This window comes from Opitutaceae bacterium, assembly GCA_041395105.1.
Classification (GTDB): Bacteria; Verrucomicrobiota; Verrucomicrobiia; order Opitutales; family Opitutaceae; genus B12-G4.
This window is the reverse complement of record JAWLBB010000006.1, coordinates 173,015-221,293: the sequence shown is the minus strand read 5'-3', so window position 1 is coordinate 221,293 and position 48,279 is coordinate 173,015. Positions and strand designations below refer to the sequence as shown.

Genomic DNA, 48,279 nt, shown 5'->3' with positions numbered 1-48,279 from the left:
GCCATGATGAGACGGTACTTCTCAGCCGTCCAGAACGGTCTCGCACGCTGAGCCCTCAGCGGACGTCCGGATCCTCTTCATGGAACTCCGCATCGAGGTCTTCAAGTTTCAGCAGCATGAAGGCGCGCGCGTCCTGAATGGCCTGATTGTAGACTTGCGGGCCGAGCTTCCTGACAAAGAAAGTCAGCAATTGCTCCGCCCGGAATCCGCTCAGATCCTCGTCGAACTCGTCCCGGTAAAAGGCCACCAACTGGCTCAGGAGCACATCCTTCCGTTCATCGCTCAGCTTGATCCGCATCGGGTCGGCCTGTCTCATCGCCAGAGAATCAGAGCTGATAGATTTCGCCGAACTTCGAGGTCAGGTAGCGAACGAACGGACCGACATCGATCGGACCTCCGACCAGTCGCTGCATGGTTTCCGTCGGGGTGAATTTCCGCCCGTGGCGGTGGAGGTTCTCGCGCAACCACTCCCGCAGGGGTGCGAACTCCCCGGCGGCGAGCTGTGCATGGATATCCGGCATCGACTCGGTGATCTTCTCCCAAATCTGGGAACTGATGATGCTGCCGAGCGCATAGGTCGGAAAATAGCCGAACAAACCAGCCGACCAGTGCACGTCCTGAAGCACGCCGCGAGCATCGTCGGGGACGTCGATACCGAACAGGGACTTGAACCGTTCCCGCCAGACCTCGGCCACGTCCTTCAACGCGATCTTCCCGGCAATGATCTCCCTCTCCATGCCGAAGCGGAGGATGATATGCAGGGCGTAGGTGGCCTCGTCCGCCTCCACCCGGATAAAGGACGCACTGACCCGATTGATGGCCCGATAGAAGGTCTCCATTTCCACCCTGCCCAAGGCGTCCGGCCAGACGGCCTGCAGCTTCGGATAGGCAAACGACCAGAACGGACGGCTGCGGCCGACCAGGTTCTCCCAGAGCCGGCTTTGTGATTCGTGCAGGCCGAGGGAAGTACCGCGGCAGAGCGGCGAACGCTCCAACTCGCGGGCAACCTGATGCTCGTAGAGTCCGTGACCAAACTCATGCATGGTGGCAAAGAGACTCGGACAGAGATAATCCTCGTAAAAGCGGGTGGTGAGGCGGATATCGTCCGGACCTCCGTTGCTGGCGAAGGGGTGCACGGTCGGGTCAAGCCGCCAGGCCTCCCGATTCGCCCCCAGCATCTCAATCAGGCTCCAGGAGAACGCCTTCTGCTTCTCGATCGGGAAATGCCCCCGGAGGACATCGTCGCTGACCTGATCCTCTTTTTCCCGAATTGCGGCGATCAGCGGAACGAGGTCCTTCTTCAGGTTGTTGAAGACCGCCTCGACCTCCGCCCCCTTCATCCCCGGCTCAAAGTCGTCCAGGAGCACATCGTAGGGGTCCTCGCCCTCCTTGATCAGGCAATCGATGTAGCGCCGCTTCAGTCCGATCATCCGCTCGAGATGTGGGAGGAAGAGGCTGAAATCCGACTCCTTGCGGGCCTGGGTCCATCCTTCCTGTGCGATGGCGGCACTGCGCGCCATTTCCGCCTCCAGTTCGACCGGAACCTTGATCGCTTTTTCATGGTCGCGCCGGACGTAGCGGATGAGGCTCGCATCATCCGAATCGTAGGGCAGTTCGGTTTCGAGAGGCGCCACCGCCTCGAGAAGCCTGCCGGTCTCCGGATCCACGAACCGCTCGAAGGCGATCTTCGAGAGCGTCGCCAACTGCTCGGACCGTCCGACGGCCCCCCTCGGCGCCATCATCGTCCGCTGGTCCCACCCGAGGACACCCGACACCTTGTTGAGATCGCTGATCTCGGCCAGCCGCGCTTTGAGCTTTGTCAATGCTTCCATCATCTTGTTGATTGGGGAGATTCCCTGCCGAAGAAGCGGAACGCAATCCGGCGGCACTGCCAAGCTCGAACGCATTGGAGAGGCTGGCGCTTGATGGTCCTCCTCACCTCGCCCATTTTCGAATCGACTCCCTCCCCCGATGCAATCGGCCTCTCCAGGATTTCTTCTGGGCGTAAGCTCGATCGATGTGACTCCACCGATTGGTTCTCATCTGGCCGGTTATGCCGCACGGCTGGAACGATCCACCGGCGTCTACCATCCGCTCTCATGCACGGTGACAGCGATCACGGATCAACGCTGCGCCACCACCTTGATCCTTGTTTCGATCGAATGGCTTGGGTTCTATGACCGCACCGAACGGGTCCGCCGCCTGATCTGCGAGGCCACCGGCGTTCCGACCGGAAACATCCTGCTGTGCGGCACCCACACCCACTGCGGCCCCCCGATGCGCAAAGGGACCGACGAATTCAGGCACGGCGGCGTGGACGATCCGTTTCTTGAGCGGACGTTCGCCCGGATCGCGGATGCGGCCAGGGACGCTGTCGCATCCCCGATTCCCGTTCGCCTGCGATCCACGACGGGATGGTGCGGATTGGCTCATTCGCGGCGACGACCCGACGGCAAAGGCGGCGTTACCTGGCAACCCACCCTCGACGCCCCCCATGATCATTCCGTACCGATTCTCCTGTTCGAGGATGAATCGGGTCAACTCCGTCACCTGCTCTTCGGCTACGCCTGCCACCCCACCGCGGGGGGACCCATCCTGAAAATCGGCGGGGATTATGCAGGTTTCGCCTTGGAAGAGGTCCAGAGATCGCTGGGCTGCACCGCTTCATTCCTTCTGGGCTGCGCCGGTGATCAGAAGCCCTTCCTGCCCGATACGGACATGGCGGGCTTCCCTCCGTATCCGATCGAGGCGATCGCAGCCATGGGACGACGGCTGGCCGCCTCGGTGGACAACGCGGTCCGGCACCATCCGGGGATTCCCGTCGATGGCCCGCTGCAGATCCGCAGCGGACGACTGGAGCTGGTCAACGAGGTGCAGCCGCGCGACGTCTATGAGGCCGCCTACCGATCAACTGAAGAGCACCTGCGCCGCTGGGGGGACCACCACCTGGCCATTCTCGACGCCGGCCGGTCTCCCGACACCGGCCTGGAATTCGAGATCCAGACGGTCCTCTTCGGCGCGGACCTCGCCCTCGTCGCCCTGTCGGGTGAAATGAGCGCCGAATACGGTCTCGAGCTCAACCGGCGTTTCGGAGCACGTTTCGGCCGGGTCTGGCCGGTCGGTTACGCCAATGCCATGGTGGGGTATGTGCCGTCCGCCCGACAGTATTCGGAATGTGGATACGAAGTCATCGACAACATGCAGTACCTGCTGCGACCCGCCCCCCTCGCCCGCGACTCCGAGGGCAGGATTGTCGAGGCCATCGACAAGCTGCTCCGCTGAACCCCATCCGGTTGTAACAGACGGATGGGGCGTCCTGCGCGACGGGCCCTATTTGAGCAGGTAGACCTCGATGATGATCTCTCCGGTGGTTCCGTCGGAACCGGTCGCCTGCGCGGTATAGGTACCGGGGGCGGCCTCGATCAGCACGACGCTGTCCAGACTGCCGGACTCAAGGGCAAAGGCCCCGGTCCGGGCTGCCGCCTCGGCAAAATCGGCCGCCCGATAAGCCGGATAGAGCGCATCAACGGTGAACGGAACGTTCCAATCGTCGTTGCGCGCCACCATCCGGCCGTCTCCGGTGAATACCCGCAGGACCGGGTCGGCGAGGGCTCCCTTGACACCGAAGGCGGTCATCCCCGGACCGACGGCCCGGATGAGGAGATGAGCCGGTTCGTCACCGGCCACGTTGAAACCGCCCGTCGCGACACCCGAACCGGACGCGACCGGTCCCCGCGAGGAAACATTGACCAGTCGCGAGCTCGTCAATCCGGATTCAAGCTCGAGGTCGTAGATCTCGGCCAGGACGACGCCCGGAAGGCCGTTCGAGTCGGAGACCCGGACCGTATAGGAGCCGGCAGGCAGGTCGACCCGAAGAGCCGCATCGGCGTTTTCCGGCAGAAGGTCAAAGGCGCCCACGGTCACCCCGGCAGCCGCGATTGCCGGATTCCCGCTCCAGCCGTCGTTCACGGCCACCGGGCTGCCCCGTTGATCGAGAACTTCAACGCGAGGCGATGGGAGAGGATCGCCGATGCCGAAGCCGGCAAGTCCCGGACCAACCGCGCGGATCAGGACGGGTTTCGATGATGGCCCATCGATTGAGAATCCGGTGATGAAGGAACGGGCAGGCTGGAGGCGCACCCGGGTTGAGAGGTTGGTGAACGTGACATGCGACGATGAATCCGGAGCGATCTGGGTCCAGTCAAAGGTCGCGCCGGCACCGATCGAGCCGTTGCCGCCTGCGTCCGCACCACCACTTGTGTCCGATCCCGGAGATGAACCACCCGTCCCTTCTGAGCCGTCAGAGCCGCCCGACTGGTCGGCGGCATCCGAGGTGTCCGGGGACTGGCCCAGGTCGACCGGACCCGACGGGGTATTTCCATAGAACTGGGCAACCGAGCGGACAGTTCCACTCGAGCTGCCTCCGTTGGTCGGTACAATTCCCTCCGCCCGGATGAAATAGCCGGCAGCGGCTGGAAGGGCCTCCGTCAGATTGACCGTCCAGGTCTTCTGCCCGGAGATCCGGGTGCCGAACCCAACGGAAACCCATTCGTTTCCATCAGTGGACGTGGCAAAGAAAGCCCCGGTGATTTCGGGAACGGCACCGTCGCGGGTCCAGCTGATCGAGGTGCGACTGCCATCAACCGCAAGCTTGTCGCTCAGGGACGAAGTGGCGCCAAGCCGGGCGGTAAGGAACCGGGCCTGACCCCCGACCAGGGTGAAACCACCGCCGAGGAAGGGACGCCCGTTGCTGAGCAGGACGACCGAACGGACTGCGCTGTCGGTATCGGCACGAAACGCCGCATCAAGCAGACCGGCGGCCGTCAGCCGGGCCAAGCCGGCCCGCGAGCCGCCGCCGATTGAAGTAAAGGCCCCTCCGATCAACATTGATCCGTCCGGCTGCAGGGCGATCGAATGAACCGGGCCATTCGGAGCCGGGTTGAAAGAGGCATCGACGGTACCGTCCGAGAGAACCCGGGCCAGGTAGGGTCGCGCGATCCCTCCGATCTGAGTGAAGGAACCGGCGACGATGATTCCACCACCGGACTGGACGGCGAGGGCCGTCACCGTCTCATTGGCATCGACCTGGAATCCCGTATCCAGAGTCCCGGCAGGATTGAGTCGAGCGAGTCGAACCCTCGCACTTCCTCCGATCGAGGTGAAGGCGCCACCCACCACGATTTGCCGTCTGCCTGAAGCGCAGCGGCCGAAACGGTGCCATTCGCGCCCGGATTGAAACCGGATTCGAGCGCACCGTCGGGATCGAATCGGGCGATCCGGTTGCGCGTCTGTCCGGCGATCGAGGTGAATTCGCCGATCACGACCGTCCTGCCGTCGGGCTGCAGGATGAAGCCATCGACGGGTCGGTCGGGATTGGGGCTGAACAGGGTGTCCGGGGTGCCATCCGAATTGACCCGGGCCAGATTGCTGACCGCCACTCCATTTACCGCGCTGAAGGCTCCTCCAAGGAGGATCCCCGCTCCCTGCTGCAGGGTGGAGAAGAGTCCGCCGATCGCTATGGTTCCATCCTGACGCACCTTGATCGTGCTCACGTTTGAGTCCGCATTGGGATTGAAGGCACTGTCCGGGGTCCCGTCCGGATTCAGTCGGGCGATCCGATTCCGCCGGATGGAGAAGTCCGACTGATTGGGCCGGAACGAAGTGAAGACTCCGCCAACAAGGATCTTCCCGTCGGACTGGAGACGGACAACACTGACCGAGGCGTTGGGATTGGGGTCGTATTCTGTGTCGAGCGTTCCATCCGAGTTGAACCGGGCCAAGGCGTTCCGGGTGACCGCCTCTGTCGCGCCGGCTGGAAGGATCCCGACGAAACTGCCGCCGATCACGAATTTCCCGTCACCCTGAACGGCAATCGAAAAGACCGGTCCTCCGACCTGTGGATTGAGAGTCGCATCGACCTCGCCGGCCGCCGTCACCCGGGCGAGCCGCAATCGGGCGACAGCGGTTCCCCCGTTCGGGGCCAGGGAGGAGAAATCGCCCCCCATGAGGATCTGTCCGTCCGACTGCACGGCGAGGGCGACAACCCGGTCGTTGGGGGCCGGATTGAACACGGCATCGACCGTTCCGTCGGTGTTCAGCCGGGCCAGGCGGCTCCGGGTCGTCGAAGTGGCCGCACCATTGGGCTGCAGGGTGGTGAACGTGCCGCCGATGAGGATCTTGCCGTCGGGCTGCAGGGCGATGGCATAGACGACGTTGCCGGCATTCGGATCAAATGTCGCGTCGAGTTCGCCGTTGGTGTCGATGCGGGCGATCCGGTTGCGCGCGGAACCGTTGATCAGACTGAAGGAACCACCCACAAGCAGCTTCCCGTCGGACTGAAGGGCCAGCGCCAGGACCGGCCCGTTGAGGATCGGCTTGAAGCTCGAGTCAACCGATCCATCCAGATTGAACCTCACCAGATAGGGCCCGATCTGGCCGTTTCCGTCGGTGAAGCTACCTCCGGCGATCAGCTTGCCATCGGCCTGCTCCACCAGCGCGAGCACCTGGCCGGAGAGTTCACCTCCATCGGCTGGATTGTCCTGATCCGCCACGGTGCCGTTGGCTTTGAGCAGGGCGAAGAGACGTCGGTTGACAATATCGGATTCCCGATTCGGGCGCGACAGCAGGGCGCGGACGGGGCCGTTGACCTGGGAAGCGAAGGAACGATCGATGCTGCCATCGGAAAAGAGCCGTGCCGCATTGAGATTCGAGCCGCCGCCCAGATTGGCGAAGGTGCCGCCCACCAGCAGGGTGCCATCGTTCTGCGGAGCAATGGCCACCACTTCGCTGCCGGCGGCGTTGTCCGCCCGTATCGAGAATGTGAAGTCGAGATTTCCGTCGGACTTGAGTCGTCCGAGGCGTCCGGTCGTTGTCCCGGCCTGACCGGTGAAGGCGACCAATCCACTGAAAGTACCGCCGATGAGGACATCTCCATTGCTCTCCTGGAGAAAACTCCGGACCACATCGTCCGCGGCGACACTCAGGCTCGCGTCAACCGTGCCGTCTGCATTGAGCCGGACAAAACGATCGCGATAGACCGGTGTCTCCGCGCCATTGGGATTGAGCCAGGTGAAGCGACCGCCAAGAAGAACCCGCTCCCCGCCGGTTTCCGCGATGGCCTCGACAGATCCATTCGGACGGGGATCAAAGCCTTCATCGAGCGTTCCGTCTGCCATGACCCGGGCGACGTAGGCACGGGGGATGAGTACCTCGCTCCCGGCGGGAAGCAGCCCGGTGAATTGTCCGCCAATGAGAATCCGCCCATCGGCCTGGACCGTGATGATGGATACCGTGCTGTTCGGCCCCGGACGAAAAGTGTCATCGAAGGCCCCGTCAGACTTGAACCGGACCAGATTGACTCCGGGAAGACTGCCTTCTTGGCCCTGTGGGAGAATGAAGGTGAAGGAACCACCGACCAGCAATGCTCCGTCGGACTGAAGGGCCAGACTTTCGACGTCGCCACCCAACCCCGGAGAGAAATCCGGATCGACGGTCCCGTCGGCATTGAGCCGCGCGAGGTAGGCTCGGGGAACCGCGGTCTCGCTGAGATTCGGGTTCAGGCTGGTGAAGGCACCGCCGATGTAAATCTTTCCGTCTGAAGCGAGCGCGACGGCATGGACCGGAGCGTTGGCGCTTGGTTGAAAGGCGGTGTCCAGAGAGCCATCGGCATTGAGCCGCGCCGCACCCTGACGGCCGACATCGTTGACCTGGTTGAACTCGCCCACGATGACGATCTTGCCGTCATTCTGGACGACGGCACCCCGAACCACGCCGTTCGTAGACGCCGTGAAGGTATTGCTGACCAGACCATTCGCGCCGAGCTTGACCATGTTCAGGCGGTTCAGGCCGCCGGCGCTTGAGAAATCGCCCGCGGCAAGAATACTGTTGTCGGGCAATCTGGCCAGGACCGAGTAGGATCCTCCCCCGTCAAGGGTGGAGGCGGCATCCAGTGATCCGTCCGGGTAGATGCGGGCGGCCCGGTTCCGGTTGATCGCGCTCGTCGAAGAGGCCGGACGGAATCGGGTGAACGCACCGCCGACCACGATGGAACCATCCGGACCCACGGCGACGGCACTGATCCGGAAATTCGGCCCGGCATTGAAGGTGGAATCCAGTGATCCGCCCGGATTGATCCGGGCGAGGTAGCGCTGCGAAATGGGATTGGACGCGCCGGGCGGCAGAAAGCCCGTGAATCCGCCGGCAAGGAGGATCCGGCCATCGGCCTGGATGGCGATGCCGTTGACGCTCGCGTTGGCGTTCGGGCGGAAGTCTCCATCAATCGAACCGTCTTTCATGATCCGGGCCACAAAGAGCCGGTCAATCGCCGTCTGGGAACCACCCTGAAGCAGCGAATGGAATTCACCGCCGATCAGGAGGGAACCGTCCGCCTCAAAGGTCAGGGCGAGCACCCGATTGTCGGCCTTGATGGTGAACGAGCTGTCGATTGCCCCTGAAGCATCAAGTCGCGCTATTCGGCTGACCCCGGTTGCCGCCGAGGCCCCGGGTTGCATCTGGGTGAACCCTCCACCCACGATCAATCGTCCGGCGGAATCCGCCGCAAGGGAATAGACGATATTGTTCGGATTCGGATCGAACCCGGTGTCCAGGCTGCCGTTGGCATTGACCCGGGCGAGGTAATTGCGGGTGACCGTCTCTCCCGCCCCGCCCGGCTGAATCTGGTTGAAACGTCCTCCGAAGGCGACCTTGCCGTCGGCCTGGACAGCGAGGGCCATGACTTCGGGGTTGCGATCACCGACCAGATTGGGATTAAAGCCCGAATCGAGCGTGCCATTGGCATTGAGGCGGAGGAGCCCGTTGCGCACAACCGGCGATCCGGTTCGGTTCGGATCCGCCGTGGTGAAACGACCACCAACGAGGATACGTCCATCGGGCTGAAGAGCCAGGACGTTGACCGCCCCGTTCAGATTGGGATCAAAACTCTCATCCAGAGAGCCGTCCGGACGATACCGGACCAGATTGTGACGTCCGACCGCGGATGCGCCCCCCGGCCGCACTGACGTGAATGCACCACCCAGAATGATACCGCCGTCGGACTGAATGAGGACGGCCTGGACGGTGCCGTCGAGATTGGGGTTGAATCCATCGCTGTTGACCTGGGCCTGGACCTGAATGGATCCGAAGACTCCCGCCAGGATCAGGCAGAGGCCCCATCGATTGAAGTGACCCCGAGCGGAATGTGAAATTGAAGCGAGCATGATGCGTGTCAGAGAAAGAAAGTGAAAGGAATGGGAGGCCGTCCGGAATCAGAAGTGCGACGAGATGCCGAGGCGGAAGCCGACGTTGGTGTCAAAACGAACATCCGCGGTACGTCCACCCGCGGACAACTGGAGTTCGGTCGACGAATTCTCATAGGTCACTCCAACAAAGAACGAGGTGACGTCGGTGATCCAGAATTCCGCGTCGAGATAACCGTAATAGCCGATCCCGGTGTAGGTCTCGCGATCTCCGTCCACTTTGGCGGTTACGGTCCGGGAATCCGAGATCGTTCCCTGTTCCTCGTAACTGAGAGTCGCGCCCAGAACCGTGCCGGATACGCCGGCACTGGCGCGGAATGACAGCCGGTCAAAGGGCCGCCAGCGAATCCAGGGCCCGAGCCGGAGGGTGAAGTAGGTGCCGTCGACTTCCCAGTATCCATCGATGTTCGCACCCTCCGGAATGCTGGAAGTCGACCGGCTCAACGGCCGATTTTCCAGCAGGACCGTGCCGTCGACCTGGACAACCGAGACCGAGCCATCTGCATTGGTGATCGTGATGGTCTGGGATGAGGGTGATTGAAAAGGCGCCTCTGGCAGGGTGGCTCCGAGAAGGGAATAGACATCCGAAGTCGCATTGAGAGTCGCCGTGATGCTTTCACTCAGGCGGATATTCACGTCATTGAGCCCGAGGCCGAAACTGATGCCCCAATTGACAGGTCCGGCCTTTCCGAATCCTCCGACCCCGTAATCGCCCAGGCGAAGGGCGAACTCCATATCCATGCCGACGGAACCTTCGGAAGGACCTTCAGCCGTCTGTCCTTCTCCGTAGGTCGAGTAATCGTTGAAGATGACGGCCGAACCGCCGTCCACCGATTGTTCGGCCGTCCGGTAGCCCCAGCGATTTGTCCGGCCATCATCGGGAATCTTGTCCCCATCGTCGGTAAGCCGTTGATCCGTCAGGACATAACCGTCTGAATAATAACGGTCCATGACCGTTGTGGTCTCCCCCAGATCATTTCCGGAGGGAATCGTCCCGACATTATTGATCGTTGCCGTCGCCTGTCCGGCAAACCGGGCGCTGAGAAAGATCTGAAGATTGCTGCGGTCGGTCTGAGCGACCAACAGGGAAGGCACGCTGACCAGGATGAGCAGCGCTGAGGAGAGGAGCTTGGATCGCATCAAGTGTGTCGGTTAACGGAAAAGAGATCGGGGTTCTAGCCAGCGGCCGGAGAAAGTCTAACCGTTTCTTGAGCTGCCCCGAGGGCTCGGAGTTGAAAGGCCCGCCCCGGACTGGTCAACCCGCAAGGCAAAGTCCTCGGCAATACGAGATTGTCAGTCATGGGTTATCCAGCATCGTAATCACTTCGTTTCGGCGGGGTGGTTTCACCGCGGGCCCGCCATCTGAGACGATCCACGACCTGATATGTTCCACAACACGCGTTTCTTCAGTATCCTCCTTGTGCCGGCTTTCCTGACGGGTTGTTCGATCAACCGGATTGCGGTCAACTCGATCGGCAGCAGCCTCGCCAACAGCAGCGGGAGTGTCTTTGCCAGCGACAATGACCCACAACTCATCCGCGACGCCCTCCCCTTCAGCCTGAAGCTGATGGAAACGCTGCTGGCGGAAAGTCCCGAAAACAGCGATCTGCTCCTCGCCACCTGCAGCGGATTCACTCAGTACGCCTACGCCTTTGTCGAGCAGGAAGCCCGGGAACTCGAGGACGATGACTATCGGGCTTCGGAAGAAGGCATGCAGCGGGCAAGAAAACTTTACATCCGCGCCCGAGACTACGGCCTGAGGGGGCTCGATGTCACCAATCCGGGCTTCCAGGAAGCACTACGGGCCGATCCCGCCGCCGCGGTCGCCACCACCACCAAGGCCGATGTTCCGCTCCTCTACTGGACCGCTTCGGCCTGGGGTGCCCTCATCAGTCTCTCGATCGACGAGCCCGCAACCATTGCCGAAATCGGATTGATGGAGTCACTGATCTACCGCGCCTACGCCCTGGAGCCCGATTACGATTACGGGGCCATTCACGGGTTCCTCATCACCTACGAGATGTCGAAGAGCGGGGGTGACCCTCCGCCGGAGAAACTGGCGCGGGAACACTTCAACCGGGCCGTCGCCCTGACCCGTGGGCAGAGCGCCAGTCCCTACCTCTCCCTGGCCGAGGCCGTCTCAGTGCCAAACCAGGACCGCGCCGAGTTTGAAGACCTTCTCCGTCAGGCTCTGGCCATCGATCCGGACATCCGGATGGAGTGGCGCCTCATCAATACGATCATGCAGGAGCGCGCCCGCTGGCTGCTCGCACGCATCGATCGGATCTTCCTCGACTGACGACAGCCCGGCCTCAATCCCCGCGTCGTCCGGGGTTGGGCACACTACCGGCAGCAAGCGCAACAGATGGAATACGAAAATATCAAGCCCGCCCGGGTATCCTCCTGGGGTCGCGACCTCTTTCTCCTCCTCGCCGGCCTCGGGGTTCTCTTCGGGTTTCGCCTCGGGAGCTACCCTTTGGCCAACCCGGACGAGGGCCGTTATGCCGAGGTCCCGAGGGAGATGATCGCCAATCACGATTTCACCATTCCGCGCCTGAACGGGGTCATCTACTTCGAGAAGCCGCCCCTGCTCTACTGGCTCAACGCCGTTTCCCTGCGTTACCTCGGATCCAGCGAATGGTTTCTCCGGATGTGGCCCGCCCTCTTCGCCCTCGGCGGCTGCCTGATGACCTACGTCGCCGGACGACGGCTCTTCGGCCGGTCGGCCGGACTGGCGGGTTCCATCGTCCTGGCCACCTCGCTTCTCTATTACGGATTGAGTCGTATCCTTATTTTGGATATGGCGGTCAGCTCGCTCATGACCGTTACCCTGCTGGCCTTCATTGTCGGCGTGCATGAGCCGCCCGGCCGGACCCGGCGGAGCTGGTTCCTTCTGCTCTACGCCGCGGCCGCCCTGGCCACCCTGACCAAGGGACTGATCGGTTTTGTCCTTCCCGGTGCGGTCATCTTTCTCTGGCTGCTGCTCGCCCATCAGTGGCACCGCCTCCGCCCCTTCCACCTTCTCCCGGGGACCCTGCTGTTTCTGGCCATCGCCCTGCCTTGGCACGTCCTCGCCGAACGCGCCAACGAGGATTTCTTCCAGTTCTATATCATCCGCTCGCATTTCCAGCGTTTCACATCGGAGGTCCATGGTCACCAACAGCCCTTCTGGTTCTTCATTCCGATTGCCCTCGCCGGACTCTTTCCCTGGGTCTGTTTCCTCTGGCCGGCCCTGAAGAGGAAGCTCGTCGATCCCGGCAGCCGGGTCCTGACCCGCCCCGCCTATGTCTTCATGCTGGTCTGGGCCGGATTCGTGCTCTTTTTCTTTTCGATTTCGGGATCCAAGCTGCCGACCTACATCCTTCCGATCTTCCCCCCCCTTGCGCTCCTGATCGGAGTCTTTCTCTCAGGCGCCTGGGAGCAGCGCTCGTTTTCAGCCGTCCGGATCGGCCTCGGGGTCTATCTCGCCGTGAGCGTCCTCGTCCTGGTCGGCGCCGTCGTCGCTCTTCTTCACCGACCCGAGGATGTCCAGCAGGCGGCCCGGGGGCCGGCGATCGCAGCCGGGGCCGTCACGGTCGCCGCCAGCCTCGGCGTCCTCGTCTGCCTCTGGCGGGAGCAGGTCCGAATGGCCCTGCGCATCATCCTGTCTGGCGCAGTCGGCTTTTACTTCAGCCTGACCTACATCATTCCCGAAGTGCAGCGGCCATCGACGAAACCATTGGCCGAGATCTTCGCCCGGGACTATCCCGAGGGAACGCAGGTCTTCACCTACGGAGATTCCTTCTACGATTTCAACTTCTACGGGCGCACGCTTACCGGCGTGGTGGACTCCCTGGGCGAGCTCAAATTCGGGACCGAAGCGGAGGATCACAGCGATCGCTTTGTCGACGATGCCACTTTTCGCCGGATCTGGTCGGGACCGGACCTCGTGGTCTGCCTCGCACGGAACCGGTCCTATGACCGGCTGTTCGGGGAAGAATCATTTCGTTATCATGTCGTCGCCGAATCGGGCGAATACATCCTCATCGACAACCGTCCTTTCTCGGACCCTTCCTGATGGCGCAGGCCGGTCTGCTCTGGCGCGGCCACTCCATCACGTTCATTCATGAAACCACTCTTTGACTGGCTCAAGACCCGCTCAACCGGCGTCCTCCTTCACCCCACCGCCTTTCCCGGTGACCACGGAATCGGCACAATGGGCCGGGAAGCCCGCGTTTTTCTCGACTTCCTCGAAGAAGCCAGGATCCGCTACTGGCAGATCTGCCCCCTTGGCCCCACGGGCTACGGCGATTCGCCCTATCAGTCATTTTCCGCCTTTGCCGGAAATCCCTATCTGATTGATCTGCCGGAATTGATCGAAGCCGGCCTTCTCTCCGACGATGAACTCGGGCCCCTCAGGACCCTTCCCGCCGGCTCGGTCGATTACGGCGGCATCTATCAGATCAAGCGCCCCATCCTGCGCCAGGCCTTCGAAGCGTGGCGGCGGGGACGGGTCTCCACGCTTCCCTACGGCAGCTTTGAGCAGTTCAAGATCGAACACGAGGAGTGGCTGGAACCCTTTGCCTTCTTCCAGGCCCTCAAAGACCATTTTCAGGGGCAATCCTTCCTGCAATGGCCGAAGTCCTGTGCCACCTTCAAGAGCGCACTGAAGTCGCGATTGCGCAAGGACCGGGAGGTGGAGATCGAATCCCACCGGTTCTATCAGTACCTCTTCTTTGGACAGTGGAAAGCCCTGCGCGCCCATGCCAATCGCCGGGGCGTGGAAATCATCGGGGACATGCCGATCTTCGTGGCGCCGGACTCCGCCGATCTCTGGGCCCACCCCGATCTCTTCCGACTCGATCCCAGGCGCCGGGTCCTGACTTCCCTGGCCGGATGCCCGCCGGATTACTTCGCCGCCGAAGGCCAACTCTGGGGAAATCCTCTCTATGACTGGGAAGCGATGAAGGCTGATGACTATGCGTGGTGGCGGTCCCGCCTGGCCTCGAACTTCGCCCTGTTCGACGTGATCCGACTCGATCATTTCCGCGGTTTTGACACCTATTGGTCGATACCTGAAGGCGCCACCAATGCCATCAAAGGCGAATGGCTGGAGGGGCCGGGCATCGGTTTCTTTGAATCCATCCACCGGCACTTTCCCCATTCCCGGATCATTGCCGAGGACCTCGGCGAACTGGCCCCGACCGTCATCGAGTTGCGGGAAAAGACCGGTCTTCCGGGCATGGCCATTCTCCAGTTCGCCTTCGGAGGCGAGGCCGACAATTTCTACCTCCCGCACAATCTGAAGTCCAACATGGTCCTCTATCCCGGCACCCATGACAATGATACCACGCACGGGTGGTACAATCACGCGTCGGACAAAGCCCGCGACCACGTCCGCCGTTACCTCCGCATCGACGGGAGCCAGGTGGCCTGGGATTTCATCCGGACGGCCTATCAGTCCGTCTGCAACCTCGCCGTCCTGCCCCTTCAGGATCTGTTGAGCCTGGGGTCCGATGCCCGCTTCAATACCCCGGGCCAGCCCGCCGGAAACTGGGCGTGGCGTTATCACGCGGATCAACTGCGCCAATTGCAGGCTGAAAGCGCCGTCTATCTGCAGGAATTGGGCGAACTCTACGGCCGGAAGACCAAGCCGCCGAAACGGAACGGGATGCCCGTGTCCGAGGGCTTCTGAAAAGCGCACCCTCTGTCACGGCCCCCCCGGAGGTCTCGAAAGTCGGGCCCCGGCCGCTTCGGCCGCGGCAGGGCCCATCCCCTCTCAACCGGCCGTCAGGAAGTTGCGGATGGCCGGAATGACCTCCTCCCCGGCGTCCTCCAGCAGATAGTGCCCGGCATCCGCGACCAGCCGCGTCCTCACGCCCGGCAGACGGATCTGCCATTCCTCGAGGAAATCCCGGTTGAAACAGAAGTCGGCTCCACCCCAGGCGAGGAGGACCCGGTCGGGATCAAGATGGATCAGGCTTTTCTCAATCCGGACCAGGGCCGGGTGACTCGGATGGCCTTCCCGGTCGGGGATGTCGGCGACAAACGCGCTCACCGCCACTCTGTCGTGCCAGTTCTGATACGGGAAGAGGAAGCCGGCCCGAACGTCCGGCGGAAGGCGCCGCCGCCTGACCGCCATGAAGGCGGCCGGACCGGCAAATCCGTTGCAGGACCGGACGAGGAATCCGCCGAAGAGGGGCGCGCGGCAGAGACGGATCCGCAGGGGAACCCGCCGACTCCGGAAGGCCGCCGTATTCATGATTACACTACGTTCGGGAACGATGCCCATCGCGGCACAGGCCCCGAGCCCGATCGGCCCTCCCCAGTCGTGAACCACCAGGCTGAACCGGGTGATCCCGAGGTGTCCGAGCAGTCCGGCCAGGTTGTCCAGGTGCGCCTCCAACCGGTAGGTTCCGGTGGCGGGCTTGTCGGAGAGACCGCAGCCCAGGTGGTCGATGGCAATGCAGCGGTGGTCGGTCCGCAGCTCGCGGATCAGGTCCCGGTAGAGGAAGGACCAGGTGGGATTGCCATGGACCATGACGACGACCGGTCCCGTCCCTTCGTCCAGGTAGTGGATCCGGCCTTCTCGCACCTCGTGGAAGTTCGATGCGAACGGATAGAGGGCGCGGACGGCGGGAGGAAGTGTCGTATCCATCCGTCCTACCACCTGATGGCGAGCATCAGGCAATTGATTCCGCTGCCGATCCCGAGAAGCGCCACCCGGTCGCCGGGTTTGATCGCCCCGGCCTCGACCGCCCTGTTCAGGGTGACCGGAAGCGCCGCCGATCCGGTATTGCCGAGGACCTCGAAGGTTGAAAAATCGCGATCCGGATCCAGAGCGAGCGTCTCGTAGAGGCGGCGGCGGTGCACGCTGCCGACCTGGTGGCAGATGATCCGGTCGGGGGTCGATTCGGTCCATCCCGTCTCGGCCTTGAATGCTTCCCAGGTCTGCCTGGCCGCAGTCACGCCCGCTTCGAGCAGAGCTTCCGATTCGGTCTGCATGGCCAGCCCATGACCGGCCGCATCGCCGAGGCAGAGGCCGCTGTGCTCGGAGGCCGCCCGGCAGATCCCGCCTTCAACCTGCGGAGCGTCCGGCGCCAGGTCCCGGTGGCAGAGAATGGCGGCGCAGCCGGCGGATCCGATGGTCAGATTGGCGAAATAGGGCTTGATTCCGTTGCGGGTGAGCGGCTTGGCGAGCAATTCGCCCAGCGTCTGCTCGATCAGGGGCCTTCCGTTCTCCCCCACCACGATCATTCCGCAGCGGATCTGGCCGCTCTCAATCATCGATCCGAGCAGGACAATGGCGTTGAGAAATCCGAGGCAGGCATTGGACAGGTCGAAAACCTGGCATTCCGGCGATAGCCCCAGGGCTCGATGAACAAAAGCGGCTGTGGCTGGTTCGAGCATGTCCCGGCAGACCGCGGCATGAACCAGCACCTCGATCTTCTCCCTCGGGATCCGGGAACGGGCCAGCGCTTTTTCGGCGGCTTCGGCACTGGCGGCCGATGGGCGGTGATCCGCCGGCCAGAATCGGCGTTCCCGGATTCCGGTCATCAGTTCAAGCCTCCCGAAGGGCAGCTTCAATCGTTCATAGAGGGGTCGAAGCCTCTCCTCGATCTGATCCGAAGTCAGCACTTCCGGCGGCTCGGCCGCCGCGATCGATTCAATGACCAGATTGGAGAATCTCATGACTCCGGCGGTCGATTGCCTGCCACCCGGGCCGCGTCGACCTCCGGTCGCATGGCCAGCTGCACGATCTCGCGATCAAACGGATTCAGACCCATCCCGGCATCGACGACAATTCCCGTGCCATTGAGCCCGCTTGACCGTTCGCTCAGAAGAAAGGCAACCACGTTGGCCACCTCCTGTGTCTCAAGGGAACGTTTCCGCAGCGTCATTTTCTCGGCAAACAGATAACTCTCCAGGTAGCCGGGAATGCCCGCTGAGGCGCTCGTCTTGAGCAGGGAGGGATTGACCGTGTTGAAACGGACCTCGCTGTCCGCGCTGAACGACTTCGCCAGATAACGGACGACTCCTTCCAGCGATGCCTTGATCGGCGACATGTATCCATAATTCTCCGCCGTCACGGAAAGCGAGGAGATGCCGATCGCCACAACCGAGGCCTTCCGGGACAGAAGGGGTTTGAAGGCCCGGGCGACTTCGACCAGGGAGAAAGAGGAGATGCCGGTGGCCTGCAGATAGTCCTCGCGCCTGGTCTCGTGAAACGGCTTGAAGCCCTCGGCGTAATTCGCGAAAGCGATCGAATGAACGATGCCGTCGATCTTTTCATGGTCACGGGACACTTCCCGGGCCAAGGCTTCAATCTGGTCGGGAAACTCGACGTCGCAGACGTAAACCGATCGGCCGTCGAGCAGTTTCGCGGTCGATTCGCGCCGCGCCTGCGAGCGGACGCTGTGGATGACCCGTGCGCCCGCCTCCTCCAGGGTGGCCGCGATCCGCCAGGCCACGCTCTTGCGGTTGGCCACGCCCATGACCAGGATGGTCCGGCCCTCGAGTCCGAGAAAACTCATGCCGGGGACGAATTTCCGGACGGGCCCGATTCCGCCTCCATGGCCACCCCGAAATCAATCGAGAGAACCCGGCGGCCCTCACAGGTGACCGCTCCGTGCATGAAGAAGAACTTGCTCATCCGTTCCTTCAGGTGGACCTTGATGGTCAGCGTATCCCCGGGGCGGATGAGCTGACGGAACCGCGCATCGGTGATCCGGGCGAGGACCGGGACGGCGTTCTCGGGGACAATCGACGTATCGAGGGTGCGCACCAGGTGGATGGCAGCGGCCTGGAAGACCGACTCCGCGATCAGCACGCCGGGCATGATCGGATTTCCCGGGTAGTGGCCTTCGAAATACGCTTCGTCCGCCCGAACCCGCCGGATCGCAGTCAGGCTTTCCGGAGTCGATTCGACGATCTCGTCGACAAAGAGGAAAGGCGGTCGGTGAGGGATGTACTTTCTGACGTCTTCCACGAGCGGGATGGGGTTTGCAGCGTTTTGCACGGTGGGCCGGCGGCCAAGGCCTTACCGGACGGTCGACAGACTGGTGGTCTCCCGGTCCCGGTTTCGCTCCCGGAGTCCGGTGACATAGCTGTCGACCTTGTTGGAGGTGATCACACCGTAATTCATCGATCCCAGCCAGCCCGACATGATGATGCCCACGGAGCCGGCATGGTAGAGTCCGGGCAGCTGGTTCGGCAGATCCATTGAGCAGGCAAGACCCTCGAACTTTGTTCCGAAGGAGGTCTGGTGGCGGGTGTAGTGCTCAATCGTCCGGGGGGTGGCCGCTTCGACATGGTCGATCTTGGAACGGATATCGGGAATGAAGCGCTCGAGGGAGACCAGGCTCTCCTCGATCATGCGGGCCTTGGCCTTCTCGTATTCCTGGTGGCTGAGCGCATTCCATTCCTCGAACCGGCCATTGAGCGACGCCACGATGGTGAAGCGGCCCTTGCCGGGCCGGATGTCGGGGTAATAAACCGAGAAGGTTCGGCTGCGGGTGTGGAAATCCACCAGTTCCTCGCTTGAGAATTTCTCGGAATCCGAAGTGAAAATCAGGTCCCCGATCGGTTCAAAGGTCTCTCCGGGTTTCAGGCCAAAGTAGACCTGGCAGGAACTGGAGTTGAGCCGGACCTTCTCCACGGACTCGACGTAGGCCGGATCGAAGTTCTCGCGCCCAGCGAGGTTGAGCACGGTACCCCGGAGACCGGAATTGGACATCACGGCACGGCAGGTGATCGTGCGCCCATTGACCACCACGCCATTGACCCGGCGGACTCCCTCCCCGTCCGTCCCGACCAGGATCTTTTCGACCAATGCGCAGCGGCGCAGGTCGACTCCGTTTTTCTTCAACTCGGCCACCATCTTCGTAATCAGGACGTCCGTTCCGCCCCGGAAGGTGTAGACCCCCTTGCTCATGAAATTGGAGAAGACGATGCCGTAGGTGATGGCCGGATCGTCCAGGGTGGACCCGTTGGCGTAGGTGATCGGCTCCATCAGGAGGCGAACCACATCGTCCCGACCGGGGAAAAACTCTTCGAAAAGATCCCGGGTTGTCCGGGGATCATTATCATAGAAGTTCATCCCACGCAGATGGGTGAAAAAGGCCTCGACCGTCTCTGCCGGAATCCCGAAGCGTTCGATCAGCAGGCGGGTGAAATCCTGACGGTCAAAGGTCGTCTCAATCTCAAACTGGGGATTGACGAAGCGGATGCCCTTGAGCTGGACGATTGAATCGGCAATCTCCTGCGTCCAGTATTTGCGGCACGACTTGATCATCCCGATCGGGAATCCATGGAGAGAGATGTCGAAGATATGGCCGCCCGGCCGCCGGAACCAGGTCGCAAGTCCGCCAAACTGGTAATGGTGCTCGAGCAGGAGAACCGAATGGCCGCACTTGGCGAGGGAATTGGCCGAGGTCAGGCCCGCCAGTCCACTGCCCACGACGATCACGTCGTAGTCATCCCGCACACCCTTGAGCCAGTCTTTCGCCATTTCGGGTGAACTAAAGGAGCCCCCCGACAAATGACAAGGGCAGAAGGTCACTTTGGCACCTGCACCCCCACTTCCCCTCTTGCAGTCGACCGCCGGACCAAAGAACCTGTGCCTCCAGAGATGAAAACACTCCACCGAAAAACCGATTGCCGACTGACCCGCCTCCTTCTCCCGGTCTGGTTCATTATCTCGGGACCCGTCGCCTGCGCCCAGGATGCGACACCCGAACCGCCGGGCGAATTCGCGGTGACCATCGACCACGCGCCAATCGAGCGCAAGGATTCTCCGCGGGTTTCCAGCTACTCCGACGTCCTCAAACGGGCCACCCCGGCGGTCATTTCCGTGCACACCGCCCGCGTCGTCCGCATTGTTCGGGGCGGCAGCAATCTCTCCCCGCAGGAACAGTTGCTCCGGCGCTTTTTCGGCTTGCCGGTGCCCCAGAATGAAGCCCCCACCGTAGAGGAGCGCCTTGTTCCCCAGGGAATCGGCTCGGGCGTCGTGGTGACCGCCGACGGCTACATCGTCACGAACAATCATGTGGTCAACGATGAACGCGGAAACCCGGCTGACGAGATACTCGTGCAACTCACTGATGGGAGGGAACTTCCGGCACGGGTCGTGGGGCGGGATGCCCGCACCGATATCGCCGTTCTCAAGGTGGAGGCCACCGATCTCCCAACCGTCTCCATCTCCGACAGCGAAACGATCGAGGTGGGCGACATTGTTTTCGCCATCGGCAACCCTCTCGGGGTCGGACTGACCGTGACCCAGGGGATCGTTTCGGCCACCCGGCGCAAGATCGGCATCTATGGTGAGGAAGGGTTCGAGAGTTTCATTCAGACCGATGCCTCGATCAACCCCGGCAATTCCGGCGGAGCACTGATTGACGCCGAAGGTCGCCTCATCGGGGTCAATTCGGTGATCCTGTCCCGCTCCGGTGGCAGCATCGGGATCGGCTTTGCCATCCCGAGCAATCTGGTCGTCACCATCATGACCCACCTGGTCGCGAACGGAGAGGTCCGCCGCGGGATGCTCGGCATCAGCTTCAATGACCTCTCACCCGATCTGGCCGAGGCCTTCGGGTTGACCTCGCTCGAAGGCGTCCTCATCGAGAGAGTCGAACCCGGCAGTCCCGCCGACAAGGCCGGCCTGCGCCACGGGGACATCGTCATCAAGGCGGGTGGACGCACCATGCCCAATGCCAACGAGTTCCGTCTTCTGCTCGGGCAGACCCTGCCGGGAACATCCATCGAATTCGAAATCCTGCGCGACGGAGAACCCGTCACCCTTTCCGCCGTGGTGGCCGATCTTGAATCCGCGGCCACCCTCCAGGGCGGCGGCATCCTGCTTGACGGGGTGGAAGTGGCCCCGCTGACCCGGGAGATCCGCGACGCCTACAAGATTCCGGCCCAACTTGACGGAATTGCGGTCACTTCGGTGTCCGAAGATTCAGGGCTCGGCCAGTACCTCCGCGAAGGAATGGTCCTGATTGAAATCAACGATCGGGTGGTCACCAATCTGACGGAGGCCAAGCAGGCTCTCAGGCGCGGCGCCAACAAGCTCTACATCTACGACCGCGGCCGCACCGGCTATTTCGCGGTGAGGATTCCGTAGGCCCGACCCATGCAGGCCCGAACCCCGGGACGCAATTCGCTTCATTTGAGAAAAACGCAGGGCTGTTTCCCGGGAGTCGCTTTTGCCTGCGGACTTCCAACGCATCACTCAGCACCTGCTCCACTACTGAGCACATGCAGGTTGGCCATTGATATTCCGCTGAGCAGGGCGCCGACGATGCCCAGGAATCCCTGATCGGTTCCGCAAAGAAAGAGGTTCGACCAGGGGGTGCGCCCGTCCCGCAGCTTGTCCGGTGATCCGTAGACCGCGCCGTTGATATGGCCGGTGAAGCGGCGGATGGTTCGCGGTGTGAACATGTCCGTCGCGATGGTCACCCCGGAGAGATCCCGGTCCGGGGCGAGCAGAAAGCCCCGCGCACTGCGCTGGACCCGGTCAAACCACTCCGTCTTGGCGGCCCGGTAGGCGTCTTCCGGAAGCGCCATCCATCCCTGGGGATTGGCGAGCGAGGTGACCCGGAAGATCCCCTCCTCCGGAACCCGATCGCCGTAGCGGAAATTGTTCGGGAAGCAGATGACACCGCTGCGCGGATCCACCAGATCCTCCGGGGCGGCATAGTGGAAGCGCTCGCCCTGATTGAAAAACACGACCGTGTCCTCACCCCAACCGAGGTTTTCCGTCGGTTCCCGGTAAATGCTCATCGTTTCGACGAAACTGAGTCGACCCGGAACGCCTTTCAGCGTCATGGTCGGGGCTTCCCCAAGCAGGGCCCGCGTCTCGGGCAATCCGATCGATGAAATCACCTGTCTGGCCTCGATCTCTTCGCCGCTGTCGAGAATGAGACGCTGAACCCGCCCCCCCGAGGTCACCAGCCGCCGCACGCCGCACTTCATGCGACGATGTCCGCCGGCCCGCCGATAGCGATCCAGGAGGATTCGAATCACCAGGCGCACCCCCTCAAAAGGCCGGCAGAATCCTTCCAGGTAGATTGACTTGGCCATGGTCACAAACTGGGTCCAGTCCATGTCGTGCTCCGAAGCACTGCCGTAGAACATCAGCGGGCAGAGCAGCATATCGATCAGGAGTGGGTCCCCCAGAAAGCCACTGATGGTCTCCCTCGCGGACGCTTCCTTCGCTCCGAGATCGGTGTCGTCATGAGACCGGATAGCCTCGACCAAGCGTCGGTAGCCGTCGATCTCCGCGGGAAATCGATCGGCCACTTCCGATTCCAGAAGGGAAGGATCGTTGTCAAAGCAGAGCTCCACGCCCGAGAAGGAAACCCGTGACCGCCGCTGCTCGGCCAGATCCAGTTCCTCACGACCGATCCGCAGCTGTCGGAGCAGCTTGCCGAGAGCCGTCCCCCTGACCCCGGGCCGGACGAAATTGGTCATGGCATGGAGGCCGACGTCAAAGCGACGCCCGTCGATACTGTAGAAACTGTTCAGTCCCCCTGGCGCATTATGGCGCTCGAAAATGCACACGTTCCGCCCGAAATGGGCAAGACGGATGCCCGCCGCCAGTCCGGACATCCCGCATCCGATGATTACGACGTCATATTTCTCCATCGGTCAGGTGAGGATGAAAGGGATAGCCGTTAGCACAAGGCACATCAGTCCGAATTCAGGCCCGGATCCCGCCTGCAGGGGGGCATGCCATCAACCTGTAGGAGAGGCTTTATGCCTCGATTTGAATCGCAACTCCCGGCCCGGCGATCCAATCGAGGCATAAAGCCTCTCCTACAGACCATGGAGTTGCTGCCGACACAGCGGCGGGTGTTCGCTGAATGAGCCTCTCAGACCAGGGCGTCGAACTTTGGGGTGAGGTATTCGGCGCAGCTGTCGAGGGAGGCCAATTGGATATAGTCGGCTTCAGGCACCTCAATCTGGTAGCGCTTCCGCAGTTCCATCACGATATCGAGGAAATCCATTGAATCGAGCTCAAGCTGGTCCCGGAGACGCACATCAGGCTTGATGTCGCTCAATTCCTCATCGGGAGCAATGTCCGCGATGATCTCGAGAACAATCTTTTTGCATTCGTCTTTGGTCATACAGTCGTCGGTCTGGTCTGGCTTGAAGCTCTTAGTCGTTGAATCGTCTGACAATCACAGCGGAGTTTATTCCGAGCATACCAAAGGAGTTATTCAGAATAGCGTCAACCCGTTTTGGCTCTTTGGGTTCGCCCACCACCAGATTGGGCAGGGCACATTCAGGATCGAGGTTTTCAAGGTTGATCGTCGGGTGCACCAGGCCGTCGGCAAACGACGCCAGGTTACCGGCCAGTTCGAGGGCGCCGGCCGCGCCCATGGTGTGTCCGATGAAACTCTTCGTATTGTTGATCCAGGTGTCCGGGCAATCCTGGAAAACAGTCCGGATGGCCTCGCATTCGCGGATGTCCCCCTGCGGAGTCGCGGTGGCGTGGGTGCTGATGATGCCGATTTCACCCGGTTCCATCCGACTCCGCTTCAGGGCAGCCTGCATGCACTGCGCCTGGCGCTCGGCGTTGGGCAGGACGTAATCGCTGGCGTCGGAATTCACGTGATAGCCGACCAGTTCCGCGATGATGGGCGCTCCCCGGCGTCGCGCGTCTTCCAATCGTTCCAGGACATAGAGGCAGCCGCCCTCGCTCACCACGATCCCGTTGCGATTCAGGTCGAATGGCCGGCTGGCCCGGGTGGGATCCTCATCCATGGCCAGTGCTCCCTGGCTCTTGAAACCGGCAAAAATCCCGAAAGTATGAATGCTCTCGGAGACCCCACCGCCCAAAGCGACGTCGACTTCGTGCAATTGGAGCATCTGAGCCGCCTGGACAATCCCGCAATTGCCCGCCGCGCAGGCCGCCCCGATCGTGTAGGCCGGGCCCGTGATCTGGAAATTCAGGGAGATCTCGCCCGCCGGATTGTTGGCCACCGTCCGGGGATTGTGGTGATGCGACCAGTACCGGGTATCATAATCAAACTGGGAGATATTGTGGATCTCGTTTTCCGTCTCGACGTTTCCGTGCTCGGTCGTGCCGACGTAGATGCCGATCCGGGACCGATCCAGGGTATCCACATCCAATCCGCTGCTCGCGATGGCCTCACGGGCGCAATAAATCGCGATGCTGCCCGCCCTGGTCCCGACCCGGACTTCCTTCTTCCTCTGGTATTTCAGCGGATCAAAATGGCAGACCCCGGCCGGAACCCGACCCATGTGGCGGGTCTCCATCCACTCCACCCCGGATTTTCCAGTGAGCAGATTGCGTCGGAATTCGGGCAGCGTGTCGCCATTGGGCGAGGTCAGCCCCAGACCAGTGATAACGATTCTGCTCAATTCCATGACTCGGTGAGAATTCTCAATTCCAGCTACAGCAGGTATGCAAAGCCGCAACCTTTTTGCCCGACCTTCCCCCGGGTCAACTCAATAGCGCCGTTTCCCCTCAGATCCGCGCCCCGGACAGCCCGGTGATTCGCAGCGAGTTCGGGCTAGCCAAGCGCCGAAGCAGCGATCTATGATCCAGTTATGAACGTTCTTGTCGTTGGAGGGGCCGGATACATCGGCAGCCATTGCGTCCGCCAGCTCATTGCCGCCGGGCACCGGCCGGTGGTGCTCGACAACCTTGTTTTCGGGCATCGGGGCGCGCTGCCTCCGGAGGTATCACTTTTTCCGAGCGATCTCGGGGATGAGGGCGCGGTCGGCGCAATTCTTCAGTCCGAGGAAATCGATCTTGTCATGCATTTTGCCGCCTATGCCTACGTCGGTGAGTCCGTGACCGATCCCCTCAAGTACTATTTCAACAATTCCGTCGCCACCCTCCACCTGCTCCGGGCCATGCTCGCGAACAACGTGAGGCGTTTCGTTTTCTCATCGACCTGCGCCACCTTCGGCATTCCGGAATCGCTTCCGATCACCGAAGGCCTCCCCCAGCACCCGATCAACCCCTACGGACAGACCAAGCTCGACGTCGAGAACGCCCTGAAAAACATCGCCCGGGCCGAGGGGCTGAGCTTCGCCGCCTTCCGCTACTTCAATGCGGCCGGTGCGGCCGAAGACGGTTCCATCGGCGAGGATCACGATCCCGAGACCCATCTCATCCCATTGGCCATCGATGCCGCACTCGGGCGACGACCCGACCTGACCATCTTCGGCCAGGATTACCCCACCCCGGACGGCACCTGCCTGCGCGACTACGTGCATGTGGATGACCTCAGCCGGGCCCATATCGCCGTCTTCGACCGGCTTGAGACGCCCGGGACCGGTCTCTTTTACAATCTGGGGACGGGCCGCCCGAACTCAGTGCGTGAGATCATCAACGCCGTCGAGAAGGTCAGTGGACTCAGGGTGCCGATCAAGGAGGGTCCCCGCCGCGAGGGCGATCCCCCGTCACTCTACGCCGACTCGACCAAGGCCAGGACCGAATTGGGGTGGAAAGTGAAATTCGATACGATCGAATCCATTGTTGAGACCGCCTGGCGCTGGCACAGCCAGCACCCGAACGGATTTGCCGAAACGCAGAATCGATGATTCAGGGATGAGCGATCAGTGGGAGCACTCCCGAAGCGCCGGGCCGCTGCATTTCGAATCCTGATTCCCGGGCTCCCGGGCCAAAGTTGAATGGCCCCAAGTCAAGGGTATTCAGGACGGATCACGCGATCCAGCCGCGGCAGTCTCTTGCCGCGTATCCACGTTGACACGCCCCAGGAGACCGGGGCGACTGCACCCGACCATTGCACGAACACGGAAGGCACGTTCTGAGCCAAAGTATCTGCTTATCATTGCGATTCGGGTCAGAGTTCATGGTGACACCGCTCTAGTGGGCCTCGGAACCCTCCGCATCAGGGTAACCCTGAACGTGGGGTCTGCGACCGGATTGCCGTTGCGAATTGCACTCTTGAGTTCCATCAAAAAGGGATGGAAACGAGGGAAAACACGGATCGGCCAACCTCTCTGCACCGGATCGCCCGGGGTGTTCAACTGAGTGTCCTCTGCGGGTTATTCCTGAATGGAGGCAACCTGCGCGCCGATGACTCCCTCGATTCAATCCGCTGGTGGAACCGCAACCCGCTGCCGACCGGTCAGCATCTTTTGACGGTGACGGCGGGACCGGAGGCCTTCGTGGCCGCCGGTGAAAACGGGTTGATTCTCCGTTCGGCACACGGGGCCTTCTGGGAGCCGGTCGAAACACCGGTCTTTGACACGTTTTCGCGCAGTTTTTTCACGGGCGACGAATACACGGTGGCCGGCCATTACTCCATTCTGACCTCTCCTGACGGACTGTTCTGGAAGGACGTGACCCCGGATTTCCTCGGAGTGGGAACCGACCTGATCTACGATCTCGATCGTGACGGTGATCGCTGGGCGGCACTCACCCCGAATGCAGCCTGGTACTCAGCCGATGGCCTCAGCTGGGCCCGCTTTTCCTTCGAGACCTGGCACAACCTGAATACAATCGCCCTCGGCCCGGATCGTCTCGTCGTCGGACTCAATACAGGCATGGTTCTCGTGCGGCGCATGGGTATCGACGACGCCTGGATTGAGGTTCCACTCACTTCCTTCGGCGCGTCCGGCGTCTCCGTCGCCTTCGGTGACGGCCTCTACCAGGCCCGAACCGATGGTCGGATCCTCACTTCAACGGACGGCCTCAACTGGACCGCGAAGCCGCTCGTCCTCGGGCAATGGCTGACCCATCTCGACCACACGGCGGCCGGTTGGTTCATTCCCGATGCCGAAGGACCCGTCGCCCATTCCAGCGACGGCCACAACTGGGTTCAACGCGACACTGGAACCGGGCCGGTCGGATGCTTTGACGTCGATATTTCTCCGTCGGGCACCTGGGTCGGGGTCGGATCATCCGGATTGATCGTCACCTCGACCGACGGAGTCGAATGGATCCGCCGGGACAGCGGGGCCGGCCCCAGCCTCTACGGCATGGCGCGGATCAACGGCCGCTGGATCGCGGGCGGCTCAAACGGCGCCATCACGACCTCAAATGATGGTATCCGCTGGTCTACGACAACGGTCGGTGTACCCGGCGACTATTTCCGGCCGTATACGATCGGCGATCGGGTCTATCTTCTCGGAACCGGCTACTGCGCAGACGGTCTCTGCACCGATGCCTTCTACGAAACTGTCGATGGCATCACCTGGACAAAAACGGATCTCATCCCGTCCGCGCTCAAACAGGTGAAACTCCCCGCACCATTCCATGCCACCAATCCCCCGATTCGGATTGGCGGGCGGTGGTTCGTTCAGGCAACCGTGGGGCTGACCGGTTCAGGCGCCGTCTTCACTTCGGAGGACGGCAACGAGTGGGTTCGTTCTCTCGTCAATGGCATGCTCATTCTGAGCATCGGGGGCGACGACGATGTCTTCCTCGCGGGCGACGCCTACGGCACCGTCCATGTCTCGTCCGATCTGATCACCTGGACGGCGATTCCCCTCACTCAAGGCGGCTCGATCACCACCATCCTGGGAGCGGAGGGACTTTTCCTGGCCTCGTCGACCGGTCCGGGTGGCGGCATCTTCGCCTCGAAGAACGGCTACGAATGGGAACGTCTGCCCATCACGCGGACCCCGCTGCTCGGCGGAGCCCGAGTGGGTGATTCGTTCTGGTTCGTGGGCGACAACGGCACGATCATCGAAGTGGACGCCCACCGTTCCGCGCCGCTGGCCAACCTGTCGGTTCGCTCCGCCCAGCCTGCGGAAGCACCCCCGATCATCGCCGGCTTTGTCGTGGAAGGAACCGGGCCGCGCGAAGTACTCATCCGGGCCGTCGGTCCCGGCCTCGAATCGTTTGGTGTCCAGGGTATGACCGGACTCCCGCACCTGAAGGTTTATTCCAGTGAGAAACTGGTGGCGGAATGCGGCGCCTGGACCGATCAGCCCAACGCTGACGCGATCGAGGAAACAGCCGCACGGGTCGGCGCCTTTCCCCTCGATCGTTACCGGGATGATGCCGCCCTTCTTCTGACCCTCGAGCCCGGGAGTTATACCGCGGTCGCCACCGGGCTCGATTCGGGATCCGGTCAGCCCCTGGTCGAAGTCTACGACGCCTCGGGCTCCGGGTCCGTGCAATCCGCCCTCGTCAACAGTTCCAACCGGGGCATTCTTGCACCTGGCGAAACCATGGTCGGAGGTTTCGTGGTGCGCGGCGATCGGGATCGCATGGTCCTGATTCGGGCCGTGGGTCCCGGTCTGGCCCGGTTCGGTGTCGCCAATCCGGCCGTAAATCCGCGCCTGACCATCCACAGCGCCGACGGCATAGTGGCAGCAAACGACGACTGGACCCAGTCCGCCGATTCACTTCTGGCCGCCGATGCCGCCGTCTCAGCCGGTGCCTTTGCACTGGAGACCGGCTCGGCCGACGCCGCCCTCGTCTTTCAGGCGGCTCCCGGCAACTACACGGTTCATGTGACGCCCGCTGACGGAAGCGGGGGTGGAGAGGTCCTTCTCGAGGTCTACTACCTGGACCGCTGAGAACCGCACAGGTTGACCGCGGAAAGGACGTTGAGCCGGCACTGTCCGTGCCACGGCTTGACTGTCAATCACGCCCTGCTTGGACGCGGTCCGGGGACAGCCTAGGATCACGGCTCAAAACGTCCTCGTCCGCCGGCCCGACAGACGGGTCGACCTGAGCCCCCCGCGACCTGTTCTCCAAATCTCCATGCTCGCAATCCGATCCGCCCGCCTGGCAACCCTCCTCTCTATCCTTGCCGTGTCTGTTGTCCTGCCGGCCGCCGCCCAATCCGTCGGATCCAACAAGAAGACGGTGAACACGGCTCCCTATCCTCTCGGCAACCCGGTTATCCGGCACATGTATACGGCGGACGCCGCCCCGCATGTCATGCCCGACGGCCGGGTCTGGATGGTCACCTCGGTCGACAGCGAAGATGGCGGGGGCTATGAAACCATGCACGAGTACCACGCGTTCTCGTCCGCTGACATGGTGGACTGGACCGACCATGGCCGGGTGCTCCACATTGACGATGTCCGCGTCCCGGGAAGCCCGCCGGCCGACAAGTATGCCCTCTGGGCCCCCGACATGATTTACCGCGACGGGAAATACTATCTCTACTACCCCGTCCGGATCCTGCATTCCGATCAACAGAAACCGGACGGCGGCCGGGTCGTCACCGCCTACCTCGGCGTCGCGGTCTCCGACCATCCCGGAGGGCGATTCACCGTGGTCAATCCGCGGATCGAAGGAACACGGGGAATCGACCCCGCCGTTTTCATTGACGACGATGGCGAGGCCTACCTTTACTGGGGCAGCCATATGGCGGCCAGACTGGCCGACAATATGACCGAACTGGCGGACGAGCCGGTGCAGCTCGACGTGGGCACCGACCGGTTCATGGAGGCGGTCTGGATGAACAAACGGGACGGGCGCTACTACCTGTCCTACCATACCAAATACGACTGGAAGGTCAGAATCACCGCGGAGAACGCGGACGATCCGAATCGGGCCAGATCGGAACTCGCCTGGTCGGTCGGCGACAGTCCGATGGGCCCCTTTACCTATGGAGGCACTCTCAACTACGAGCTGGGCGTACACGTCGCGAACGGCCCCCGTCACCCGGGCGGCGATTTCGTTCCCTGGCGCCTGACCCAGTCGAATCACGGTGGCATCGTGGAATTCCACGGGCGCGAATACCTGTTCTACCATACCTCGGCCCTTTCATCCTGGCGCCAGGACGCCTTTGCGGCCGAGGGGACCTGGACCCAGCGCTCCGTCTGCATCGACCGGATTGATTACACAGCGGACGGGCGGATCATCCCGGTGCAGCAGACGATCGAAGGCGTCGAGCCGGTGGAAATCGACCAACCCTTCCGAATTGATCTTCCGATCGGGGAAGCAGCGGATGTAACCGACGCCCGGAGAGAAGGAGGCGGTCTCAGACTGGCGGGCAACCCGGCCGTCGTGCGGTTCGCCGACGTGGATCTGGGAAGTGGCTACTATTTCTTTGGCGCCGTCCGTTCGGGCTCCGGCGCAAAGGCCCGCATCGAAGTCCGTCTCGGCGGTCCCGGCGGCCCTCTCGCAGGAACCGTCCGGTTCGGCCGGGCCAGCGACGGCTTGGCGGAGACGTTCCTGAGGGCGGCCAGGGGGCGTCACGACATCTGCCTGGTCATCATTCAGGACGAAAACGACACCCAGGCCCTATTCTCCGATTTTCATTTCTCCGCCGGTGCGCCCACCCGGCTTGATGAATGAGCTGCCGACTTCCCATGCCGATGCGAACCCTCAATCGAATCCATCTGCTCGCCCTGACGGCGGCGGCGTGCTGGTTTTCTCTACTGGAGGCTGACCCGGCTGCTCCCTTCGTGAGGCAGCCGTTTGCGTCCTGGTCGCAGACACCGCCCATGGGGTGGAACAGCTACGACAGCTACCACGCCGCCATCACCGAGACTCAGTTCAAGGCGGTGGTTGACGTGCTGGCCGATCGCCTGCTGCCCCACGGATACGAATACGCCGTCATCGATTTCCTCTGGTACCATCCGGGACCGCAGGGTTGGGACGCGGAAAAGGACTGGCATACCTGGCGGGCACAGGCCTTCAGGGATCCCGGGACCGGAAGGGTCATCCCGATGCTGACTCTTGACGAGTACGGTCGGCCCATGCCGGCACTCAACCGTTTTCCATCCGCCGAAGGAGGCAAGGGCCTGCGTCCGCTCGCCGACTATGTCCACGCCAAGGGCATGAAATTCGGGATCCACCTGATGCGGGGCATCCCCACCGAAGCGGTTGAAGCGAACCGGCCGCTTCGCGGCACCGGCTACCGGCTCGGTGAAGTCGCCGAGATCGGCGACACAAGCTCCTTCCTCAGTGGGATGTTCACCGGGGTCAACGTCGACCATCCGGGCGCCGCGGCCTGGTACGACGACCTCTTTCAGCTCTACGCCGACTGGGGCGTCGACTACGTCAAAGTCGATGACATGCTTCGCCCGCCCTACCACGCACGGGAAATCGAGTTGATGCGCCGCGCCATTGACCGGACCGGACGGCCCATGGTGCTGAGCCTTTCCTACGGCGAGACCCCGGTCAGTCAGGCCGCCCACCTCGTTGGCCATGCCAACCTCTGGAGGGTCTCATCCGATTTCTGGGATCGCTGGACCGATCTTCGCCGGAATTTCGACCTCCTCTACATGTGGACACCGTTCGCGGGCGACGGAACCTGGCCGGATGCCGACATGATTCCGATCGGTCGCCTCATGCTGACCGGCTGGGAATTCTCCGGAGCGGAGAACCTGAATCGCACCAAAGGCCGCAATGAACGCGAAGACAATTTCACACCGGACGAGCGCCAGACCCTGATGACACTTTGGGCCATCGCCCGGAGCCCGCTGATGTGGGGCGGCGACCCTCTGACTTCTCCGGAGTCGACTTTCGCACTTCTGACCAACGATGAAGTGCTCGCGGTCAACCGGTCGGGCCGCAATCCCCGGCAGATCCTCGGACATTCCCATCGTGACGACACCCTTCGTATCTGGATCTCCGATGCCGACGAAGATGGTGCCCGCAATGTCGCTCTCTTCAATCTTCGGGATGAGCCGTCCGAGGTGAAATTCAACCTCAAATGGGAGGAAATGCCCGGAGCATGGTCCGTCCGGAATCTCTGGACCCATCAGGATGAGAAAGTCGTCGAGCGGGAACTGGCACGCGAACTCCCGCCGCATGGTTCCGCATTCTTTCGTCTCGAACCCGTCGGTAATGCAACCGGACATGAAAAGCACCGATGATTTCTCCGGGCGTGGCGGCTTGCCGTGTCTCCGGAACGCCCGGCCCTTCCGCCGCGATTTTCGCCCCGCCATCTGCACCTTCGGCGCCGTTGCGGTCATGAGTCTGCAAGCCATCGCCCATATTGAAGTCTATCCCGGCCCCCAAGGCATCGATGCATCCGACGACTATATCGTCGAGGTGATCTCGGGAGAAACCGCCCACCCCAGTTTCACCTACAAGAACACGTCCGACGATCCGGCTGATGAACACATCGAAGCCGAGGTCATGGCGGGCATCGAGGCAAACCCTGCCCTGAAAAGCCACTACCTGGGTGCTCCGATGCCGGCTTCGTCCGAGTACGAAGGCATCGGACTCGGCCTGCCCGGAGGGCCCAAAGTGGATCTGCACTCGATCAGGCCCACCCGACGCCGATCGGTCTCCTTCACCACGATTTCATTCGACGGAACGGTCACCGTCCGAGTCCGCAGTCTGAAGGGTTCCGTCCAATCGGCGCAGATCCTGCCTTCGTCACGGGAAATCGAGGCGAAAGCGGACGGCGACACCCTCGCCTTCTCACTGTCCGAGCCCGCCAAACTGGCGGTCGTCATCAACGGGGATTTCCTGAACCCACTCTTCGTCTTCGCCGACGCTCCGGAGATGGATGTTCCGGTAGCCGGAGCCCCGGGCGTGCTCTCCCTGAAAGCCGGAGCGGATCCCCGCGCCGACCTGGAAGCGGTTTCGGCCGCCCGGATCATCCGTTTCGAGCCGGGCGTGCACGATATCGGCATCGGTTTCCCCGTATCGGCCGGCCAGACCCTTTATCTGGCCGGAGGAGCCTACCTGCACGGCACCTTCCACGGATACATGGTTTCCGGTGTTTCCTTCCGGGGTCGCGGCATCCTCTCCGGGGAGAGGATTGAACGAGGCTTCATCCAGCGGCTCAAGCAAACACCCGGAACCATGTGGGAACGCATGCAGTACCATTCCATCAATATGCTGTCCGAACAGAACAAGACCCGCTGGAACGCCTATGCCCCCCGGGCGGGATTGGGCTGCGACGATCTGCTGGTCGAAGGCATCACCCTGCTGGACCCCGGACATTTCTACCTGCGACTCACCGGCAACCCGATCACGATCCGCAATGTCAAGATGGTGGGCGGGTGGCACTACAATTCCGACGGTGTTTCCACCATCGGGCAGGCCAATACCACCGTGTTCGACTGTTTCTTCCACTGCAACGACGATGCCATCTACGTGCGCCCCGACGACGTGCACATCCACCATTGTGTTTTCTGGCAGGGCAACAACGGGGCGGTCTTCCAGTTTTCCTGGGGCGGCGATCCCTACGACCAGGGAGGCGGCTACATTCATGATATCGACATCATCCACTGCGACCAGGTGAGGGAGGCCAACAACCGGGCCATCATCGGCTCCCGCAAGGCCGGCCCCGGGGACATCCGCGACATCCGGTTCAAGGATATCCGGATCGAGGGCCCTGTCTGGCGCTTCCTACGCCTGAATACCTACGCCGAAGATCCCGACCGAGGGTATCCGGGCAGCATCGACGGGATCACCTTTGAAAACATCAGCATAACCGGCCCGGTCATCAACAAGAGCGAAATCATGGCCAACTGCGGCGCCCCGGAGGGGGTTGGCCCGCTTCCCGGCGGCGTCCGCAACATCCTCTTCCGGAACGTCACGATCAATGGAACCCCGCTTACCGCGGGCGAACTCCTCATCGGCGACACCAACGTCGCGAACATCCGTTTCGAACCCTGAAAACCGCTGCGAACCAAACCGACAGTGAATCATCTATCCAACGCCTGACCCCCAGTGACAACCCAACGCTGCAACCTCGTCGCATTCCTCTCGCTCACCCTGGTCACCGTGGCCGGCGCCAGGAGCATCCAGGATCTGAACCTTCCCCGTCCCCTGCCGACCTTCATCACACCGGTCACAACGTTCGGCCAACGTCCGGACTGGGCCCACGATGGTCGCCGGATCGTGTTCCTCGAGAAGACCTCAGGCGACGTCTACGAGGTGGACATCGCGACCCGCGAATTGACTCCCCTCACCCATGATTACCCCCATGAAGGCTACACCCGGGCGCTGTATCTGGCCAATGGGGACATCCTTCTCTCCGGAGCACGCACTTACGACGCCACCAATCCGGGCGCCAGTCGCAACGAAAAGAACGCCGAACTCTGGGTCCTGCGCCCCGGGTCCGGAAAACCTCCGGTTCCCCTTGGAGCACACTGCCGCGAGGGACCGGCTGTGTCGCGCACCCGGATGAGGATCAACTGGGCGGTCGGCGATGAGTTTCACGTTGCCGACATTGTCTACGACCCCGAGGGAATCCCCAGGCTGGCCAACGACCGGGTCGTCCTCACGCACGCGGACCTGCCCAATCCCGGCTGGAAGATCGAAGCCCAGAATTTCCGGCCCGGAGCGGAGCATGAGTTGATCTTCAACATGTACACCCCGGAGAACAACGTGATCGCCATGGTCATGGGAATCGACCTTGATACGGGGAAGATCGTCCATTATTCGAATCGCCCCGAAGTCTACGACGAACCCGAGGGCATCTTCCCCGACGGAAAACGCACGCTGGTCGAGAGCAACCGGCAACGCCCGGAGGCACCCGGCATGAAGAACTACCAGCCGATTGATCTCTGGGTGCTCGAACTCGACGGTTCGGAGCGGATGACCCGACTCACCAACTTCAACGACGATCCCGATTTCAAGGCCAGCCAGGGCGTGATCAGCGATGACGGCCGCTACATGGCCTTCCAGATCTCCCGCACCGTGACAACACGGGCTACGGCTACGGAATCCTTGTCATGGACATTGCCTCCTACCTCTCCGCCCAAGGCATCCAGTTGCCCTAATAGCCCCCCTGCCCCATGCCGACTCGATTCTCCCTCATTCACACGGCCCTCGTCACGCTTGCCGTGGTTTCCCTTACCTCTCCGGTGCCGGCGACTCCGACCAAACCGACCATCTGGGTGACGACCGATCTTTCCGATCCGCGAACCACACGAAGCGGTGGACACCCCAACAACGACCCGGACGACATCTGCTCGCTGGCCGCCCTTCTTCTCGAAGCCAATCGCTTCGACATCGCCGCCGTCGTCTACTCCTCGACCAACCGGCAGAACCTCCCGAACGCCACCGACTTCGTCCAGTCCGCCTTCGCGGCTGCCTATGCCCACGACGTGCCCTTCCTCAACGCAGCTTTCGGTGGCTTCCAGCCCGAAATCCCGTTTATCCGCTCCAGCCTGACGCGCCATGCGGAGCCGATCCGGTTCGACCCGGACCGTGACTATTCGGACCTGTCGGAACTTGAGACCGTCGCGGCACTCGTTGATCTGGCCGCGCGGAAACCGGTCCACGTCCTTTCCTGGGGTCCTCTGACCGAATCCGCCATCGCGGTGAAGCACTGCCTCGACACGGGCCAGCCGGATGTCCTCGCCAACCTGTTCATCATTTCCCATTGGACGAAATCGTGGATTGCCCAGGGAACCCCGGAGACTCCGTTTCACGTGGCCAATTGCCGGGACGATGCCCGGGCCTGTGACTTTCTCCACACCATGGCCGGGCAGGGTGCGGGTTTCCGTTTCGTCGAGCTTGGCTCGGTCGGCCAGACCGGCGTGGTCAACGGAGCGGCCGGCTATCCCGGGTTTGGCGCCTTCCAAGGGAGCCGGCTCGGACAGATCTTCATTCACGCGAAATTCTACCACGGCAAGCCCGACCAGTCCGACGGGGCCACTTTCTGGCTGATGACCGGACAGTTCGGACCCACCTTGTCCGACTACCCCGACGACGGATCGCTTGACCAGGCAACCGAGGAGCGGGGCCGCGACCTGTTTCTGGAAAACGGGCATCAAATCCTCGATGATCTGCGCAGGCGCTCCGATGCCGCCGCCGCCGCGAACGATCCCTTTCCGCCCGGTTTCCTCGCCTCCCGCTTCACCTATGTTTACCAGTATCTGAACGGCCGATACTACATCCATGTTCCGTTGGAGGCCACCTTCGAGATCCGCGATGCGACCGGGCGATCGGTCATGAGCGGACGTCTGCAGCCTGGCGATCACGAACTCGATTTCAGCAGACTCGCTCCCGGCGACTATCCTGTAACCATAAAGTGCGGAGGCCTCGAAATCCGACGTTCCCTGACCCGGACGGCTGAAAGCCCATGAAAACCCGCTCCCGATTTGCCCTTCTTCCCGCTGTCCTGTTCAGCGCGACGGTTGGGTTGGCGGCAACGCCGCCCAATATAGTCTATATCCTGGCGGATGATCTCGGCTACGGCGATCTCGGCTGCTACGGTCAGCTCAAGGTCGGGACGCCCCATATCGACCGGTTGGCGGCCGAAGGCATGCGGTTCACCCAGCACTATGCCGGCAACACGGTCTGTGCCCCCTCCCGCTCCGCCCTGCTTGAAGGCAAACATACCGGGCACACCGCCGTCCGCAGCAACAACGCCGATCAACTCCTGCGTGCGGAATCCATCACCCTGGCCGAGTCGCTCAAGGCAGCCGGCTACCGGACCGGAATTGTCGGCAAATGGGGAGTAGGGCATCCGCCTCCACCCGATGATCCCCTGCGCAACGGATTCGATTTCGCCTACGGCTATGTCAATATGTGGCACGCCCACAATTGCTTCCCGGAGTTTCTCTATCGAAACGGCGAGAAGATCCTTCTCGAGGGTAATCGGCTCGACCCCGCCTATCCGTTCGACGGGATGCCGGAGGGTACCGGAGTAGCCATTGACCGCGTGGTCTATGCTCCGGACCGGATTCAGGAGGAGGCGCTCGCCTTCATCGACCGGAACCGGGCCGGACCGTTCTTTCTCTACGTTGCCTTGAACCTTCCTCACGACAATGGAGAAGCCCGCCGGGTCCACGGGGACGGCAACGAAGTTCCCGATTGCGGCAGTTACGCCGATCGTGACTGGCCCACCCCCCACAAGGAATTCGCGCGGATGATGCAGCACGTCGACGACCTGGTCGGAGCCATTGAGGTCCGGCTGCAGGCTCTCGGCCTCGATCAGAACACGCTTGTTGCGTTCAGCAGCGACAACGGTCCTCACGTCGGAACGCAAGACAGCAACACCTTCTTCGATCGAAACGGCCCCCTTCGGGGAACGAAGAGGGATCTCTACGAAGGAGGTCTTCGCGTGCCTCTCATCGTGAAGTGGCCGGGCCAGGTCGAGCCCGGTGCGACCAGTGGCCATGTCAGCGCGATGTGGGACATCTTTCCCACTTTTGCCGCCGCTGCTGGTGCGGAAGTCCCCGGCGACATTGACGGCATCTCGTTTCTTCCGACCCTGCTCGGAAACCCGCCCCAACCCGGGCACGCCTATCTCTATTGGGAGTTCTATGAACAGGGTGGCAAACAGGCCGTCCGACAGGGCGACTGGAAAGCGGTCCGCACGCATGTGCGGGACGATCAACCGGTTCTCGTTGAGTTGTTCGATCTGGCCAAGGACCCCGGAGAAACCACCGACCTCTCGGCAACCTTCCCGGACGTCACGGCCGGCCTCCTGACCCTGATGGCGGAAGCCCACCAACCGGTCGATTCCATCGATCTCTTTGGATATTAAGGGTCAGGAAACGAATTTCAGATTTCCCCGCGGATTCGCGGTGACACTACCGGTCAGTCTCGTTTTCCGATATTTGGTGCCTGACCCGAATGGCAATGATAAGGGATATTCAGGAGCGTTCTGGATTGTAGCCACGCCGCTGTGCCGGCGTGTTGGCTACGGTTGGGCACCTCGACACAGCGAGGTGGCTACAAAAACACGGGAGGTTGGAATTGTGGCCTAACTTGGTGCCATTCGGGTCAGGCAACAAATTGCCAATTCCACCATGAATCCGAGGCGGCAATCTACCGGCTGGTCCCGCTTTTTGGTATTTGTTGCCCGACTCCCATTTCCCCGGTTCACGCGTGGCGCACCGCCGTCCCGTAGGCCAACACCTCAACCGCACCCAAGCCATTCTTTCCCTGGGTCCGGCCGATCGTGGCCGTCTCCAGGCGTAGGTTGACGATGACCGAAGCCTTTGGAACCTGCTCCTTGAGCCGGAGAATGGCTTCCCGCCTTGCCCGATCCAGGAGGGACTCGTAGCTGCGCAGCCGCCCTCCGAAAATCTTGCGAACACTTGCGAGGAAGCGCTTCAGGTAGTCATGCGATACCACCACCGAGGCACTGATCAGTCGGCAATCGATGACCGGTCGACCCGGCTCGATCCAGGGAGTCGGGATTGCCGGCAGTCCGGCAGTCCGGGTCTCCCTTCGGCGCAATGACGCAAAGTGGCGCCGCTCGAGAATCGTCCCGATGACCCCGCCGAAGAAGAGCAGGACAAAGGGCAGTCCGTAAACAAGAAGAAGGATGAGCAGATTGGCGGTCGATCCCTGGGTAGTGCCGGTATCCATACAGGGACCCTCACTCGACCCGGACCGCCGTGCCGTAGACGTAGAGCTCGGCCGCACCCTGGGTGACGGATGAGGTCGAGAATCTGACGTTGACGATGGCATTGGCCCCGAGGGCCCTGGCCTGCGCGACCATCCGGTCCGTGGCCTCCTGTCGCGACTCCTGCATGAGCTCCGTGTAGGCCTTCAATTCGCCTCCGACCAGATTCTTCAGGCTGGCCCCGATATCGCGTCCGATGTTCTTGGCCCGGATGGTATTGCCGGAAACCAGCCCGTAATGCTCAACCATCCGGCGTCCCGGAACGGTCTCAATATTGGTCAGAAGGATATCGTCCATAAGCGAAGATTATCGGTTTGTCGGCAGCCCAATTCAGGCGGCAGCCGATCGCCAATTCCATAACCAACTACGCCCCGGAGCAACTGAACTCCTTCGGATCACCTGATTTCGATCTTTCGCTTCCCGCACGAGCAACCCCTCGGCACAACTCCCGCCCCGGTTCCAGATCACTGCGGGTTGATGACCAGCATCCGTTGGTATTCTATGATCATTTATTGCTCTCCACAAAAACGATATTGAGATCCGCTTTCGGACCGCCCAAGACTTCAGCCGGTCGATACCCTGTCGACCGATCGGTTGGAGCCGCACCTCCAGGTCAGGCAAACCCTTCCTTCAGCAATACTATATGACACACCAATCCGTCTTCTCTCCGACCCGGATAGCGGTCGGTATCTTGGGCCTCCTCCTTCTTCCCGGGTGTGCTTCCGTCTCGGTCGACACCGAGAAGGATCTGGTCGGAACGGCTCGGCTGGCTCCGCCCTCCATCATCTACGTCAAGCGCTTTGACACCACCAACGGCAATTGGGAGGGACCGGTGGCGGGTGAATCCGCGCGCGCGCGCATCGCGGCGGAATTGGCGGAGAACATCGAGAGCAGACTGACCGAGGTCGTTCCCGCCCGGATTCTTTACGAAGAATCCGACCAACCGACCGATGGGTGGCTCGTAACCGGGGAGTTCCTCCGCGTGAATCCAGGCGGCAAATGGACGCGAATGATGATCGGACTGGGAGCCGGTGGATCGAAATTTGAAACGAAAGTCAGGGTGTTCGACCTGACGAGATCGGCCACCGACCCCATCATGGTTTTCAATACGACGGGAGGTTCCAACCTGGAGGGAGGCTCCGCCACCTTCAACGATGCCACCGATGACGACATTGACAGGACAGCGCGGGAGATCAGGGATCTCATGCAGGAAAAGTACCGGGTGCTCAGCGGTCAGTCGACCTGATCGAACCCGCCCTACCGGGTCAAGTCCATCACAGCCACACCTGAAACGATGACCGGGAAGCGACCGACAGGTTGAGATGCAGGTCTAGTCGGAAGATCAGACCCACACCTCGGAGGAACATGCCCGGAAAGCCAAAATCCCAGCTCCTTCGCGTTGTCGGAGTTATTGCGACTCTATTCCTTTCTCCAGGTTGTGTGCTTGTTCCCTTGGATTCCCTTCGGTCAGATTTCGAACTTGAGGGAATGTTCCCGGAGGACCTGACTTTCATTTTCGAAGAGCTTCTGGAAGAGCCCAATTCCGCGCGCCCCCCAAGGCCCAATCCCTCGTCTGACGAGGAAATCGGGCAATACCGCGTTACAGAGGTGATCGTCATCGGCAATACGTCTGCCTACCGCGAGCTTAAAGGGAAAGGCCTCGATCGAGCTTTCAGGGAATATCAAGGGTTCGCTCACCAACTCCACCCTGGTCGTTCCCCTATCTACAATCTTGAGACATTCTCAACCGAGTATTCCGGATGGACGCGGTTGAAAATCCTATCGGTACCTACAGTTGTTGGAAAATATGAAACTGTCATTGTTCCGCGCCGGTTCCGATCTGCAATAGCATACTCCCATCCAATCGGCACGGCACTGGTTCAAGGAACCGGGGACCTTGTCGCCGCCAGAACCACTGAGGAGGGTGTTCTCGCCATCGTTGAGCAACTCTGCCCGGAAGACTCGAACTACGGTGACTGTTCCGACTGTTACCGCCGAGGTATCTTTGACGGAAAAACTGGCGTCGAACTGAATGAGGACCTGACCCCGAGGAAACCGACCAACCGGATCGACCCTCGAACCTATCGCCTGATTCGCGAAGAATCGGAGGATGTCGGGAACTGAAATCTCGGAGACCTCGATGACGGATCGTCTAGTTCTTTCAGCCCTCTGCCCCATCCTTCCGCTGCAACGAAGCCGACGACCACCCCTTGCCAGTCCTCTTCGGTCGGGCAGTGTGGACCGGCGATTTCCCGGGGCGTGTGGGCGTCCGATTCGAATTGGGCGTTGGCGCCAAAGCCGCCAAACAAGGCATCCGGGCCCATGTTCTTCGCGGTCGAGTTGGAGATCGACCCTCCGATGCGATTCTTCCGGGGGGCATTCTTCCCGGCCGCATCCACCACCCTTCGAACTGAGTCTGACCTGTCCAGGAATCTCCTGGGGCCGACGCCAGCGATTTTGCGACACCTGATACCGGCTGGGATGGGGGATCAGTGAAGAAGCAAAAACGCGTCGATGTCGCTCCGGGTCGGGATCGATGACTGGGCGCCGACCTTGGTGACCGACAGGGCCGACGCGGCCGAGGCAAAACGGACGGCCTCGGGCAGCGGTCGCCCCTCCCCCAGGGAAACGGCCAGCGACCCGCAGAACGTATCCCCGGCCGCCGTCGTATCCACGGCGTTTACGGGAAAAGCCGGGACAGCCCGGGTGTCGAAGGCATCGGCAAAGACCGATCCCGCTTTCCCAAGGGTCAGGACGACAAATCGATGCCCGCCCTTCTCCCTCAGAGCGGTCGCCATCCTCGCGGCTTCGACCTGGTTTTCCGCGGCAAGAGACCGTCCGGAGAGAGAAGCGGCCTCATGTTCGTTGACGATGAGTCCATGAACCGAGGCGTCGGGCTTCAACCGGAGATCGTGAGCCGGCGCATAGTTCAGCATGACCGGCCGGCCGTGTTTCGCCGCGAGTTCGAGAACGGCCCGGTTGGATTCCAGTGGGATCTCCTGCTGGAGAATGATCCAGTCGCTCGAGGCGATCAGGTCCTCCGCTGCATGGACCCTTTCGGGTGTGACCCGGTAATTGGATCCGGGAGCAACCGTCAGGTAGTTGTCCCCCTGCTGATCAAACATGACCAGGGCGGAACCGCCGGCGATACCCGGCTCCAGGGTGACCTGCTCGGTATCGATCCCGTCCTTGCGCAGGTTATCGAGATAGGTCCGGGCCAGCAGGTCGCCGCCCAGGGCGGCCACGAAACACACCGCACCTCCCGCGCGGGCAGCCGCCACCGCCTGATTGGCTCCCTTGCCTCCGAATGCCTGAAAGAAACGGCCATCGACCACGGTCTCACCCTTGGCCGGAAGGTGCCCGACCTGCATCACGAAATCGATGTTGGCGCTTCCGATGACGGTGATCTTCGGCTTCATCGCGCGGGATCTCAATAACTGCCGGCCGTCGGCGATCCGGGCTGATCGCGACAAATGGCGACACAGGACGACCAGTTGACTCCGAGACGGTGGACGCCCATCCGAACGAAAGTCTCCGCCCGGGCCCGGTCGCGAATGCCGCCGGAGGGTTTGACCTTGATCCGTCCCGCGGCCGTCCTGAGCATGAGCTCAACGGCCTCCTCGGTGGCGCCGGTGCCGTTGAAACCGGTCGAGGTCTTGACGAAATCCGCGCCGGCCTCGATGGAGACCTCGACCAGCCGGCCGATCATCTCGGGATCGAGATGGGCCGTCTCAAAGATGACCTTCAACGGGACCCCGGCCGCCCGGGTGACCTCGGCCACTCCGGCGATGTCGGCGCGGACCTCATCCCAGAGCCCCGACCGGGCCCAGCCGTAGTTGGCCACCATGTCGATTTCATCGACGCCCGCGGCGATATAGCGGCGGGCTTCGTCCACCTTGGAACTCGAAAGCTGTGCCCCGTGCGGAAACCCCAGGACGACGCAGACCGCCGTAGTGCTGCCTTCGCAGAGTGCAAGGGCCCGTCCAATGTCGCAGGGACGCACGCAGACGCTGAAGACATCGAGCTCAAGGCAGGCCCGGACCGCTTTTTCCATTTCAGCCCGGGTCGTCTCCGGCAAGAGAATCGCCGCGTCAAGGTATCGATTGATGGGTTCCATGATTGTGTCCGAATCCCATACACGGACCTTCGGGATTCGTCCATCCGATACCCGCCTCCCCCTGGAAAACCCGCTTGAGGCCGGACCCGCCTCCCGAGCGACGGGTCCTCCAGGCAAATGCCGCAATGCCTTACCGCTGAGGAATCCGCGCTGATGGTCGATGTAAGAGGTTGTCGCCCGTGTTCCGACGAGAAAGGTCCACAATGCCCAAAAAGAAGCGCGCCCCGAAAAAAGACAAAGCTCCCCCGAGCACCCCCGCCCCGAAACTGAGCCGAAAAGCCTACGAGAAGGAGCTGGCCCGTCTGCAGATTGAACTGGTCAAGCTCCAGGGATGGATCCGCCATCAGGGCCTGAAGGTTGTCGTCATCTTTGAAGGACGCGATGCCGCCGGCAAGGGCGGGGTCATCACCCGGATGACCGAATGCATGAACCCCCGGGTCTGTCGGGTGGTCGCCCTCGCCGCGCCCACCCCCCGGGAGAAATCGCAGTTCTATTTCCAACGCTACGTGTCCCATCTCCCGGCCGCCGGCGAAATGGTCCTCTTTGACCGCAGCTGGTACAACCGGGCCGGGGTAGAACGGGTCATGGAATTCTGCACGAAGGAAGAGGTTGAGGAGTTCTTCCATTCCTGCCCGGAGTTCGAACGCATGCTGATCCGCTCGGGCATCATCCTGATCAAGTACTGGTTCTCGGTCAGCGATGAAGAACAGGAGCGCCGCTTTCAGGCCCGGATTCACGATTCGACCAAGCAGTGGAAGCTGAGCCCGATGGACCTGGAGTCACGCCGTCGCTGGGTCGCGTATTCGCGTGCCAAGGACGATATGTTCGCCCATACCGACATCAAGCAGGCCCCCTGGTACGTCGTCGACGCCGACAACAAGAAGCGGGCCCGCCTGAACTGCATCCACCACCTGCTCAGCCAGATCCCCTACGAGGACCTGACCCCCAAGCCGATCAAACTCCCGCCGCGGGACCTGAAGGAAGTCTACATCCGCCCGCCGATCAGCGACCAGACCTTCGTTCCGGCGGTCTATTGAGGGCGATCGATTGAGTCGCGGCCCACCCCGGCCGCATCCGGTGGGGGCGTGACCGCCCAGGTTTTGCGTGTAGGAGAGGCTTTACGCCTCGATACGATGATTGATCGAGGCGCAAAACCTCTCCTGCGAATCCACGCGGCGACTGCATCCGATGTTCCCTCGGCGCGCCTTCGATCCGCTTTTCCGTCTGGACTCGCAGGAGCGAACCCGGAAGAGTCTCTTGCTTCACGTCACCTGTTTTCCGATACCATGCCGCCGGCTACCGTCCTTTCCTTTTCCCTCGTCCTCGCCACCCTCATCGCCGGGCACACCGTCTCCGGCCGGGATCCGGCCGCGTCCCCCGAGGTCATTGTCATGGATTCCGAGTGGCTCGCCGCGGCCAAGGCCGCACTAACCGAGGGGAACACCGAGCTTGCTCCGGCCCTCGATCAGTTGGTGGAGGAAGCGGATGCCGCCCTGACGGCGGGGCCGTTCACCGTGATGTCGAAGACCCTCCGTCCGCCCAGCGGGGACAGACACGATTACCTCAGTTTCGGACCGTATTGGTGGCCCAATCCCGATACCGAGGACGGCCTGCCCTATGTGCGACGGGACGGCGAACGGAACCCGGAAACCCGGACCGAGCGATCCGATGCCTTCAACCTCCACCGGATGACCGACTCGGTGGACAGCCTCGCCCTCGCCTACTATTTCACCGGCAACACCCGATACGCCGACCGGGCCGCCCTGCTTCTGCACACCTGGTTTCTCAATCCCGAGACAGCCATGAATCCCAACCTGGATTTCGGTCAGGCCATCCCCGGGCTGGTCGACGGTCGGGGGATCGGAATCATCGAATCCCGTCAGTTCCTCCTGGCGATCGACGCCGCCCTCCTGATCCGGAACTCGGATGCCTGGACCGAGGCGGATCACCGGAGCCTGCAGGAATGGTTCCGCGCTTACCTCTCCTGGCTGCAGTCCAGCCCGAACGGAATTGATGAGAGCCGGACCGTCAACAATCACGGAACCTGGTATGACGCCCAATTGATCGCCTTCGCCCTGTTCTGCGGCGATCGTGAAACCGCCATTCGGGTCCTGCAGACCGTCGGCAAGAGCCGGATCGCCGCCCAGATCAGTGCGGACGGAAAACAGGAACACGAACTGGCCCGTACCAAATCGCTCAACTACAGTGCGATGAACCTGGAAGGCATGTTCACCCTTGCCCGACTCGGGGGCAAGGTGGGTGTCGATCTTTGGGATTACCCAACCGGGGATGTCGCGGCACTGCCCGCGGCCCTCGACTTCATCGCGCCCTACATGGATCCGGAGCAACCCTGGCCCTACGAACAGATCTCCGACTTTGACCCCGTTCGCCTCCTGCCCCTGCTCCGGCAGGGTTACCTCGTCTATGGTGATCCCGAATACCTCCGCCTGATTGAATCCGGCGACGATGAGGCATTCCGCCGGCACCGCTCCGTCCTGCTCTTTCCGATCGAGGTGGTGAAGCCGGTCAGTTCTCCCTGATCTCGAAAGCCTCGATCAGTCCAATGCCCTGGCGCTGGCCATCAGTGTTCTCGAAGGGGCGGACGATCACCGTGTAAAGCCCCGGGGAAAGATCGAGGATCATGGCGGACTCCCGCCGGACCGCGGGGGCGAATCCCAGATCGGCAATCCTATCCTGCTGGTTGCTTTCGTCCCAATCATCGTTTTCCAGAAGGACGACTCCGGACTCGTCATAGAGTGTCATGGCCGGATCATAAAGCGCGTCGACCACGCCAAACCCGGACAGGCTCGGCCCCAGGGCCCGGAGGAGGATTCGCTTGGTTCCCCCGCTTTCTCCACCAATGACAAATCCTCCGATCATCACATCCTCAGCGACGCCGACATATCCGCGGGTCGACAGATTGACGAGCCTCGTCCCGTCCACTCCGATTTCATAAATCTCGACCAGGGCAACCCCCAAGCGCTCATCGAGAGAATTCACGACCGCCGTATACGCTCCGGGACCGAGCTCGACCAGGAAAGCCGGTTCGGCGTCCCGGCTCGGGGCGTAGCCCGTATCCATGATTGCCTGAGGATCAGCTGCTGTCCGCCATCCGGCATTCGAGCCGATGGCGGCTCCCCCGTGATTGAGTGTCACTTTCAACGATGGAAGCGGATCACGGACTCCGTAATCCGCGAGACTGGGGCCTAGGGCGCGGACCAGGATCAATTTCGATTCGGCTTCGCCAATGACAAAACCGCCGATCAGGGCCCGTTCTCCCGCCCCGACCATGGCGCGGGTGGAGACATTGATCAATCGTGCCCATGGATCCTGTCCCTCCTCCGCCAGTCGGAAGTTCGAGACCTCGAAGGAAGCCCGGTTCAGGCTCTCCACATTGTCCGCTTCACCGGACTGTCCTTCGGCAATCCCGATTGGATCACCCAGGGTTCCGAAGGTCTTCAGAGGTGTGCTGAAATAGGAGATGCGGCTGCCCGGACGGTAGGCCATGATCGTCCGGTAGGTGCTGCCGGTTCCCGATGTGAAGCGGTAGCCATAGGAGAACGGAAAGAGGCCGTCGGCGCCGGAGTTCTCCCGATCGTGCTGACACCCGAGATTGTGTCCGATCTCGTGGACCATCGTGTTCGATCCGGTCAGGTACTGATATTCCACAACCGAAAATCCGAAGTCCTCGTTGTAGCGGCTGCCGATCTCGGTCATCACATAGGCGATACCCGAACTGCTCGAGTCCCTCCGGTCCTGAAGGAGACAGACGAGATCGGCCCCGACCTTCTCCCGCAATTGATGGACATCGTCCATATAGCCATCCGAGGTGCGGCGGAGACGCTCGAGTCCATCGCTGTTGCTGCCGTTTTCCGTATAGTCCAGCCCCGCCACACCGACCAACCGGAGCTGGACCCGCGCCCCACTGCGCTCAAAATCGCTGTTCCCCTCCGCCACCGCGAGTTCGGCTTTGTTGCGGATGGCGAACTCCGTGTAGTTCGCGGCAACGTCCGACGAATAGACAATCAGAAGGTCCACCACGGCCGGCGTATGAGGAAGGGTGGACAGGGCGGTCGGCCGTCGAACGTCGGTCACGCCTTCATCCTGTTGCGAACGGGCAGCCAGGACATCGGCGTCCAGGAAAACCGTCAACGGACCATGACAGGGAGGGATGGTCTGCGGATCGAGTTCGGCGATCTCATAGACGCCATCATCCAACCAATTGACCACATAACGATCATCCGGGGAGACTTCAATCGAGAGACTGGCCGCTCCCTCTGAAGCCGTCATCATGAAGCGACTTCCGGGCTGCCCCGCCACCGTGCCCTCGATCAGCTGCACGCCCGAGCGGGTCACCCCGGTGTCGGTGAGAAGAATCGGCAGCACCAGATCATTGAACAGCTCCAGGAAAATCAGGTCGCCATCGGGCGCCCCCAGGAACGGAGATGTCTTCGGGTCGAGGAAATCGGAGTCCGCCGCTCCCACCCGCACCCGTCTGACTGCGTCGGTCGACAACTCCAGGAGCTTCGCCTCGCGATCCGGATCCACCGCTGAGAAGGCAAACCGGCGGTCACCCGTCTCCATCGACCGGTCGCCTCGAGCCAGGGGGACGGTCTCAACAGGGCCGGCCGCGGCCTGCGCCTGGGCCGGAGTCTGCGATGCGGAGGGTGAACCACCCTGCCGCCATCCGGCCACCAGCCAGTAGCCCGTCGCCAGAATCAGGCCGGCGGGAATCATCCAAGTGACTCCTTTTCGGAAGAATTGCATCAGCTAAGGAACCGGAATCCCCCCATGTTTATCGGCTGAATCGGATTCGTGCACGCAAACAAACCTGTGAATTCGTTGAAAAAAGACCTCCGGGAATTCCCCGACTTTTTATCCCGATGTCCCACACTTCGATCTCATGCCCGATTGGCCATTAGTCAACCCGGCGACGTCAAACCGGCAGTTGGGAACGATGGCGCCGAGCATCCAGCCCTTCGTCCTCCGCCGTCACGTGGGAGCACGACCCTCCGATTTGATTTGTTCACCTGAGCTGCCGCAACGCCTCATAGGCAGCGATCCCTGCGCTCGTCGACAGGTTGAGCGAGCGCAGATCCGGCCCGAACCGGGGAATGACAAGGCGCCGATCCGCCAGGGCTTCGTGAATGGAGGGCTCCACACCACTTGACTCATTTCCGAAAACCAGCCCGTCCCCCGCCTGAAAGGCCGCATCCCAGATCGATCGCTCTCCACGGGTGGTCAGAAGCCATAGCCTGTCCGGGCCTTGCTCCGCGCGGGTGAACGCCTCCCAGCTCTCGTGGTGCCGAATATCGAGTTCCTTCCAATAATCCATCCCCGCTCTGCGCAGATGGCGGTCCGTGATGGTAAAGCCAAGCGGGTGGATCAGGTGGAGACGAAGACCGGCAAACGCGCAAAGACGCCCGATATTCCCGGTATTCTGAGGGATCTCCGGCCGGATCAGGATAATGTGCAGGCGCGGGGTCATCGGTCAGCCGCTTCGCCGGAAATCAGCGGTGAAACTTCATCATCCGGTCGATCTCAAGCAATTCGGTCTTCTTCTTGAGCGTTTCCCGCTTGTCGTAAAGTTTCTTGCCGGTGCAGAGGGCGAGTTCGATCTTGATCAACCCTCCCTTGAAATAGATCCGGAGGGGCACCAGGGCCTTCCCCCCGGCCTCAACCG

37 protein-coding genes (1 of these 37 running past the window's edge) are annotated in these 48,279 nt (G+C 61.9%); 17 read left to right on the top strand and 20 right to left on the bottom strand.

The window, feature by feature from the left end; all coding sequences use genetic code 11:
- Window positions 1-55: 55 nt before the first annotated feature.
- A complete protein-coding gene (locus tag R3F07_17185; GenBank protein MEZ5278120.1) occupies window positions 56-316 on the bottom strand; it encodes a DUF2164 domain-containing protein in 261 nt (86 codons plus the stop codon).
- A gap of 10 nt (window positions 317-326) precedes the next feature.
- A complete protein-coding gene (locus R3F07_17180; GenBank protein ID MEZ5278119.1) occupies window positions 327-1,835 on the bottom strand; it encodes a carboxypeptidase M32 in 1,509 nt (502 codons plus the stop codon).
- A 184-nt stretch (window positions 1,836-2,019) separates the two neighbouring features.
- Between R3F07_17180 and R3F07_17175 the strand changes: the two genes are divergently transcribed.
- Window positions 2,020-3,282 carry a hypothetical protein gene (locus tag R3F07_17175; protein MEZ5278118.1) on the top strand — a complete coding sequence of 421 codons (1,263 nt, stop codon included), beginning with the start codon at window positions 2,020-2,022 and terminating at the stop codon, window positions 3,280-3,282.
- Between the two features lie 48 nt (window positions 3,283-3,330).
- On the opposite strand, the gene R3F07_17170 is transcribed toward R3F07_17175, so the two are convergent.
- Genes R3F07_17170 through R3F07_17160 form a run of 3 tightly spaced genes read right to left on the bottom strand, consistent with a single transcriptional unit; the run spans window position 3,331 to window position 10,394 of the window.
- Complete coding sequence (locus tag R3F07_17170; protein ID MEZ5278117.1) at window positions 3,331-5,178, bottom strand: delta-60 repeat domain-containing protein; 1,848 nt, start codon at window positions 5,176-5,178, stop codon at window positions 3,331-3,333.
- Entirely contained in the window at window positions 5,064-9,215 is a 4,152-nt protein-coding gene (locus tag R3F07_17165; protein ID MEZ5278116.1) for a hypothetical protein, read from the bottom strand. The genes R3F07_17170 and R3F07_17165 overlap by 115 nt, the downstream gene beginning before the upstream one ends.
- 48 nt (window positions 9,216-9,263) lie before the next feature.
- Complete coding sequence (locus R3F07_17160; protein ID MEZ5278115.1) at window positions 9,264-10,394, bottom strand: hypothetical protein; 1,131 nt, start codon at window positions 10,392-10,394, stop codon at window positions 9,264-9,266.
- Between the two features lie 244 nt (window positions 10,395-10,638).
- Between R3F07_17160 and R3F07_17155 the strand changes: the two genes are divergently transcribed.
- From R3F07_17155 to malQ, 3 genes are all read left to right on the top strand, one after another.
- Window positions 10,639-11,553, top strand: coding sequence for a TRAP transporter TatT component family protein (locus R3F07_17155; GenBank protein ID MEZ5278114.1), 915 nt, complete (start codon window positions 10,639-10,641; stop codon window positions 11,551-11,553).
- 66 nt (window positions 11,554-11,619) lie between these two features.
- Window positions 11,620-13,311, top strand: coding sequence for a glycosyltransferase family 39 protein (locus R3F07_17150; protein MEZ5278113.1), 1,692 nt, complete (start codon window positions 11,620-11,622; stop codon window positions 13,309-13,311).
- A gap of 48 nt (window positions 13,312-13,359) precedes the next feature.
- Window positions 13,360-14,928: a 4-alpha-glucanotransferase gene (gene malQ, locus R3F07_17145; protein MEZ5278112.1), complete on the top strand. Its 1,569-nt coding sequence runs from the start codon at window positions 13,360-13,362 to the stop codon at window positions 14,926-14,928.
- An 84-nt stretch (window positions 14,929-15,012) separates the two neighbouring features.
- Here the strand turns inward: malQ and R3F07_17140 are convergent, their stop codons facing one another.
- From R3F07_17140 to R3F07_17120, 5 genes are read right to left on the bottom strand one after another with little or no spacing between them, the layout of a single operon-like run.
- Entirely contained in the window at window positions 15,013-15,891 is an 879-nt protein-coding gene (locus tag R3F07_17140) for an alpha/beta fold hydrolase (GenBank protein ID MEZ5278111.1), read from the bottom strand.
- A gap of 5 nt (window positions 15,892-15,896) precedes the next feature.
- Window positions 15,897-16,925: a 3-oxoacyl-ACP synthase III gene (locus R3F07_17135; GenBank protein ID MEZ5278110.1), complete on the bottom strand. Its 1,029-nt coding sequence runs from the start codon at window positions 16,923-16,925 to the stop codon at window positions 15,897-15,899.
- Entirely contained in the window at window positions 16,922-17,767 is an 846-nt protein-coding gene (locus tag R3F07_17130) for an SDR family oxidoreductase (protein ID MEZ5278109.1), read from the bottom strand. The genes R3F07_17135 and R3F07_17130 overlap by 4 nt, the downstream gene beginning before the upstream one ends.
- Window positions 17,764-18,222, bottom strand: coding sequence for a 3-hydroxyacyl-ACP dehydratase FabZ (gene fabZ, locus R3F07_17125; protein MEZ5278108.1), 459 nt, complete (start codon window positions 18,220-18,222; stop codon window positions 17,764-17,766). The genes R3F07_17130 and fabZ overlap by 4 nt, the downstream gene beginning before the upstream one ends.
- A gap of 51 nt (window positions 18,223-18,273) precedes the next feature.
- Entirely contained in the window at window positions 18,274-19,743 is a 1,470-nt protein-coding gene (locus R3F07_17120) for an FAD-dependent oxidoreductase (protein ID MEZ5278107.1), read from the bottom strand.
- Between the two features lie 120 nt (window positions 19,744-19,863).
- Between R3F07_17120 and R3F07_17115 the strand changes: the two genes are divergently transcribed.
- Window positions 19,864-21,357, top strand: a complete 1,494-nt coding sequence (locus R3F07_17115) for a Do family serine endopeptidase (protein ID MEZ5278106.1) — start codon at window positions 19,864-19,866, stop codon at window positions 21,355-21,357.
- 104 nt (window positions 21,358-21,461) lie between these two features.
- Here R3F07_17115 and R3F07_17110 read toward each other — a convergent pair whose 3' ends face one another.
- From R3F07_17110 to R3F07_17100, 3 genes are all read right to left on the bottom strand, one after another.
- On the bottom strand, window positions 21,462-22,880 hold the full coding sequence (locus tag R3F07_17110) for an FAD-dependent oxidoreductase (protein ID MEZ5278105.1): 1,419 nt from the start codon (window positions 22,878-22,880) through the stop codon (window positions 21,462-21,464).
- 227 nt (window positions 22,881-23,107) lie between these two features.
- The gene (locus R3F07_17105; protein MEZ5278104.1) at window positions 23,108-23,362 is read right to left on the bottom strand and encodes a phosphopantetheine-binding protein; all 255 of its coding nucleotides are present in this window, start codon (window positions 23,360-23,362) and stop codon (window positions 23,108-23,110) included.
- A gap of 31 nt (window positions 23,363-23,393) precedes the next feature.
- Window positions 23,394-24,629, bottom strand: coding sequence for a beta-ketoacyl-[acyl-carrier-protein] synthase family protein (locus tag R3F07_17100; protein ID MEZ5278103.1), 1,236 nt, complete (start codon window positions 24,627-24,629; stop codon window positions 23,394-23,396).
- Window positions 24,630-24,812: 183 nt separating this feature from the next.
- On the opposite strand from R3F07_17100, the gene galE reads away from it, so the two are divergent.
- The 8 genes from galE (at window position 24,813) to R3F07_17060 (ending at window position 37,612) form a co-directional block, all read left to right on the top strand.
- The gene (gene galE, locus R3F07_17095) at window positions 24,813-25,814 is read left to right on the top strand and encodes a UDP-glucose 4-epimerase GalE (GenBank protein MEZ5278102.1); all 1,002 of its coding nucleotides are present in this window, start codon (window positions 24,813-24,815) and stop codon (window positions 25,812-25,814) included.
- A 387-nt stretch (window positions 25,815-26,201) separates the two neighbouring features.
- On the top strand, window positions 26,202-28,766 hold the full coding sequence (locus R3F07_17090) for a hypothetical protein (GenBank protein ID MEZ5278101.1): 2,565 nt from the start codon (window positions 26,202-26,204) through the stop codon (window positions 28,764-28,766).
- Window positions 28,767-28,953: 187 nt separating this feature from the next.
- Window positions 28,954-30,501, top strand: a complete 1,548-nt coding sequence (locus R3F07_17085) for a family 43 glycosylhydrolase (protein ID MEZ5278100.1) — start codon at window positions 28,954-28,956, stop codon at window positions 30,499-30,501.
- Between the two features lie 14 nt (window positions 30,502-30,515).
- The gene (locus R3F07_17080) at window positions 30,516-32,027 is read left to right on the top strand and encodes a glycoside hydrolase family 27 protein (protein ID MEZ5278099.1); all 1,512 of its coding nucleotides are present in this window, start codon (window positions 30,516-30,518) and stop codon (window positions 32,025-32,027) included.
- A complete protein-coding gene (locus tag R3F07_17075; protein MEZ5278098.1) occupies window positions 32,011-33,786 on the top strand; it encodes a hypothetical protein in 1,776 nt (591 codons plus the stop codon). The genes R3F07_17080 and R3F07_17075 overlap by 17 nt, the downstream gene beginning before the upstream one ends.
- A gap of 54 nt (window positions 33,787-33,840) precedes the next feature.
- Window positions 33,841-35,016, top strand: coding sequence for a hypothetical protein (locus R3F07_17070; GenBank protein MEZ5278097.1), 1,176 nt, complete (start codon window positions 33,841-33,843; stop codon window positions 35,014-35,016).
- Complete coding sequence (locus tag R3F07_17065) at window positions 34,911-36,206, top strand: hypothetical protein (GenBank protein MEZ5278096.1); 1,296 nt, start codon at window positions 34,911-34,913, stop codon at window positions 36,204-36,206. Before R3F07_17070 ends, R3F07_17065 begins: the two co-directional genes overlap by 106 nt.
- Entirely contained in the window at window positions 36,203-37,612 is a 1,410-nt protein-coding gene (locus R3F07_17060) for an arylsulfatase (GenBank protein MEZ5278095.1), read from the top strand. The genes R3F07_17065 and R3F07_17060 overlap by 4 nt, the downstream gene beginning before the upstream one ends.
- A 338-nt stretch (window positions 37,613-37,950) precedes the next feature.
- Here R3F07_17060 and R3F07_17055 read toward each other — a convergent pair whose 3' ends face one another.
- Window positions 37,951-38,442, bottom strand: a complete 492-nt coding sequence (locus R3F07_17055; protein MEZ5278094.1) for a heavy metal-binding domain-containing protein — start codon at window positions 38,440-38,442, stop codon at window positions 37,951-37,953.
- Window positions 38,443-38,452: 10 nt separating this feature from the next.
- On the bottom strand, window positions 38,453-38,776 hold the full coding sequence (locus R3F07_17050) for a YbjQ family protein (GenBank protein ID MEZ5278093.1): 324 nt from the start codon (window positions 38,774-38,776) through the stop codon (window positions 38,453-38,455).
- Between the two features lie 346 nt (window positions 38,777-39,122).
- Between R3F07_17050 and R3F07_17045 the strand changes: the two genes are divergently transcribed.
- Complete coding sequence (locus R3F07_17045) at window positions 39,123-39,725, top strand: DUF4410 domain-containing protein (protein ID MEZ5278092.1); 603 nt, start codon at window positions 39,123-39,125, stop codon at window positions 39,723-39,725.
- Between the two features lie 119 nt (window positions 39,726-39,844).
- Window positions 39,845-40,603, top strand: coding sequence for a hypothetical protein (locus R3F07_17040; GenBank protein ID MEZ5278091.1), 759 nt, complete (start codon window positions 39,845-39,847; stop codon window positions 40,601-40,603).
- 365 nt (window positions 40,604-40,968) lie between these two features.
- On the opposite strand, the gene rbsK is transcribed toward R3F07_17040, so the two are convergent.
- Both rbsK and deoC read right to left on the bottom strand, forming a co-directional pair.
- On the bottom strand, window positions 40,969-41,898 hold the full coding sequence (gene rbsK, locus R3F07_17035; GenBank protein ID MEZ5278090.1) for a ribokinase: 930 nt from the start codon (window positions 41,896-41,898) through the stop codon (window positions 40,969-40,971).
- An 11-nt stretch (window positions 41,899-41,909) separates the two neighbouring features.
- Entirely contained in the window at window positions 41,910-42,596 is a 687-nt protein-coding gene (gene deoC / locus R3F07_17030) for a deoxyribose-phosphate aldolase (protein MEZ5278089.1), read from the bottom strand.
- Between the two features lie 203 nt (window positions 42,597-42,799).
- On the opposite strand from deoC, the gene ppk2 reads away from it, so the two are divergent.
- Window positions 42,800-43,633, top strand: a complete 834-nt coding sequence (gene ppk2 / locus R3F07_17025; GenBank protein MEZ5278088.1) for a polyphosphate kinase 2 — start codon at window positions 42,800-42,802, stop codon at window positions 43,631-43,633.
- A gap of 249 nt (window positions 43,634-43,882) precedes the next feature.
- Complete coding sequence (locus R3F07_17020) at window positions 43,883-45,136, top strand: alginate lyase family protein (protein MEZ5278087.1); 1,254 nt, start codon at window positions 43,883-43,885, stop codon at window positions 45,134-45,136.
- Here the strand turns inward: R3F07_17020 and R3F07_17015 are convergent.
- The 3 genes from R3F07_17015 to smpB form a co-directional block, all read right to left on the bottom strand.
- Complete coding sequence (locus R3F07_17015; GenBank protein ID MEZ5278086.1) at window positions 45,123-47,333, bottom strand: M12 family metallo-peptidase; 2,211 nt, start codon at window positions 47,331-47,333, stop codon at window positions 45,123-45,125. The two genes, R3F07_17020 and R3F07_17015, sit on opposite strands and share 14 nt — an antisense overlap.
- A gap of 289 nt (window positions 47,334-47,622) precedes the next feature.
- The gene (locus R3F07_17010; GenBank protein MEZ5278085.1) at window positions 47,623-48,084 is read right to left on the bottom strand and encodes a tRNA (cytidine(34)-2'-O)-methyltransferase; all 462 of its coding nucleotides are present in this window, start codon (window positions 48,082-48,084) and stop codon (window positions 47,623-47,625) included.
- A gap of 22 nt (window positions 48,085-48,106) precedes the next feature.
- Window positions 48,107-48,279: the end of an SsrA-binding protein SmpB gene (gene smpB, locus R3F07_17005; GenBank protein MEZ5278084.1), read on the bottom strand. It continues 301 nt past the right edge of the window; the window shows 173 of its 474 coding nt (coding positions 302-474); its start codon lies beyond the right edge, outside the window; the stop codon is at window positions 48,107-48,109.

Coding starts and splice junctions, on each gene's coding strand:
- R3F07_17185 (MEZ5278120.1), bottom strand. CDS start 316: ATGAGACAGGCCGACCCGATGCGGATCAAGCTGAGCGATGAACGGAAG.
- R3F07_17160 (MEZ5278115.1), bottom strand. CDS start 10,394: ATGCGATCCAAGCTCCTCTCCTCAGCGCTGCTCATCCTGGTCAGCGTG.
- R3F07_17010 (MEZ5278085.1), bottom strand. CDS start 48,084: ATGACCCCGCGCCTGCACATTATCCTGATCCGGCCGGAGATCCCTCAG.
- deoC (MEZ5278089.1), bottom strand. CDS start 42,596: ATGGAACCCATCAATCGATACCTTGACGCGGCGATTCTCTTGCCGGAG.
- R3F07_17055 (MEZ5278094.1), bottom strand. CDS start 38,442: ATGGATACCGGCACTACCCAGGGATCGACCGCCAATCTGCTCATCCTT.
- R3F07_17075 (MEZ5278098.1), top strand. CDS start 32,011: ATGAAAAGCACCGATGATTTCTCCGGGCGTGGCGGCTTGCCGTGTCTC.
- R3F07_17020 (MEZ5278087.1), top strand. CDS start 43,883: ATGCCGCCGGCTACCGTCCTTTCCTTTTCCCTCGTCCTCGCCACCCTC.
- ppk2 (MEZ5278088.1), top strand. CDS start 42,800: ATGCCCAAAAAGAAGCGCGCCCCGAAAAAAGACAAAGCTCCCCCGAGC.
- R3F07_17045 (MEZ5278092.1), top strand. CDS start 39,123: ATGACACACCAATCCGTCTTCTCTCCGACCCGGATAGCGGTCGGTATC.
- R3F07_17110 (MEZ5278105.1), bottom strand. CDS start 22,880: ATGGAGAAATATGACGTCGTAATCATCGGATGCGGGATGTCCGGACTG.
- R3F07_17130 (MEZ5278109.1), bottom strand. CDS start 17,767: ATGAGTTTTCTCGGACTCGAGGGCCGGACCATCCTGGTCATGGGCGTG.
- R3F07_17060 (MEZ5278095.1), top strand. CDS start 36,203: ATGAAAACCCGCTCCCGATTTGCCCTTCTTCCCGCTGTCCTGTTCAGC.
- R3F07_17140 (MEZ5278111.1), bottom strand. CDS start 15,891: ATGGATACGACACTTCCTCCCGCCGTCCGCGCCCTCTATCCGTTCGCA.
- R3F07_17135 (MEZ5278110.1), bottom strand. CDS start 16,925: ATGAGATTCTCCAATCTGGTCATTGAATCGATCGCGGCGGCCGAGCCG.
- R3F07_17180 (MEZ5278119.1), bottom strand. CDS start 1,835: ATGATGGAAGCATTGACAAAGCTCAAAGCGCGGCTGGCCGAGATCAGC.
- R3F07_17085 (MEZ5278100.1), top strand. CDS start 28,954: ATGCTCGCAATCCGATCCGCCCGCCTGGCAACCCTCCTCTCTATCCTT.
- R3F07_17050 (MEZ5278093.1), bottom strand. CDS start 38,776: ATGGACGATATCCTTCTGACCAATATTGAGACCGTTCCGGGACGCCGG.
- R3F07_17080 (MEZ5278099.1), top strand. CDS start 30,516: ATGCCGATGCGAACCCTCAATCGAATCCATCTGCTCGCCCTGACGGCG.
- R3F07_17105 (MEZ5278104.1), bottom strand. CDS start 23,362: ATGACCAAAGACGAATGCAAAAAGATTGTTCTCGAGATCATCGCGGAC.
- R3F07_17165 (MEZ5278116.1), bottom strand. CDS start 9,215: ATGCTCGCTTCAATTTCACATTCCGCTCGGGGTCACTTCAATCGATGG.
- R3F07_17040 (MEZ5278091.1), top strand. CDS start 39,845: ATGCCCGGAAAGCCAAAATCCCAGCTCCTTCGCGTTGTCGGAGTTATT.
- R3F07_17015 (MEZ5278086.1), bottom strand. CDS start 47,333: ATGATTCCCGCCGGCCTGATTCTGGCGACGGGCTACTGGCTGGTGGCC.
- R3F07_17120 (MEZ5278107.1), bottom strand. CDS start 19,743: ATGGCGAAAGACTGGCTCAAGGGTGTGCGGGATGACTACGACGTGATC.
- R3F07_17100 (MEZ5278103.1), bottom strand. CDS start 24,629: ATGGAATTGAGCAGAATCGTTATCACTGGTCTGGGGCTGACCTCGCCC.
- rbsK (MEZ5278090.1), bottom strand. CDS start 41,898: ATGAAGCCGAAGATCACCGTCATCGGAAGCGCCAACATCGATTTCGTG.
- galE (MEZ5278102.1), top strand. CDS start 24,813: ATGAACGTTCTTGTCGTTGGAGGGGCCGGATACATCGGCAGCCATTGC.
- R3F07_17150 (MEZ5278113.1), top strand. CDS start 11,620: ATGGAATACGAAAATATCAAGCCCGCCCGGGTATCCTCCTGGGGTCGC.
- R3F07_17115 (MEZ5278106.1), top strand. CDS start 19,864: ATGAAAACACTCCACCGAAAAACCGATTGCCGACTGACCCGCCTCCTT.
- R3F07_17065 (MEZ5278096.1), top strand. CDS start 34,911: ATGCCGACTCGATTCTCCCTCATTCACACGGCCCTCGTCACGCTTGCC.
- malQ (MEZ5278112.1), top strand. CDS start 13,360: ATGAAACCACTCTTTGACTGGCTCAAGACCCGCTCAACCGGCGTCCTC.
- R3F07_17090 (MEZ5278101.1), top strand. CDS start 26,202: ATGGAAACGAGGGAAAACACGGATCGGCCAACCTCTCTGCACCGGATC.
- R3F07_17155 (MEZ5278114.1), top strand. CDS start 10,639: ATGTTCCACAACACGCGTTTCTTCAGTATCCTCCTTGTGCCGGCTTTC.